Origin of the sequence: Saccharopolyspora mangrovi (genome assembly GCF_035320975.1) — a bacterium.
Classification (GTDB): Bacteria; Actinomycetota; Actinomycetes; order Mycobacteriales; family Pseudonocardiaceae; genus Saccharopolyspora; species Saccharopolyspora mangrovi.
The window spans coordinates 1-53087 of the sequence record NZ_JAWLNX010000010.1 but is presented as its reverse complement, the minus strand read 5'-3'; the positions used below and the strand labels follow the sequence as shown (position 1 = coordinate 53087).

48 protein-coding genes are annotated in these 53087 nt (G+C 69.9%); 22 read left to right on the top strand and 26 right to left on the bottom strand.

Annotated elements, in window-relative coordinates:
• Window positions 1-87: 87 nt before the first annotated feature.
• A complete protein-coding gene (locus R4I43_RS16090; RefSeq protein WP_324266425.1) occupies window positions 88-372 on the bottom strand; it encodes a hypothetical protein in 285 nt (94 codons plus the stop codon).
• A 146-nt stretch (window positions 373-518) separates the two neighbouring features.
• Window positions 519-1121: a GTP cyclohydrolase I FolE gene (folE, locus tag R4I43_RS16085; RefSeq protein WP_324266424.1), complete on the bottom strand. Its 603-nt coding sequence runs from the start codon at window positions 1119-1121 to the stop codon at window positions 519-521.
• A gap of 158 nt (window positions 1122-1279) precedes the next feature.
• Here folE and R4I43_RS16080 point away from each other — a divergent pair, with 158 nt between their 5' ends.
• Window positions 1280-1984 carry a helix-turn-helix transcriptional regulator gene (locus R4I43_RS16080; protein ID WP_324266423.1) on the top strand — a complete coding sequence of 235 codons (705 nt, stop codon included), beginning with the start codon at window positions 1280-1282 and terminating at the stop codon, window positions 1982-1984.
• 22 nt (window positions 1985-2006) lie between these two features.
• On the opposite strand, the gene R4I43_RS16075 is transcribed toward R4I43_RS16080, so the two are convergent.
• The 9 genes from R4I43_RS16075 to R4I43_RS16035 form a co-directional block, all read right to left on the bottom strand.
• Window positions 2007-3038, bottom strand: coding sequence for a glycoside hydrolase family 43 protein (locus R4I43_RS16075; RefSeq protein WP_324266422.1), 1032 nt, complete (start codon window positions 3036-3038; stop codon window positions 2007-2009).
• A 94-nt stretch (window positions 3039-3132) separates the two neighbouring features.
• Complete coding sequence (locus tag R4I43_RS16070; protein WP_324266421.1) at window positions 3133-4098, bottom strand: arabinan endo-1,5-alpha-L-arabinosidase; 966 nt, start codon at window positions 4096-4098, stop codon at window positions 3133-3135.
• Window positions 4099-4289: 191 nt separating this feature from the next.
• Entirely contained in the window at window positions 4290-5336 is a 1047-nt protein-coding gene (locus tag R4I43_RS16065; RefSeq protein WP_407691256.1) for a LacI family DNA-binding transcriptional regulator, read from the bottom strand.
• Window positions 5337-5464: 128 nt separating this feature from the next.
• Entirely contained in the window at window positions 5465-6478 is a 1014-nt protein-coding gene (locus R4I43_RS16060) for a zinc-dependent alcohol dehydrogenase (RefSeq protein ID WP_324266419.1), read from the bottom strand.
• An 81-nt stretch (window positions 6479-6559) separates the two neighbouring features.
• The gene (locus R4I43_RS16055; RefSeq protein WP_324266418.1) at window positions 6560-6826 is read right to left on the bottom strand and encodes a hypothetical protein; all 267 of its coding nucleotides are present in this window, start codon (window positions 6824-6826) and stop codon (window positions 6560-6562) included.
• Window positions 6827-6845: 19 nt separating this feature from the next.
• Window positions 6846-8513, bottom strand: a complete 1668-nt coding sequence (locus R4I43_RS16050) for a sodium:solute symporter family protein (RefSeq protein ID WP_324266417.1) — start codon at window positions 8511-8513, stop codon at window positions 6846-6848.
• Between the two features lie 435 nt (window positions 8514-8948).
• A complete protein-coding gene (locus R4I43_RS16045; protein ID WP_324266416.1) occupies window positions 8949-10934 on the bottom strand; it encodes an alpha-L-arabinofuranosidase C-terminal domain-containing protein in 1986 nt (661 codons plus the stop codon).
• A gap of 58 nt (window positions 10935-10992) precedes the next feature.
• Complete coding sequence (locus R4I43_RS16040; RefSeq protein ID WP_324266415.1) at window positions 10993-12003, bottom strand: glycoside hydrolase family 43 protein; 1011 nt, start codon at window positions 12001-12003, stop codon at window positions 10993-10995.
• 429 nt (window positions 12004-12432) lie between these two features.
• Window positions 12433-13377 carry a GlxA family transcriptional regulator gene (locus R4I43_RS16035; protein ID WP_324266414.1) on the bottom strand — a complete coding sequence of 315 codons (945 nt, stop codon included), beginning with the start codon at window positions 13375-13377 and terminating at the stop codon, window positions 12433-12435.
• A gap of 175 nt (window positions 13378-13552) precedes the next feature.
• Here R4I43_RS16035 and R4I43_RS16030 point away from each other — a divergent pair, with 175 nt between their 5' ends.
• Window positions 13553-14230, top strand: a complete 678-nt coding sequence (locus R4I43_RS16030) for a DJ-1/PfpI family protein (protein WP_324266413.1) — start codon at window positions 13553-13555, stop codon at window positions 14228-14230.
• A complete protein-coding gene (locus tag R4I43_RS16025) occupies window positions 14227-14541 on the top strand; it encodes a hypothetical protein (RefSeq protein ID WP_324266412.1) in 315 nt (104 codons plus the stop codon). The genes R4I43_RS16030 and R4I43_RS16025 overlap by 4 nt, the downstream gene beginning before the upstream one ends.
• Window positions 14542-14590: 49 nt before the next feature.
• On the opposite strand, the gene R4I43_RS16020 is transcribed toward R4I43_RS16025, so the two are convergent.
• The 4 genes from R4I43_RS16020 to R4I43_RS16005 all read right to left on the bottom strand — a co-directional run bounded on the left by R4I43_RS16020 (window position 14591) and on the right by R4I43_RS16005 (window position 17813).
• Window positions 14591-15007: a thioesterase family protein gene (locus R4I43_RS16020; RefSeq protein WP_324266411.1), complete on the bottom strand. Its 417-nt coding sequence runs from the start codon at window positions 15005-15007 to the stop codon at window positions 14591-14593.
• Window positions 15004-15960, bottom strand: coding sequence for a 3-hydroxyacyl-CoA dehydrogenase NAD-binding domain-containing protein (locus R4I43_RS16015; protein ID WP_324266410.1), 957 nt, complete (start codon window positions 15958-15960; stop codon window positions 15004-15006). The genes R4I43_RS16020 and R4I43_RS16015 overlap by 4 nt, the downstream gene beginning before the upstream one ends.
• A gap of 1 nt (window position 15961) precedes the next feature.
• Window positions 15962-16849, bottom strand: coding sequence for a BKACE family enzyme (locus R4I43_RS16010; protein WP_324266409.1), 888 nt, complete (start codon window positions 16847-16849; stop codon window positions 15962-15964).
• A 112-nt stretch (window positions 16850-16961) separates the two neighbouring features.
• Window positions 16962-17813, bottom strand: coding sequence for a TetR family transcriptional regulator C-terminal domain-containing protein (locus R4I43_RS16005; RefSeq protein ID WP_407691259.1), 852 nt, complete (start codon window positions 17811-17813; stop codon window positions 16962-16964).
• A 116-nt stretch (window positions 17814-17929) separates the two neighbouring features.
• On the opposite strand from R4I43_RS16005, the gene R4I43_RS16000 reads away from it, so the two are divergent.
• On the top strand, window positions 17930-19675 hold the full coding sequence (locus R4I43_RS16000) for a BCCT family transporter (protein WP_324266408.1): 1746 nt from the start codon (window positions 17930-17932) through the stop codon (window positions 19673-19675).
• A 56-nt stretch (window positions 19676-19731) separates the two neighbouring features.
• On the opposite strand, the gene R4I43_RS15995 is transcribed toward R4I43_RS16000, so the two are convergent.
• Complete coding sequence (locus tag R4I43_RS15995; protein WP_324266407.1) at window positions 19732-21072, bottom strand: CitMHS family transporter; 1341 nt, start codon at window positions 21070-21072, stop codon at window positions 19732-19734.
• Window positions 21073-21236: 164 nt separating this feature from the next.
• On the opposite strand from R4I43_RS15995, the gene R4I43_RS15990 reads away from it, so the two are divergent.
• The 5 genes from R4I43_RS15990 (at window position 21237) to R4I43_RS15970 (ending at window position 28503) form a co-directional block, all read left to right on the top strand.
• Entirely contained in the window at window positions 21237-22850 is a 1614-nt protein-coding gene (locus R4I43_RS15990) for a sensor histidine kinase (RefSeq protein WP_324266406.1), read from the top strand.
• The gene (locus tag R4I43_RS15985; protein ID WP_324266405.1) at window positions 22847-23515 is read left to right on the top strand and encodes a response regulator; all 669 of its coding nucleotides are present in this window, start codon (window positions 22847-22849) and stop codon (window positions 23513-23515) included. The genes R4I43_RS15990 and R4I43_RS15985 overlap by 4 nt, the downstream gene beginning before the upstream one ends.
• Before the next feature lie 137 nt (window positions 23516-23652).
• A complete protein-coding gene (dnaE, locus tag R4I43_RS15980) occupies window positions 23653-27285 on the top strand; it encodes a DNA polymerase III subunit alpha (protein ID WP_407691255.1) in 3633 nt (1210 codons plus the stop codon).
• 252 nt (window positions 27286-27537) lie between these two features.
• On the top strand, window positions 27538-28206 hold the full coding sequence (locus R4I43_RS15975; protein ID WP_324266403.1) for a DNA alkylation repair protein: 669 nt from the start codon (window positions 27538-27540) through the stop codon (window positions 28204-28206).
• A 9-nt stretch (window positions 28207-28215) separates the two neighbouring features.
• Window positions 28216-28503, top strand: coding sequence for a putative quinol monooxygenase (locus R4I43_RS15970; RefSeq protein WP_324266402.1), 288 nt, complete (start codon window positions 28216-28218; stop codon window positions 28501-28503).
• On the opposite strand, the gene R4I43_RS15965 is transcribed toward R4I43_RS15970, so the two are convergent.
• On the bottom strand, window positions 28396-28842 hold the full coding sequence (locus tag R4I43_RS15965) for a zinc finger protein (RefSeq protein ID WP_324266401.1): 447 nt from the start codon (window positions 28840-28842) through the stop codon (window positions 28396-28398). The two genes, R4I43_RS15970 and R4I43_RS15965, sit on opposite strands and share 108 nt — an antisense overlap.
• 391 nt (window positions 28843-29233) lie before the next feature.
• On the opposite strand from R4I43_RS15965, the gene R4I43_RS15960 reads away from it, so the two are divergent.
• Genes R4I43_RS15960 through R4I43_RS15945 form a run of 4 tightly spaced genes read left to right on the top strand, consistent with a single transcriptional unit; the run spans window position 29234 to window position 31980 of the window.
• Complete coding sequence (locus R4I43_RS15960) at window positions 29234-29770, top strand: hypothetical protein (RefSeq protein WP_324266400.1); 537 nt, start codon at window positions 29234-29236, stop codon at window positions 29768-29770.
• A complete protein-coding gene (locus R4I43_RS15955; protein WP_324266399.1) occupies window positions 29739-30203 on the top strand; it encodes a hypothetical protein in 465 nt (154 codons plus the stop codon). Before R4I43_RS15960 ends, R4I43_RS15955 begins: the two co-directional genes overlap by 32 nt.
• Window positions 30200-30733: a flavoprotein gene (locus R4I43_RS15950; protein ID WP_324266398.1), complete on the top strand. Its 534-nt coding sequence runs from the start codon at window positions 30200-30202 to the stop codon at window positions 30731-30733. Before R4I43_RS15955 ends, R4I43_RS15950 begins: the two co-directional genes overlap by 4 nt.
• Entirely contained in the window at window positions 30730-31980 is a 1251-nt protein-coding gene (locus R4I43_RS15945; RefSeq protein WP_324266397.1) for an MFS transporter, read from the top strand. The genes R4I43_RS15950 and R4I43_RS15945 overlap by 4 nt, the downstream gene beginning before the upstream one ends.
• A gap of 6 nt (window positions 31981-31986) precedes the next feature.
• On the opposite strand, the gene R4I43_RS15940 is transcribed toward R4I43_RS15945, so the two are convergent.
• The 6 genes from R4I43_RS15940 to R4I43_RS15915 all read right to left on the bottom strand — a co-directional run bounded on the left by R4I43_RS15940 (window position 31987) and on the right by R4I43_RS15915 (window position 39555).
• Window positions 31987-32784 carry an SAM-dependent methyltransferase gene (locus R4I43_RS15940; protein WP_324266396.1) on the bottom strand — a complete coding sequence of 266 codons (798 nt, stop codon included), beginning with the start codon at window positions 32782-32784 and terminating at the stop codon, window positions 31987-31989.
• An 86-nt stretch (window positions 32785-32870) separates the two neighbouring features.
• Entirely contained in the window at window positions 32871-34070 is a 1200-nt protein-coding gene (locus R4I43_RS15935; protein ID WP_324266395.1) for an MFS transporter, read from the bottom strand.
• A gap of 3 nt (window positions 34071-34073) precedes the next feature.
• Window positions 34074-34958, bottom strand: coding sequence for a dihydrodipicolinate synthase family protein (locus R4I43_RS15930; protein WP_324266394.1), 885 nt, complete (start codon window positions 34956-34958; stop codon window positions 34074-34076).
• 15 nt (window positions 34959-34973) lie between these two features.
• Window positions 34974-36179, bottom strand: a complete 1206-nt coding sequence (locus R4I43_RS15925) for a trans-sulfuration enzyme family protein (protein ID WP_324266393.1) — start codon at window positions 36177-36179, stop codon at window positions 34974-34976.
• On the bottom strand, window positions 36180-37511 hold the full coding sequence (locus tag R4I43_RS15920; protein ID WP_324266392.1) for an aminotransferase class I/II-fold pyridoxal phosphate-dependent enzyme: 1332 nt from the start codon (window positions 37509-37511) through the stop codon (window positions 36180-36182).
• Window positions 37512-38259: 748 nt separating this feature from the next.
• Complete coding sequence (locus R4I43_RS15915; RefSeq protein WP_324266391.1) at window positions 38260-39555, bottom strand: DUF1479 domain-containing protein; 1296 nt, start codon at window positions 39553-39555, stop codon at window positions 38260-38262.
• A gap of 90 nt (window positions 39556-39645) precedes the next feature.
• Between R4I43_RS15915 and R4I43_RS15910 the strand changes: the two genes are divergently transcribed.
• Window positions 39646-40755, top strand: a complete 1110-nt coding sequence (locus R4I43_RS15910; protein ID WP_324266390.1) for an ROK family transcriptional regulator — start codon at window positions 39646-39648, stop codon at window positions 40753-40755.
• A gap of 84 nt (window positions 40756-40839) precedes the next feature.
• Here the strand turns inward: R4I43_RS15910 and R4I43_RS15905 are convergent, their stop codons facing one another.
• Window positions 40840-40998: a hypothetical protein gene (locus tag R4I43_RS15905; protein ID WP_324266389.1), complete on the bottom strand. Its 159-nt coding sequence runs from the start codon at window positions 40996-40998 to the stop codon at window positions 40840-40842.
• Between the two features lie 102 nt (window positions 40999-41100).
• Here R4I43_RS15905 and R4I43_RS15900 point away from each other — a divergent pair, with 102 nt between their 5' ends.
• Window positions 41101-42018: a LysR family transcriptional regulator gene (locus R4I43_RS15900; protein WP_324266388.1), complete on the top strand. Its 918-nt coding sequence runs from the start codon at window positions 41101-41103 to the stop codon at window positions 42016-42018.
• 317 nt (window positions 42019-42335) lie between these two features.
• Complete coding sequence (locus R4I43_RS15895) at window positions 42336-42854, top strand: 2'-5' RNA ligase family protein (RefSeq protein WP_324266387.1); 519 nt, start codon at window positions 42336-42338, stop codon at window positions 42852-42854.
• Between the two features lie 74 nt (window positions 42855-42928).
• Here R4I43_RS15895 and R4I43_RS15890 read toward each other — a convergent pair whose 3' ends face one another.
• On the bottom strand, window positions 42929-44197 hold the full coding sequence (locus R4I43_RS15890; protein WP_324266386.1) for a phosphodiester glycosidase family protein: 1269 nt from the start codon (window positions 44195-44197) through the stop codon (window positions 42929-42931).
• Between the two features lie 281 nt (window positions 44198-44478).
• Between R4I43_RS15890 and R4I43_RS15885 the strand changes: the two genes are divergently transcribed.
• On the top strand, window positions 44479-45768 hold the full coding sequence (locus R4I43_RS15885) for an MFS transporter (protein WP_324266385.1): 1290 nt from the start codon (window positions 44479-44481) through the stop codon (window positions 45766-45768).
• Window positions 45769-45778: 10 nt separating this feature from the next.
• On the opposite strand, the gene R4I43_RS15880 is transcribed toward R4I43_RS15885, so the two are convergent.
• Window positions 45779-46528 carry a DeoR/GlpR family DNA-binding transcription regulator gene (locus R4I43_RS15880; protein WP_324266384.1) on the bottom strand — a complete coding sequence of 250 codons (750 nt, stop codon included), beginning with the start codon at window positions 46526-46528 and terminating at the stop codon, window positions 45779-45781.
• A gap of 75 nt (window positions 46529-46603) precedes the next feature.
• Between R4I43_RS15880 and R4I43_RS15875 the strand changes: the two genes are divergently transcribed.
• The 5 genes from R4I43_RS15875 to R4I43_RS15855 all read left to right on the top strand — a co-directional run bounded on the left by R4I43_RS15875 (window position 46604) and on the right by R4I43_RS15855 (window position 52934).
• Window positions 46604-47662: an NAD(P)-dependent oxidoreductase gene (locus tag R4I43_RS15875; RefSeq protein WP_324266383.1), complete on the top strand. Its 1059-nt coding sequence runs from the start codon at window positions 46604-46606 to the stop codon at window positions 47660-47662.
• Window positions 47662-49113 (top strand): xylulokinase, encoded by a 1452-nt coding sequence (locus R4I43_RS15870; RefSeq protein WP_324266382.1) that lies wholly within the window; start codon window positions 47662-47664, stop codon window positions 49111-49113. The genes R4I43_RS15875 and R4I43_RS15870 overlap by 1 nt, the downstream gene beginning before the upstream one ends.
• Before the next feature lie 36 nt (window positions 49114-49149).
• The gene (locus R4I43_RS15865; protein ID WP_324266381.1) at window positions 49150-51189 is read left to right on the top strand and encodes a bifunctional aldolase/short-chain dehydrogenase; all 2040 of its coding nucleotides are present in this window, start codon (window positions 49150-49152) and stop codon (window positions 51187-51189) included.
• An 83-nt stretch (window positions 51190-51272) separates the two neighbouring features.
• Window positions 51273-52040, top strand: coding sequence for an SDR family NAD(P)-dependent oxidoreductase (locus tag R4I43_RS15860; protein ID WP_324266380.1), 768 nt, complete (start codon window positions 51273-51275; stop codon window positions 52038-52040).
• A 192-nt stretch (window positions 52041-52232) separates the two neighbouring features.
• Complete coding sequence (locus R4I43_RS15855; RefSeq protein ID WP_324266379.1) at window positions 52233-52934, top strand: sunset domain-containing protein; 702 nt, start codon at window positions 52233-52235, stop codon at window positions 52932-52934.
• Window positions 52935-53087: the final 153 nt, after the last annotated feature.

Below are 53087 nucleotides of genomic sequence, written 5' to 3'. Positions count from 1 at the left end.
GGGCCGCGGCCCCCCCCCCCCCCGCCGGGGGGGGGGGGGCCGGGGGCCCCCCCGCCCCCCCCGCCTCTCGTGGTGAGCGGTGGGGTGTTAGCCCGTGACCGCGTGATGTCCTTCCACCGCAACGGGAGACGGTGCGGTCGGCAGGTCTTCGGACTCGTCCTCCACCTCGGTCGAGGAATCCGCCGGTGGGGTCTCGTCCTGGTCGGAGCTGTCGTCCGTCGGCGGCTGGTGCGCCGGCGGCTCCTCCGCGGGTGGCTCCTCCGCGGGTGGCTCTTCCGCTGGCGGTTCTTCCGCAGGGGGCTTGCTCTCCGGGTGGTCGACGATCGGCGCGTTGGTGCACTCGACCGTCTGCGGCGAACCGATCGGTGCCACCGCACCGAGAACGGCAACGTTGTTGCCGCACAACTGGACCGGCAGGACGCTCAGGTTGTAGTCGTTGCCGATGTTGAGGCCGTCGTTGTCGCTGCGGTTGGCCGAGGAGGGTGCGTCGCCGACGAGCAGGTGGCGGGAACGGCCGATCAGGCGCGGTGGACGCCGGTGAGGGAGAAGAACTCCTGCCGGGACCGGGCGTCGGAGCGCAGCGTGCCCAGCAGCGTGGAGGTGACCGTGTGCGAGCCGGTGGCCTGGACGCCGCGCAGCGTCATGCAGGTGTGCTCGGCTTCGATGACCACTCCGACGCCTTGCGGCTCGAGGTGCTCGGACAGCCAGTCGGCGACCTGCTTGGTCAGGCGTTCCTGCACCTGCGGCCGGCAGGCGAAGTGCTCGACGATCCGGGCCAGTTTGGACAGTCCCAGGATGCGCTGACCCGGCAGGTATCCGACGTGCGCCACGCCGACGAAGGGCAGCAGGTGGTGCTCGCAGACCGAGCGCACCGGGATGGACCGCGCCAGCACGAGCTCGTCGTAGCCCTCGTCGTTGGGGAACGTGGTCAGGTCGAACGCGCGCGGGGTGAACAGCTCGGCGTAGGCGCGGGCCATCCGCCCGGGGGTGCCCGACAGGCTCTCGGAGTCGGTGGAGATCCCGAGGGCGCGCAGCAGCTGCCCGGCGGCGCGTTCGGCGGCGTCGAGGTCGATGCCTGCGTCGGGCTCGTGCGCGACGCGCAGTGCGGTGGCGGGGGTCATCAGCAGGTCCTCGCATCTCGGCGCGGCGGGTGCGGCCCGCCGCGTTTCGGCAAAGGACGTTAGTTTTATTCGTGCCGAGAAGCAAGAGACCTGGAGCACAGTGGAGATCGAGGTGTTTCGGCGAATCCACGTGGGTGGAACTGCGCTACGCTCGCGGGGTGAGCACAGGTGGTGACACCCCGGGCTTCCCGTTCGCGACCGTGGCGGCCCTCGACGACGACCTGCGGCGCGGGATGTACGAGTTCATCCGCCGGTCCCGGCGGCCGGTGACCCGCGACGAGGCGGCGGCCGAGGTCGGCATCTCCCGCAAGCTCGCCGCCTTCCACCTCGACAAGCTGGTCGGTGCGGGCCTGCTGACCGCGCGGTTCGAGCCGGTCGGCGGCATCCGCAAGGTGGGCCGGACCCCGAAGGTCTACGAACCGGCCGAGGTCGACATCCGCGTGAGCATCCCGCCCCGGCGGCACGACCTGCTGGCCGAGATCTTGCTGGAGGCCGTGCGCACCGAAGGCGAGGGCGAAACCGCCCGGCAAGCCGCCGTGCGCACCGCTCGCGAGCGCGGCCACGAGCTGGGCGCGGCGGACCGGGAACGGCTCCGCCCGGGCAAGCTCGGAGCCGAACGCGCGCTCACCCAGGCCGAGACGACCTTGGCCCGCTACGGGTTCGAGCCCGCACGCAGGTCACCGGGCTGCGTGCGGCTGCTCAACTGCCCCTTCCACCCCCAGGCGGCGCACTCCCCGGAACTGGTCTGCGGGATCAACCACGCGTTCCTCGAGGGATTCCTCGCCGGACTCCACGCCACAGCGGTCGAGGCCACCCTCGCCCCGCAACCCGGGGAGTGCTGCGTCCAGCTCCAGCGGACCTGACCGAAGCCGGGCCTCCGGCTCGCTAGTGGCTGTCGGGAACCGGGGTTGCGAAGGCCGGCGTTCCGTCGGGTTTCCAGCCGAGGGGCTGGACCCGGGTGTGGCGGTTGGGGTCGAGCAGCGGGTCGCCGTCGATCTCCCGGTACTGCCGCGCGTGGTAGACGAGCAGGTCGGTGCTGCCGTCCTCGGCCACGGTGAAGCTGTTGTGCCCCGGCCCGTACTGCGAGTTGGCCTCGCTGGAGGTGAACACCGGCTCCGCCGACTTGGTCCACGCGGCGGGGTCCATCAGGTCGGCGTCGGCGGAGGCGGTGAGCAGTCCCAGGCAGTAGTTGGCGTCGGTGGCGCTGGCCGAGTAGGCCAGGAACACCCGGCCGTTGCGCTGGATGACCGACGGTCCCTCGTTGACCTTGTAGCCGCGGGTCTCCCACTCGTAGGTCGGCTGCGACAGCCGCACCGGTGCCCCGGTGAGCGTCCAGGGGTTGCTCAGCGGCGCGAGGTAGAGGTTGCTGTTGCTGTCGATGCCGGGTTCCCGCTGCGCCCACGCGAGGTAGCGGGTGCCGCCGTGGACGAATGTCGTGGCGTCCAGCGAGAAATCGTCCCAGGCGGTGGCGATCTGACCCTTCTCCACCCATGCACCGGTGAACGGGTCGGCGGCGGAGTTCTCCAGCACGTACATCCGGATCCGCCACACGTCCTCGGCGTCGCCCGCGGCGAAGTAGAGGTACCAGCGCCCGTCGACGTGGTGCAGCTCGGGTGCCCAGATGTGCGCGCCCATCGGCCCGGTTTCGTGCTTGCGCCACACGACGGCCTCGTCGGCGTCGGCCAGCCCCTGGATGGTGCGGGCGCGGCGCAGGATCAGCCGGTCGTACTCGGGAACGGTGGCGGTGTAGTAGTAGGAGCCGTCGGTGTGCCGGGTGATGTGCGGGTCGGCCCGCTGCCGGATCAGCGGGTTGGCGTAGCGCGGTGCGGCCGCGCCGGCGGTGGCCGGGAGGGCGGTGGCGCCGAGCGCGAGGGCGCCGGCGGCCAGGGCGGTGCGGCGCGAGATCCGTGCCTGCATCAGGTTCTCCTCGATGTCGGTATGTCGGACAGCGTTCGAACGTCGGGTGAGTCCGGTGACCGGTTGAAGGTCTTCGGCGATCGGACGGGGGTTCTCAGCGCACCCTGGGCCAGCCCTGCTCCCAGCCGAGGAGGTTGATGCCCAGCCTGTGCGCACCACCGGCGTTGGCGTCGTAGTAGTGGTAGACGAGGAGGTCGCCGTCGGAGTCGGCCAGCACGCTCTGCCCGCCCGGCCCGATGATGTTGGCGTGGCTGGCGAGAACCTCAGTGCCCCCGCCCTCGGTCATCGGAGTTCCCGCGGCGTCGAGGTAGGGGCCGGTCGGCTCGGCGGAGCGGCCGACCATGATCCGGTAGGTGCTCTGCGCGCCCTGGCAGCACCGGTCGAACGAGACGAACAAGTAGTACATCCCGTCGCGTTCGACGATCGCGGGCGCCTCCACGGCGTGCTGCGGGTCCTGCTGGCGCGTGGCCAGCCGGTGCACCACCTGGTCGGTGGGATGCCGCATGCCGGTGGCCGGATCGAGCTGGATCAGCCGGATCCCGGTCCAGAACGAGCCGAACGACAGCCACCACCGCCCCTGCGAGTCGACCAGCAGGTTCGGGTCGATCGCGTTGTGGTCGTCGGCGGTGGTGGTGGCGTGGACGATGCCCTGGTCCTGCCAGCTGCCGGGTTCTCCGGTGGGGCTGGTGGCCAGCCCGATCGCGGAGTGGTTGGAGCCGAATCCCGAGGCGGAGTAGTACATCCAGTACTGGCCGGCGTGGAAGGAGGTGTCCGGTGCCCACACGTCGCCGTCGGCGTTGTAGTCGTAGACCCACGCGAGCACGGAGGTGAAGGCCGAACCCGCCCGGTCGAACTGGGTGCGGTCGCCCGAGCTGCGCATCTCGATGCGGTCGTGCGTGGAGTAGAGCAGGTACCCGGCACCGGATTTCAGCAGCGACGGGTCGTGCGCGGCGAGGTCGCCGGTGACCACACCGGGCATCGGGTAGTCGGCTGCCGAGGCCGGGGTTGCTGAGGCGAACGCGATCACGGTGGTGAGCAGCACGAGTGGGGGTGGGCGCACGTCGATTCTCCGTTCCGGTCACGGTGTTTCCGGATGCGCGTCGGAAGTGCGTGATGCGCGCGGGATTTCGTCGATCGCTCAGGAAGTGAGCGCTAACATGACGTGATCAGGACGTTACGGGGGTGTGGTCAGCAGGTCAAATCACACTTATTCGGCCCGGTTCCAGGCGCGTTCGTGTTGCGGGAGGAACCTCAGGCGTCCGAAAGCGCGCTCTCGCGCAGGTTTCCGATGCTGCTGTGGCGGGTGATCAGCTCGGGCGTTATCACCACCGACTCACCACCGGGGGAATCGCCGGAGATCTGCTTGAGCAGGAGGTCGATGCTGGCCCGCCCCACCGCGTCGAAGTCCTGCCGGACGGTGGTCAGCGGGGGAGTGAAGTAGGCGGCCTCGGGCACGTCGTCGAAGCCGGCCACCAGCACGTCGGCGGGGACGCGGACACCTCGCTCGTGGAAGGCGCGCAGGACCCCGAGCGCCATCTGGTCGTTGGCCACGAACACCGCGCGCACGTCGGAGCGCTCGGCCAGCAGCTGCCCGTTGGCGTACCCGGAGGCCGGGCTCCAGTCGCCACGCAGCGGCTCCGGCGGTTGGATCCCGGCGCGTTCGAGCTCGGCGCGCCAGCCGGCGACCCGGCCCTGGGCCTCCAGCCAGTCGGCCGGGCCGGCGATGTGGAACACCGACTCGGCGCCCTGCGACAGCAGGTGCCGCGTGGCCAGCGCGGCGCCCTCTTCCTGATCGACGCACACCGTGGAGTGGCCGTTGCCCTCGCCGCCTTCCACGGCCACCACCGGCAGGTCGGACGGGACCGTGCGCAGGGCCTCCACGGTGGACAGCTGAGGTGCGATGACGATCGCGCCGTCGACGTTCTGCCGGTTCAGCCGGTCCAGCGCCTGGCTGGCGCGGTCGCCGTCGAAGGACTTCGCGCTGGTCACGCTCACCGAGTACCCGGAGCGGCGGGCCGCCTGCTCTATGCCGTAGAGCGTGCTGGCCGGGCCGTAGAGCGTGGTGTCGAAGCTGACCACGCCGATCATCCGGGTGCGGCGGGAGGCGAGCGCCCGGGCGGCGGAGTGGGGCCGGTAGTCGAGCTCCTCGACCGCCGCCAGCACCCGGGTGCGGGCCGCCGGCGAGACCGACGGGTGCCCGTTGAGCACGCGGGAGACCGTTTGCTGCGAGACGCCCGCCAGCCCCGCTACGTCGGCCATCACGGCCCGACGTGGTGACGAAGACGTGCCCCTGCCCATTTCCCTACCTCCGAACTCGGCCGCTGCGACGACGCTACTCCAGCGGACACCCCAACGCGGTGATGCGTCCACATGAGAGGCGCGGCGTCCGGTCCCCGGCGCGAGTTCCCCGGGGACCGCAGCGGCGCTCAGGGGCCGAGCAGGATCTTGACCACGTCGTCGCGCTCGGTGCTGAGCACGCGCAGCGCCTCCGCAGCTTCGGTGATGGAGAACTGCCTGCTGATGAGCTTCTCGGGCTGGAGCACCCCGGCTGCGAACGCCCGCACGGCGTGGTTCCAGGCGCGGGGAGAGGCCCCGAAGACGGTGTGCACGGTGACTTCCGAGAGCACCAGGTGCGCCGATGACAGCGGCTGCTCGTCGCGCTCCGGGATCCCGGTCAGCGCCACCCGGCCGCCCCGCCGGACCAGCCGCGTGGCCAGATCAGCGCACCCGGAGGCGCCCGCGGCCTCGATGACCGCGTCGAACCGGCCGGTCAGCTCCTCGGCCTGCGGCGAGGTGACGTAGCTGGTCGCGCCGCAGGCGGCGGCGAGCTCCTCCCGGCCGGGTCGGGAGTGCACCAGGGTCAGCTCCGCGGGCGAGGAGGCGGCCAGCAGCTGCGCGGACAGCAGACCGAGGCTGCCGCCGCCGATGACGGCGACCCGTTCGCCGGGTGAGACCGCCAGCTTCAGGCACGCCGCTGCCGCGCAGGCGGCCGGTTCGAGGACCGCCGCCGCCCGCAGGTCGGCTCCGTCCGGCAGGACGTGCAGCAGGCGGGCGGGCAGCGTCAGGAAGCTCGACCAGGCTCCGGGCCGGGTGAAACCGGTCTCGTCGTAGTCGGCCGCGCACAGGTTGGCGTCTCCGCGGCGGCAGGCCGGGCAGACCTGGCAGTTGCGGAAACCCTCCCCGACGACGGGCTTTCCGACCAGTGCCGGGTCCACGTCGTCGCCGACGGCTTCGACCGTGCCCGACCACTCGTGGCCCGGGGTCACGGGGTAGCGGACGAAGCCGCTGGGGCGGGTGCCGGTGTAGACGTCGCGGTCGGAACCGCAGATGCCGCTGTGGGCCACCTTCACCAGCGCTTCGCCGGGGCCCGGGGCCTGGGCTTCGGTGGGGACCAGCCGCAGGTCGCCCGGTTCGGGGATGACCACTGAAAGGCCGTTCAAGACTTCTCCTCGGTGCTGCGCGACGGGTGCTCGGGGGCAGACGGGTGCGCGGGGCACCCGTCGCGCGTGGGTCGTCGTCGATCAGGTCGCCGGCCGCAGCCGCATCCACAGCAGGAACAGCGCGCCGACGACGAACATGCTCACCCCGGTCCAGAGGTTGATGTTGATCCCCTGGGCCTTGGTCAGGTCGGCTTCGGTGGCGAGCAGTCCTGCACCGCCGATCATCACGCCGTAGAGCAGGAACAGGCCGCCGATGACGGTGCGCACGTCGAACAGCTTGGTGGCGGTGCCGGAGTGCCGTTCGAGCTCGTCGACTTCACCGGTGCGGGGGGTGGGCAGGTCTGGCATGGGAAACCTCCTGGTGGGCTCAGAACGAGAACGGGACGTAGCACAGGGCGGCCAGCACGATGGCGCTCCAGCCCAGCAGCGCCGGGCGGCGGTACCAGGCGTCGTCTCCCGGTGCCCGCTCGCCCTGGTCGCGGGCGGCGCTGCGGGTGTAGACCAGGCCGTCGAGCTCCTCGTCGGTCTTGGGCGTGGTCGCCAGCGAGATGGGCACGCTCACCGCCATGTTGACGGCGAAGGCGATCATCGACGCGGTCATGTTGGCGTCCTGGTCGGAGCCCATCTGCACGAGTCCGCCCTGGTAGGCGAAGTAGAACGTGATCGGTGCGACGGTGCCCAAAAGCAGGCCCCAGAAACCGGCCTTGGCGGTCATCCGCTTCCAGAACAGCGCCAGGATGAACGTGGCGAACAGCGGGACGTTGAAGAAGGAGAACAACGTCTGCAGGTAGTTCATGATGTTGCTGAACGACGCCGCCAGGAACGCCGTGCCCATGCCCACGACCACGCCGATGACCGTGACCGCCCGGCCGACCGCCAGGTAGTGCTGGTCGGGCATGTGCGGCTTGATGTAGGCCTGCCAGATGTCGGTGGTGAACACGGTGTTGAAGCTGGAGACGTTGGCGGCCATGCCCGCCATGAACGAGGCCATCAGGCCGGTGACTGCCAGCCCGAGCACGCCGTTGGGCAGCAGGTCGCGCATCAGGATCGGGATCGCGTCGTTGTAGTCGTACCCGCTTCCGGCCTGGCCGATCGTGGGTTGCACGAGCAGCGCGATGATGCCGGGCAGCACCACGATCAGCGGGATGAACATCTTCGGGAACGCCGCGATCAGCGGGGTGCGTCGCGCGGCGGAGAGGTTCTTGGCCGACAGCGATCGCTGCACCTCGGCGAAGTTGGTGGTCCAGTAGCCGAACGAGACGGCGAAGCCCAGGCCGAGGGTGATGGTCAGCCAGTTCGCGCCGAGCGGGTTGTCCTGCCCGATGCCGGTGTTGCCCCAGGCGGTGAGGAATCCGGGACCGGGGCCGGTCATCACCTTGTCGATGAACCCGTCGATGCCGCCGACGCGTGCCAGGCCGAGCACGGTCAACGGGACCAGTGCGGCGACGATGACGAAGAACTGCAGCACCTCGTTGTAGATCGCCGAGGACAGCCCGCCGATGACGATGTAGGCCAGCACGAACAGGCCCGCGGTGAAGATGGAGACCGGCAGCGGCCAACCCAGCAGCGCCCGCAGCACGATCGCCAGCGCGTAGAGGTTCACCCCGGCGATCAGCACCGAAGCCACCGCGAAGATCACCGAGCTGAGCAGGTGGGAGGACTTGCTGAACCGCAGCAGCAGGAACTCCGGAACGCTGCGCACCTTCGAGTTGTAGTAGAAGGGCATCATCACCAGACCGAGGAACACCATCGCCGGGATCGCGCCGATGAGGTACCAGTGGACGGTGTACGCGCCGTACTGGGCGCCGTTGGCCGCCATGCCGAGGATTTCGGTGGCGCCGAGGTTGGCCGAGACGAACGCCAGCCCGGTCACCCAGGCGGGCAGCGAACGGCCGGACAGGAAGAAGTCCAGGCTGTTGCTCACGCTGCGCTTCGCGGCGAAGGCGATGCCCAGCACCACGGCGAAGTAGGTGATCAGGATCAGGTTGTCCAGCCAGTTCATCGACAGCCGTAAGCCGTCGGCGAGAGTGTGCATGATCGAAGTTCCTCGTCGTCGTTGGCGAGCTGGCCCGCGCGGTACCTGTCGGCGCGGGTCGGGTTGCGGTCCCGAGGAGCTCTCGCGCGGCGCGCTGGGCGTGCGCGTGCTCGTCCGGTCACGTCGTTGACCGGACCTCGTCCGGAGTTCTTCGGACTCGTGCGGTGCGGAGCCGGCCGCGTGTCGGCCTGTGTTCCACGTCTCCTTCGGCACGAGATGTTAGCGCTAACACAAGGCGCGTCCAAGGCGTTCGAGCAGATCCGCGGGCCGAATTGATAACCATCCGGCAACGCGCCCGTACGGTGCGGCGCCGTCGCGCCTCGGCGGTTCCAAAACCAGGCGTTGCACAGTCGACCTTTCCTTCGCTGGCAAGTGGGGGAGTGGGAACCGGGTGCCGCACGGCCGGGAGGCTGACGCGCGGCACCCGGAGTCCGGTCACCTCCCGGCGGGCTTGATCCGCAGGACGGTGACGGAGTTCGGTGGGAATTCGTGGCTGAAGCTGCTGCTCACACCGTCCACCGTGGACTCCCGAGGCCGGATGGGCGCCGAGTCGCCGGAGTTGACCGCAGCGGGGTCGCCTTCGAGGGTGGTGGCGCGGGCGGTGGGCTCCACCGGGGTGTCGCCGAGGTCGATCTGGGCGGTGGCCGCCTCGGCCTGGGCGTTGACGACCTTGACGATCAGCTCGCCGGTGGCGTTGTCGCGGGTGACGACCTGGCGGAAGGACTCGTCCTCGGCGGTGGTGCTGGGCACGACCTCGTCACCGACGTTGTTCATGAACAGCTTCTGGGTCTCGTAACTGGTGGAGCCCCAGGACTTCTCGTCGTTGAACCAGATCATGTCCGGGGACCACTGCACGTCGCCCTCGTGGGCCAGCAGCGGCGCGTAGGAAGCCAGATTGACCACGTCTGCGTTGCGCTCCAGCCCGGTCATGTAGGCGGCTTCGGCCAGCGAGTTTCCCCAGCGGTTGTCCTTGGAGGCGTACTCGCCGAGGAAGACCTTCGGTCCGTTGCGGTCGTAGGCGTCGTATCGGTGGTGGTTGGCCAGGAACCAGGCGGGATCGTTGTAGTAGTGCTCGTCGACCATCTCGACGCCGTGGTCGCGGTTGAGCTGCCAGGCGCGGTCGAAGATCTCGCCGCTGTCGTCCGGGCCGGAGTTGCTCACCACCGTGATCTCCGGGTGCGCTGCCTTGATCGCGTCGCGGAACTGCACGAAGCGCTGCATGAACTCGTCCGGCAGGTTCTCCTCGTTGCCCACGCCGATGTGGGTGAGGCCGAAGGGCTCCGGGTGTCCCATCTCGGCTCGCTTGGCGCCCCACGGCGAGGTGGCCGGGCCGTTGGCGAACTCGATGAGGTCCAGGGTGTCCTGGATGTGCCGCTGCAGCAGTTGCGGGTCGTCGGTGGCCTGGTTCTGGCCGCACCCGGTGACCAGCGCGGGTACCACCGGCAGCGGCATCGCGCCGATGTCCTCGGCGAATTGGAAGTACTCGAAGTAGCCCAGCCCGTAGGACTGGTTGTAGCCCCAGAAGTTGGCGTTGGTGGCGCGCTGCTCGACCGGGCCGATCGTGTCCTTCCACTGGTAGGAGCGCTTGCGCTCCCAGCCCGGCGCCTCGTAGCCCTCGTGGCTGCCGGTGTTGACCAGGCAGCCGCCGGGGAAGCGCAGGAAACCGGGGTTGAGCGCGGCGATCTTCTCGGCGAGATCGGGGCGCAGACCGTGGTTCTTGTACGTCTCTTGGGGCAGCAGCGAGACCATGTCGAGCGCGACGGTGCCGGTGCCCTCCGCGGTGACGCTGAGGCTGCCGGTCGAGGACGTGCTCTTGGCGGTGAACCGCCCGGTGTACTTGGTCCAGCCGTCGCCCGCGACCTCGACGCGCACCGGATCGGCGAGGTCGGTGCCGCCGTCGGTGAGGCGCACGGTCAGCGGGGTGCCCGACGGTCGGTCGGTGCGCGCCCAGACCGAGAACTCGTAGGTCTTGCCCGCTTCGGTGCGCAGGCCGTTGAGGAACCCGGCGTTGGTGACGCCGTAGGAGCCACGGGCGTTGCCGGCCAGGTCCAGCCGCAGGTACCGCCGGTTGCGCTCGTTGAGCCGGCCGTCGTCGTCGACGACCTCGGCGGTGCCTTGCCCGCCGTCTGCGGCCACCGGCGTCCAGGCGGTCATCGGGTGGTAGTCCTGGTTGTCGGCCGGGTCGAATTCGAACGAGCGGTTCTGCACGAGCTCGGGGTAGAGGCCGCCGTCGGCGGCGCGGTTGATGTCTTCGAAGAAGACGCCGTACATCGTCGGGTCGATCGCCGGGCCGCGTCCGGCTGCGTCGATGTTCACCTCGTACTGCGGTGCTGCCGAGGCGAAGGTGCTCGGCGTCAGGGCGATGATCGTCGCCGCCAGCGACAGGCCGATCGCGGCCCGGGTTCGCGCTCGTGCGGGCATGCTGCTCCTCCTCGAAGAGGGACCGTGCGGACGTGGAGGTGCGCCGGGGGCCGCTGGTTCAGCGGGCCGCGGGGTAGGCGTTGCGGACTCGCTCGTGCTCGGACTTGGTGAGCGGGAGAACCGTGCCGTGACGCGGGTTCGCGGGCAGCGCGTAGTCCGGGGATTCGCGCCAGCGGCCGGAGCCGAGGTCGTCGGTCTCGAACGGGACGTAGCCGCGGCCGCCGTACTCGTCGATGAACAGGTACCACTTGTGCTCGGTGTTGGACCGGAACGCGGTCGGCCCTTCGCCGTAGGCGATGCCCTCGCCGGTCTCATCGCCCTTGCCGATGCAGTCGGCGACGAACTCCCACGCGGGGTTGAGCAGCGCGGTCGACTTCTCCTGGGTGATGAACTTGCCGCACGGGTTGGCCGCGTCCTGGGCGCGTTCGTCCTTGGTGAAGCGGTAGTGGGTGCCGGCCTGGTCGATGACGGTCGAGTCGATGACGGAGTGCCCCGGGTCGTGCCACACCTGGGCGGGGCTGAAGGTGATGAAGTCCTTCGTCGTCGCGTACATCATCCGGTGGTGGCTCTGGCCGGTGTGCTCCGGATCGTCCGGTGAGTACAGGGTGGACGCCCAGAACACCACGTACTGCTGGGTTTCCGGGTCCCAACGCGCCTCAGGTGCCCACGCGTCGCCGGCGGTCTCCGGTGCGACCTGGGCGGCTCGCTGCGGTGACCAGTGCACGAGGTCGGTGGATTCCCAGATCATGATCGAGCGGCTGCCGTGCCGCTGGGCGTTGTCCCAGTCGCCGTCGCCGTGCATCCGCAGATCGGTGGCCAGCAGGTAGAAGCGATCGCCGGTAGGGGAGCGGAGGAGGAAAGGATCGCGCACGCCCTGGTCGCCGAGCGTGGAGCGCAGCACCGGTGCGCCGCCGTTGAGCGCGGTCCAGTGCAGCGGGTCGTTGCCGTTGCTGGCCGCGAGGTGGATCTGCTCGCCGTCAGGAGATCCCTCGCCGGTGAAGTAGGCGAAGAGGTAGCCCTCGTAGGTCTGGTCCTGCGCGGCGGCGGCGCTGGGCGCGGTCGTGCTCACGGCGAGCGCGAGGAGGGAAGCGGATAAGGTGGAGATGAGTCCATGCGCTGTTCGAAGGGACATCGGTGACCCTCGTTCCAGTGGATGTGAGCGCTAACAAAGCTGAACTTGGATGCGGAAGCTACCGCTCCCGCAATGGGGCGTCAACCGCTCCGGAAGCGCCCGCACCAGGCATGTTCACCGATGCTGGTCCGAACGGGTGCATCGCAGCAGCCGGAGATGGCCGCCTGGCGCCGCTCGCGATCGCGGTGCGACGCCAGGGAAATCGCTGTTGAGCCGCCCGGAGCGGACGTGGGAGGTGTCCACAGTGGAGTGATCGGCGGTTCCGCGTTGGTCCATTCGCTGGATTGTTCGCAAGTGTCGAGTCGGCGCCGGCGTCCGCGTGGGGAGACGGTGTTCGAAATTGCGAACGACCTCAGGCGCGGCTGATCACGTCCCGGCGCGGAAGGTGGTGCGGTAGGCGCGGGGGCTGACTCCGGCGAGGCGGCGGAACTGGGTGCGGAAGGTGTTGGGGCTGGCGAAGCCGACGCGGCGGGCGATGGTTTCCACGCCGTGGTCGGTCGTCTCCAGCAGTTCCTGGGCGTGGCGGATCCGCACCCGGGTCAGCCATTCGATCGGGCTCTGGCCGGTTTCGGCGTGGAAGCGCCGGTGGAGGCTGCGGGTGCTCATCCGGCCTTCAGCGGCCAGGTCGGCGAGGGTGAGGTCCTCGTGGGCGTGCTGTTCGATCCACCCGAGCAGCGGTTCGAGGGTCGTGGTGCTCGCGGTCGGTGCGTTGTGGACGATGAACTGCGCCTGCCCGCCGTCGCGGTGCAGCGGCGCCACCGCCAGCCGCGAGGCGTCGGCGGCGACGGCGGTGCCGTGGTCGCGGCGGATCACGTGCAGGCACAGGTCGAGTCCTGCCGAGGCACCGGCCGAGGTCAGGACCTGGCCGTCGTCGACGTAGAGCACCTGCGGATCCACCTGCACGCGCGGGTACCGATCGGCCAGGAGGTCCGCGGCGGCCCAGTGGGTGGTGGCGGATCGTCCGTCGAGCAGGCCCGCTTCGGCGAGAGTGAAGGAACCGACGCAGATCGAGGCGATCCGCGTCCCGGCCGCGGCGGCTGCGCGCAGGGCCTCCAACGCCTCCGGCGGAGCTGGGACGTCGAGGTCGTGGCGGCCGGGCACGACGATCGTGTCGGCGTGGGCCAGCTCCTCGAGCCCGTGGTCGGTGGCCAGCTTGACCGGCCCCGCGTCCAGCAGTGGCGCGGTCCCGCACACCACGACGCGGTACGCCGGCCTCCCGTCGGGCAGCCGGGCCCGTCGGAACACCTCGATCGGCGTGGCCAGATCGAAGGCGATCGTGTCCGGCAGCGCGAGCACCACGACGTTGTGCATGGCCCGACTATAGCCACAACGATGCTGGTCACAGCGGTGTCAATGCGGCTGCGGTGCCGGTGGCGAGATCTGGTGGCTTGTTGGCTTTCAGACGGTGGTGCGGTGCGCGCACCCGGCTCCACGATGGCGGTACCTGCCGCGACAACGCCGCGAACGATCACGAGGAGTTCCGCTGATGCCCCTGACCACCCAGATCGTGTTGTTCGACGGGTTCGACCCGCTGGACGCGATCGCCCCGTTCGAGGTCCTCGCCGCGGGCAGCGACGAGGCCGGCGACGGGCTGCACATCGAGTTCGTCTCCGCCGAAGGACCCCGGCGGGTCGTCTCGGGAACCCGGGGCATGGCCCTGGAGGCCACGGCCGTGCTCGACCCGGACCTGCCCGGTCACATCGTCGTGCCCGGTGCCTCCGGCCCGATCGACGGTGACCCCGACGACGGGGTGGACACGATCCCGGTGCTGCTCAACAGGTTCAGCCAGAGCACCGCCGGACCGCTGCTGAAGCGGGCGCTGGACAACCCGGAGGTGACCGTGGCGACGGTCTGCGGCGGTTCGCTGGTGCTGGCGATGGCCGGGCTGATCGAGGGCCGCCACGCGGTGACGCACGCGCTCGGCATGGAACTGCTCGAAGCCACCGGCGTGAAGGCCGTCCACGCTCGGGTCGTCGACGACGGCGACCTCGTCTCGGCCGGCTCGGTGTCCTCCGGGCTCGACCTGGGCCTGCACCTGCTCCACCGCCAGTACGGCTCGCACGTCGCCCACGCCGTGGAAGTGCTCTTCGCCCACGAGCGCCGAGGCACCCCGTGGCTGTCACCAACAGCGGACCGCGCCGCTGGCCGGGAGGAGCACGCATGAGCGCCCTGCACGGAACCTGGGACCTGAAGCTCAAGACACCGATCGGCACCCTCGCGGTGACCTACGAGTTCACCGAAACCGCGGGCGGGCTGAGCGGCACGGCCACCGACGAGCACGAAACCGTGCCGCTCACCGACGTTTCCAGCCGCGCCGAGGCCGACGGCGAGCGGGTCACCTGGCGCCAGTCGGTGACCAGGCCGATGCGGCTGAACCTGGAATTCGACGTCGTGGTCACCGGAGACCAGCTCACCGGCCACTCCCGGGCGGGGCGGCTGCCCCGCACGGCGGTCCCCGGCCCCCGCCGCACCTGACCGGCAGGAGTGGGGCGCGCCCGGTGCCGCTGCGGCACCGGGCGCCCGCTCATCCGGCGAGACCGGCCGCTTCGTCCAGCTGGGCGGCGATGCCGTCCGGGAACGGCACGGCGCGTCCCTGCGCGGTGTCGACGTGCAGCGCGACGATCTCCTCGGTGGCGACCAGGGTGTCGCCGACGCTCATCTCGTGGGCCAGCCGCAGCTTCTTGGCGCCCCGCTCGGTGATCCGGGTGGTCACCAGCAGGTCGGTGTCCGGCCCGACCTCGTGCAAGTAGCGCACGTGGGCTTCGACCGTGTAGAGCGAATGACCGGTGTCGGTGCGGTACTGCGCGTCCATGCCGGTGCGCTCCATGAACGCATCGGTGGCGAAGCCGAAGACCAGCACGTAGTAGGCCTCGCTGAGGTGGCCGTTGTAGTCGATCCACTCCGGCCGGACCTGCTGCCGGAACGTGCTCGGTTGGCTCATCGCGACTCCTTGAGCTGCTGCATGGCCCGCATGACCGCGATGACCGCGCGGTCGCGCTCGGAGACGAGAGCGGCGTTGTCCCGACCGTCGGCGGCCTGCTCGCAGCCGTCGACCATGCGGTCGCGCAGCTCACCGGTCAGCTCCGGCGCCTCCAGCCGAGTCCACGGTGCCTTCAGCGAGGGGCCGAAGTGGTCGAGCATGTGCGCCATGCCGCCCTCACCACCGGCGAGGTGGAAGGTCAGGCACGGGCCGAACAGCGGCCAGCGCAGGCCGGGGCCTTCGGTGATCGAGGTGTCGATCTGCTCCACTGTGGCTTCGCCGTTGGCGACCATGTGCAGCGCCTCGCGCCAGATCGCCTCCTGCAGGCGGTTGGCGATGAACCCGGGGACCTCCCGGTCCATGGTGATCACCGACTTGCCGGCGACCTCGAAGAACTCCGAGGCGAAGCGCACCGCCCAGTCCTCGGTGGCTTCGCCGCCGACGACCTCGACCAGCGGGATGAGGTAGGGCGGGTTGAACGGGTGGCCCACCACCAGCCGCTGCGGGGAGGTGCAGCGCTGCTGCATCTCGGTCATGGTGAAACCCGAGGTGGAGGAGCTGATGACGACGCCCGTCGGGGTGGCGGCGTCGATGCGCGCCAGCAGGTCGCGCTTGAGCTCCAGGTCCTCCGGTGCGCTCTCCTGCACGAACTCCGCTTCGGCCACGGCGGTTTCGAGCGTGTCGGCGACGGTGAGGTTGTCGCGGTCGGCGCCGTCGGCGAGCCCGAGCTCGGTGAGCGCCGGCCACGCGAGGTCGACCAGGCGGTGCAGCTTCTCGGCGGCGTCGGGGGCCGGGTCCCAGGCGGTGACCCGGTAGCCGCGGGCCAGGAAGTGCGCCACCCAGCCGCCGCCGATGACCCCGGCGCCGATGCAGGCGATGTGGCCGACCTCGGCCGGTGCGGTCGGTGCGGTCATGTCAAGACCTCCGCTTCAGGCCGAGCTTCTCGCGAGCCTGGTCGGGCGTGGCGACCTTGGCGCCGAGCGCTTCGACGATGGTCACCGCGCGCTCGACCAGCTGGGCGTTGGTGGCCTTCACGCCGCGGCTGAGGTAGAGGTTGTCCTCCAGGCCGACGCGCACGTGACCGCCGAGGATCGCCGACTGGGCGACCCACGGCATCTGGTTGCGGCCGATGGCGAAGCTGGCCCAGTTCGCGCCTTCCGGCAGCATGTTCACCATCGACTGCAGAACGCCCGGGTCGGCGGGAGCGCCGTAGGGGATGCCCATGCACAGCTGGAACAGCGGCGGGGCGTCGATGAGGCCTTCCTCGATCATCTTGGTGGCGAACCACAGCTGACCGGTGTCGAAGATCTCCATCTCCGGCTTCACGCCCAGCTCCTGGATGCGCTTGGCGCCGGCGCGCAGCATGTCCGGGGTGGAGATGTAGAGCTGGCTGCCCTCGCCGAAGTTCAGCGAGCCGCAGTCCATCGTGCAGATGTCCGGCAGCAGCTCCTCGACGTGCGGCAACCGCTCCAGGCCGTTGACCAGGTCGGTCCCGTCGACCGGCTTGAGCGGGTCGTCCTGGTCGATGACCAGGTCGCCGCCCATGCCCGCGGTCAGGTTGATGACGACGTCCACACCGGACTCGCGCACCCGCCGCACGACCTCGCGGTAGAGCGCGACGTCGCGGGATCCCTTGCCGTCGTCGACGTTGCGGACGTGGATGTGCACGACCGCGGCACCGGCGTTGGCCGCGTCCACCGCCGAGGTGGCGATCTGCTCGGGGGTCACCGGGACGTGCTCGCTCTTGCCGACGGTGTCCCCAGCGCCGGTGAGCGCCGCGGTGATGATCACTTCGTTGTTCAACGCGATTCCTTTCTCGAACCAGGGTTTTTCGGGCAGCGCGCAGCGCGCCGGTCACGGACGTGCCGACGACTGATTTCCGCTGATCAGGTGGGGGTGTGGGGGCGAGTTCGGTTCAGTGCCGGACGATGGCGCGGTTGACGTGGTCGTGCAGTACCTGCCGCATCCGTTCCACCGAGCGGCCGGGGCGGTCAGTGAGGACTTGGATGCCGAGGCCGTCGATGAGGGCGGTCAGCGGGACGGTGAGGTCCTCGGGGTCGGTGTCGGTGACGAACACGCCCTGCTGCTGGCCTTCCCGGATGGTGCGGGCGATGGTGTCGTGCCAGCGGGTGTAGGAATCCGAGTGCAGCACACCCATCTTCGGGTTGCGCGCGCTCTCGTTCCACACCTGCAGCCAGATCGACCACTCCAGGCGGAGCAGGCCGGGTTTGGGCAGCTGCAGCTCGACGAGCCGCAGCAGCCGCTCGTGGGCGTCTTCGATGCTGTGCAGTTCGGCGACCTGCCGGTCGAAGGCCTGCCGCACGGAGTGGCGGAGGGCTTCGGTGAGCAGGTCGTCGCGGCCGGGGAAGTGGTAGTGGATGGTCGCCGCGCTGATCCCGCAGGCCTTGGCCACGTCGGAGATCCGCACCGCGTGGTAGCCGCGCTCGGCGATGAGGTGCCAGGCGGCGTCGAGGATCTGCTGGTGGCGTCCGGCTTCCTGGGCGTCGCGGGTGCGGGCCAGCACCGCCGAGCGCTGCGGGGCGGCGGCGACCGTCTCGGCCTCGTCGCTGCCGTTGATCAGCCAGTTCACCGTGACGTTGCCGGTCTCGGCGATGCGGGTGAGCTCGGCGGGGGTGAAGCGCCTGGTGCCCGCCAGCGACTTGGACAGCTTGGTGGCGTCCAGGCCGATCTGCTCGGCGAACGCGCGCTGGCTGCCCGGGTGCTCGCGCAGCACGTCCCGCACCCGTTCGCGCAGCGCCGACTCCATGTCCTCCACGGCACGCAACGCTAACAGTGCATTGCGACAATCGCAACGCATGGGTGCATCGCAACGGTGCTGGTTGTCACGAGCAGGCGCGAGAAGGACGAAAAACGGCGTGTTTCATGCGGTTATGTCGATTGGGGCTTGACGGTGGCGCGAAAGCCGCTCAAGGTGTACGCCATTGCGAAACTGACTCATCAGTAGAATCGCAACGCAATCCGATCGGTGAAGGCCAGCCGTGCAGGCCTCGGCCGCGACACTCTGGAGGTGCTTCCGTCATCCTCGCGACAGGCGGAAAAGTTCGAATCGACAGACGGATCTTCTGGTTCTCGGTGCTGCTCGTCGCCGCCATCTGCGTGCCGGTGATGATCGCGCCGGAACGAGGGCAGCAGGCCCTCGACAGCGTGCTCGGCGTGCTGACCGGCAAGTTCGGTTGGCTCTATCTCTGGTTCGCCGCGGCGGTCGCCGGCTTCCTGGCGTGGCTGGCCTTCAGCCGCTACGGCCGGGTGAAGTTCGGCGGTCGCGACGACAAACCAGAGTTCTCCACGCACAGCTGGCTGGCCATGATCTTCACCTCCGGCATCGGCGGCGGGATCATCTACTGGGGCGTCATCGAGTGGTCCTACTACTACGTGGAGCCACCGATGGGCATCCAGCCCCGCAGCACCGAGGCGGCCGACTGGGCGGCGACCTACCCGCTGTTCCACTGGGGCTTCACCGCGTGGGGCTTGTTCTGCCTCCCGGCCCTGGCGCTGGCCTACGCCTACCACGTGCGCAAGCAGCCGACGTTGCGGCTCAGCGACGCCTGCCGGGGCGTCATCGGTGACCGCGCCGACGGCTGGCTCGGCCGGCTCATCGACGTGCTGTTCATCTTCGGCCTGATCGGTGCCGCGGGCACCTCGCTGGGCCTGGAGGTCCCGCTGGTGTCCGAGGGCATCGCCGCGATGACCCCGCTGGAGAAGGGCACCCCGCTGGACGTCGGGATCGTCGTGGTGTGGACGGCGCTGTTCGGCGTGAGCGTGTTCCTGGGAATGCAGAAGGGGCTCAAGCGCCTCGCCGACGTCAACGTGTGGCTGGCGCTGGGGCTGGGACTGTTCATCCTGGTGCTGGGCCCGACGGTGTTCCTGATCGACACCTTCACCCAGAGCACCGGGATCCTGCTGCAGAACTTCGTGGAGATGAGCTTCTACACCGACCCGGTGGGCGGGTCCGGGTTCGAGGAGACCTGGACCATCTTCTACTGGGGCTGGTGGATCGCCTACGCGCCGTTCGTCGGCCTGTTCACCGCGAAGATCTCCAAGGGCCGCACGGTCCGCGGCATGATCGGGGCGATGTGCCTGGCGGGCAGCGCCGGGTGCTGGCTGGCGTTCATGCTGCTGGGCAACACCTCGTTGTACTTCGAGCTCAACAAGATCGTGCCGGTGGCCGACATCGTGCAGAACCAGGGCGACACCGCCGGCATCATCGCCACCCTGGCGCACCTGCCCTTCGGCTCGTTCGCGGTGGTGGCGTTCCTGCTGCTGATGGTGGTCTTCCTGGCCACCACGCTGGACTCGTCGGCCTACACGATGGCGGCGGTGGCGTCCAAAGATCTGCCGCAGGACAAGGAACCGGCGCGCTGGCACCGCGTCTTCTGGGCGGTCGTGCTGGCCGGGGTCTCGGTGGTGCTGATGTACACCGGTGGTCTCGAAGCCCTGCAGACCTTGTCCATCATCACCGCCTTCCCGCTGATCTTCGTGCTCGTGCTCGTGGCGATCTCGCTGGGCAAGTGGCTGCGCGCCGACTTCGCCGACACCGAGGCCCACCGCCCGCTGGTGGCGGCCCGCACCGAAGAACCCGAGGAGGAACCCGTGGCCGCATCGGTCTGATGCGTCCACCGCGGGCCGGGACCGCCGCTGCCGGGCGGCGATCCCAGCCCGCTGCATCAGTGGATCGCGATCAGGCCGAGCGCGAATCCGGTGCCGATGACCACGCCGCAGACCAGCAGGGCCCACTTGATCGCGAAGCGGTGGTGGTCGCCCAGATCGACCTTGGCCAGTCCGATGAGGACGTACATCGCGGGCACCAGCGGGCTGAGCATGTGGATCGGCTGGCCCAGCAGCGAGGCGCGGGCGATCTCCAGCGCACCGATGCCGTGCTGGGCACCGGCTTCGGCGAGGATCGGCATGACGCCGAAGTAGAACGCGTCGTTGCTCATGAAGAAGGTGAACGGCACGCTCAGCACCGCGACGATGACGCTGAAGAACGGGAACAGCGCGTCCGGCAGCGCGGTGAGCAGGTACTGCGCCATCTGCTCGATCATCCCGGTCCCGGACAGCACCCCGGTGAACACCGCGGCGGCGAAGACCATCGCGACCACCGAGACGATGCTGTCGGCGTGCGAGGCGATCCGGGCCCGCTGCTGCTCCAGGTGCGGGTAGTTGACGATCAGGGCCAGCGCGCAGCCGATCATGAACAGCACCGCGATCGGCAGCACGCCGGCGATCAGCGCGACCAGCAGCGCGATGGTCAGCCCGGCGTTGAACCAGTACAGCTTCGGGCGCAGCGATTCCCGGTCCGGGGCGAGCACGTCGAAGTCCGCCGAGCCGCCGTCGAAGGAGGCGGTGTCGACGGCGTCGGAGCCGCCGGTGCCGACCAGCACCGGTGCGGCGGTGCGCAGCCGGGCGCGTTCCCGCAGTCCCAGGGCGTAGGCGATGACGAACACCGTGAGCAGGCCCGCGGCCAGGGCCGGGATCATCGGCACGAACAGCTCCTGCGGGTCCAGCCGCATGGCGCTCGCCGCCCTGGCCGCCGGACCGCCCCACGGGACGACGTTGAGGATCGCGTTGGTCAGGCACGCCAGGCCGGTCATGATCACCGGGCTGACGCCGAGCCGGCGGTAGATCGGCAGCAGCGCCGAGACGGTGATCATGAACGTGGTGGTGCCGTCGCCGTCCAGCGACACCAGCGCTACCAGGCCCACTGTGCCCATGATCAGCCGCAACGGGTCGTTGCGGGTGAGCCGGACCACGCCGCGCGCGATCGGGTCGAACAGCCCGGCGTCGATCATGATCCCGAAGTACAGGATCGCGAACAGCAGCATCGCCGCCGTCGGCGCGACCGACTTGATGCCGTCGGTGATCATGTCGCCGAGATCCGGCGCGAAGCCGCCGACCAGCGCGAACGCGATCGGGATGGCGATCAGCGACACCATCGGTGAGAGCCGTTTGCTCATCACCAGGTAGAGGAAGACGGTCACCATGCCTAAGCCGAGCAGCGCGATCAACGCGTCCTCCTCTCTGCGGACCAGCGGTGGTCCTCGTTACAGCGCCGTTGCGTTTCGGGGAACCGTAGGTGAGCCCGCACACCCTGACGAGAGTTGTCGATGTTGTCCGCGTATCCCGTGTTGAGCACGTTCTGCGCGTTCTGCTCACGTCGTATGGTCGGGGGATGTCCCACCGCCCGATGCGGTTCGCGCGACAGGCGCTGCTCCTGCAGATCGGCTTGATCACCCTGGTGACCACGATCGGCTTCTTCCTCGTCGCGTCGCTGCTCGACCGCCACCTCGTCGACCAGTACGGTCAGCGCGCGCTCACCGCCGCTCGCGTGCTGGCCACCGATGCGGAGCTGGCGAACGCGGTGGCCGCGGGCGATCTGCCCCGGGTGCACACCCAGGCCGAGCGGGCGCGGGCCGCCTCGGGCGCGCTGTTCGTCGTGATCACCGACCGCAACGGCATCCGGCTCTCGCACCCGAATCCCGCCGAGGTCGGCGAACCCGTCAGCACCGATCCGCGCTGGGTACTCGCCGGGCACGAGGTGGTCGACGTCCAGCGCGGCACGCTCGGCGTCTCCGCGCGCGGCAAGGTCCCGCTGCGCGCCCCGAGCGGCGAGATCCTCGGCCAGGTCAGCATCGGTTTCGACGCCGAGGAGATCAACACCGCGCTGCTGCGGCTGATCGGCACGGCCGCGGCCTTCACCGGGGGAGCGCTGCTGGTGGGCATCGCCGGTGCCGCGTGGCTGACCCGCGTGCTGAAGAGGCGCACGCTGGGGCTCGAACCGCAGGAACTGGCCGAGCTGGTGCGCCAGCGCGAAGCCGTGCTCTACGGCATCGACGAGGGCGTGCTCGCCGTCGACGCCTCCGGCGAGGTCTCAGTGCGCAACCGCGAGGCCGAGAAGCTGCTCGGCGCACCGCTGGAGGTCGGCACGCCGACCGCCGAGCTGGACATCCCGACGCGGCTGCGCGAACTGCTGGTCAGCGGGCGCCAAGCCGACAACGTGATCACCTTGAGCGGGCAGCGGGTGCTGGTGGCCAACCACCGGCCCGTCCTGCGCGGCGACGTCGAGCTCGGCAGCGTGCTGACTCTGCGCGACCGCACCGACCTGGAGTCGCTGAACCGGGAACTGGACAAGGTGCGGAGCGTGACCAACACGCTGCGCGCGCAGCGCCACGAGTTCACCAACCGGTTGCACACCCTGTCCGGCCTGCTGCAGACCGGGCGCAACGAGGAAGCCGTCGAGTACGTGCAGGCCCTCACCCACGGCGAGGTCACCGGCCTCGGCCCGGCCGCCGAAGCGGTGCGCGACCCCTACCTGGTGGCGTTCCTGTCGGCGAAGAAGTCGGTGGCGGCCGAGAAGGGCGTCTCGCTGGAGCTCGCCGAGACCAGCTGGGTGCCGACGGCGCTGCGCGCGCCGGTGGAGGTGATGACGGTGGTGGGCAACCTCGTCGACAACGCCGTCGACGCCGCCCGGGTGGGCGCGGCCCGACCGGCCCGCGTCGAGGTCGACTTGCTGGCCGACGGCACCGCGCTGCACGTGTCCGTGCTGGACAGCGGCGACGGGGTCGCTGAGGAGGCGCGCGAGGAGATCTTCGCCGAGGGCGTGTCGTCCAAGCGCTCCGGCGGCAGCGGTCTCGGTCTGGCGCTGAGCAGGCAGGCGGCGCGCAGCCTCGGTGGTGAGGTGCGGCTGGCCGGTCCCGCTGGGCAGCCCGGCGCGCTGTTCGTGGCGGTGATGCCCGATGCTCTCGAAGAAGAGGGTTCCCCTGCGAGCGAGGAGGCGCAGTCGTGATCGGTGTGGTCGTGGTGGACGATGATTTCCGCGTCGCGCAGGTGCACGCGGAGTTCGCCGATCGCGTTGCCGGTTTCCGGGTCCTGGGCACCGCCCGCACCGCCGCGCAGGCGCGTGAGCTGATCGACGAGCAGAACCCGGACCTGGTGCTGCTGGACAACTACCTGCCGGACGGCGACGGGGTGGGGCTGCTCGCCGAGCTGGAGACCGACGCCATGATGCTCACCGCCGCCACCGATCCGGCCACGGTGCGCGCCGCGTTCGCCGCGGGAGCGCTGAACTACCTCATCAAACCGTTCACGGCCGAGCAGCTCGCCGACCGGCTCAACGCCTACGCCCGCTACCACGCGCGCCTGCCGGTGACTGGCGGTGCCGTGGACCAGGAGGAGGTGGACCGGGCGATGCGGCTGCTGCGCGAGGGCGACCGCCCGGCCACCCCGAAGGGCCGCTCCTCGCTGACCACGCAGCTGGTGCTCGACGCCCTGCGCAACGGCGGTCGCGCCCGCTCGGCCGCCGAGATCGCCGACGAGCTGGGCATCTCGCGCGCGACGGCGCAGCGCTACCTGGCCGCCCTCGCCCAGCAGGGCCAGGCCATCATGACCCTCCGCTACGGCGCCAGCGGCCGCCCCGAGCACCAGTACGAACCGATCCCGGCGAGCCGGTAGCCGAGATCACCCCGGGGTGAGCACTGCGACATCGACATCCCGGTGCTTCTGTAAAAGGGCTGGTCAGGAGGGGTTCCCGTGGCTGGCGACACGATGTGCGGCCTCCGTCGGTGAGCCAGGCCGGACGGATAGAGTTCATGTTCGTCCTGCCGTCCACGAGCTCAGCCGGAGATCTTCGCGTGTCTGATCCGTTCGTCCACCTGCACGTGCACACCGAGTTCAGCATGCTCGACGGTGCAGCCAAGCACGATGCGCTGTTCTCCGAGGTGGCTCGCCTCGAACAGCCCGCGGTGGCGATGACGGACCACGGGAACATGTTCGGCGCGCACTCCTTCTACACCAAGGCGGTGAAGGCGGGGGTCAAGCCGATCATCGGCATCGAGGCCTACATCGCTCCCGAGAGCCGGTTCCACAAGAAGCCCGTGTTCTGGGGCGAGCGCGCCCGCACCGGCAAGAAGGAAGTCGACGAGTACGGCGAGAGCGGCGACGTCTCCGGCGCCGGTGCCTACACGCACATGACGATGCTGGCGCAGAACTCGGCCGGGCTGCGCAACCTGTTCAAGCTGTCGTCGCTGGCGAGCATGGAGGGCTTCTTCCGCAAGCCGCGCATGGACAAGGAGCTCATCGCCGAGCACTCCGAGGGCATCATCGCCACCTCCGGGTGCCTGGCGGGGGAGATCCTGACCCGGCTGCGGCTCGGCCAGAAGCAGGAGGCCCTGCAGGCGGCCTCGGACTACAAGGACATCTTCGGGCCGAACCGGTTCTTCATCGAGGTCATGGACCACGGCATCCAGATGGAGCGCAACATCCGGGGCGAGCTGCTCGACCTGGCCAAGCAGCTGGACCTGCGCACGGTGGCGACCAACGACAGCCACTACGTGACCAACGACCAGGCCGGGCACCACGACGCGCTGCTGTGCCTGCAGACGCGCTCGATGATCGCCGACACCGACCGGTTCAAGTTCAACGGCGACGGCTACCACATCAAGAGCTCCGAGGAGATGCGCGAGTACTGGGACGAGGAGGTCCCGGGCGCGGCCGACAGCACCCTGCTGATCACAGACATGGTCGAGGGCTACGAGGAGGCCTTCGCCGCGCACAACCGGATGCCGCAGGCCAAGGTCGAGGTCGGCCGCACCGACGTGGAGGTGCTGCGCGACGAGGTCGAGTCGTTCATCCCGACGCGCTTCAAGGACGGCGAGTTCACCCAGGAGTACCGCGACCAGCTCGAGTGGGAGCTCAAGGTCATCACCGAGAAGGGCTACAGCTCGTACTTCCTCGTCGTCGGCGACATGATCCGCTGGGCCAAGAACAACGGCATCCGCGTCGGCCCGGGTCGTGGTTCGGCGGCCGGTGCGCTGCTGTCCTACGTGCTGCACATCATCGACATCGACCCGCTGCAGCACGGGTTGCTGTTCGAGCGGTTCCTCAACCCCGAGCGCGACTCGCCGCCCGACATCGACATCGACTTCGACGAGCGCCAGCGCGAGCGGGTCATCCAGTACGCCAAGGAGAAGTACGGCGAGGAGTTCTTCGCCAAGGTCATCACCTACGGCACGATTAAGACCAAGGCCGCGTTCAAAGACGCCGCCCGGGTGCACCTCGGGCAGGCGGGTTTCCAGCTGGCCGACCAGTTCTCCAAGGCGCTGCCGGCGCCGATCGCGGCCAAGGACATCCCGCTGTCGGGCATCGTCGATCCCGAGCACGAGCGCTACCCCGAGGCCGCCGAGGTGCGGTCGCTGATCGAGACCGACCCGCAGATCGGCAAGATCTTCGACACCGCGCGCGGGTTGGAGGGCCTGATCCGCAACGCGGGCGTGCACGCCTGCGCGCACATCATCTCGCGCGAGCCGCTGCTGGACGTGCTGCCGCTGTGGAAGCGCGACGACGGCGAGATCATCACCGGCTGGGACGGTCCGCAGTGCGAGGCGGTCGGCCTGCTCAAGATCGACATCCTGGGTCTGGTCAACATGACCACGATCGACGACACCGTGCGGATGGTGAAGACCAACCACGGCGACGAGATCGAACCCCTCGAGATCCCGCTCGACGACGACAAGACCTACGAGATGCTCGGCCGCGGCGAGAGCTTGGGCGTGTTCCAGCTGGAAGGTGGCGGCATGCAGTCGCTGCTCAAGCGCATGCAGCCCACCCGGTTCGGCGACATCGTGGCGTGCGTGGCGCTGTACCGGCCGGGTCCGATGGACGTCAACGCGCACCTGGACTACGCCGACCGCAAGAACGGCAAGAAGCCGGTCGAGCCGATCCACCCGGAGCTCGACGAGCCGCTGAAGGACATCCTGGGCGAGACCTACGGTCTGATCGTCTACCAGGAGCAGATCATGGCGATCGCGCAGAAGGTCGCCGGGTACACGCTCGGACAAGCAGACCTGCTGCGTCGTGCGATGGGCAAGAAGAAGAAGGAGGTGATGGACGAGCAGTTCGCCCGCTTCGAGGCCGGGATGAAGGAACGCGGCTACTCCAAGGAGGCCATCGACCAGCTGTGGGCGACGGTGCTGCCCTTCGCCGGTTACGCGTTCAACAAGTCCCACGCCGCCGCTTACGGCCTGGTGACCTACTGGACCGCGTACCTCAAGGCCCACTACCCGGCCGAGTACATGGCCGCGCTGCTGACCGCCAACAGCAACAACAAGGACAAGACGGCCGTCTACCTGTCGGAATGCCGGCGCATGGGCATCCAGGTGCTGCCGCCGGACGTCAACGAGTCCATGACCCAGCACACCGCGGTCGAGGGGCGCATCCGCTTCGGCATGGGCGCGATCCGCAACGTCGGGTCCAACGTGGTCGAATCGGTCATCGCTTCGCGCGAGGAGAAGGGGAAGTTCTCCTCGTTCACCGACTTCCTCGACAAGATCGAGATCACCGCGTGCAACAAGCGGGTCATCGAATCGCTGATCAAGGCCGGTGCGTTCGACTCGCTGCAGCACACGCGGATGTCGCTCAACGCCCACCACGAGGCAGCGGTGGACGCGGTGATCGGGCTCAAGCGGCAGCAGGCGATGGGCCAGTTCGACCTGTTCGGCGGCGGCGATGAGGGACCCAGCGAGGACACCTCGCCGCTGGCGCACCTGCAGTTCTCCGACGAGGAGTGGCCGCGCAAGCAGCTGCTCGCCTACGAGCGGGAGATGCTGGGCCTGTACGTCTCGGCGCACCCGCTGGACGGTGCTGAGCGGTTGCTGGCGCCCTACCAGGACACCACGATCGCCGAGCTGGTCGGTGGCGAGCGCGAGCCCAGCGGTTACGGCAGCAAGGAGCAGCAACCCAAGATCGCGGGAATGATCTCGGGCATCCAGCGGCGGCTGAACAAGAACGGCCAGCCGTGGGCGATCGTGACGCTGGAGGACTTCGAGGCCAGCGTCGAGGTGCTGTTCTTCCCGAAGTCCTACGAGATGTTCGCCGACTGCCTGGTCGAGGACAACGCGCTGGCGGTCAAGGGCCGGGTCAACGAGCGCGAGGGCGAGATCAGCGTGTTCGCCTCCGACGCCGTGCCGATCGACATCACCGCTGCCGAGACCGATCCCGGCAGCGAACCGCCTCTGGTGCTCAAGGCCGACTCCCGCAAGCTCAACGCCGACGTGATCAGCGAGCTCAAGCAGACCCTGACCGCGCACAAGGGCACCACGCCCGTCCACGTGCACCTGGGCAAGACGCGCCTGGAGCTGCCGAAGTGGCCGGTCAACGTGTGCACCGAACTGGTGTCGGAGCTCAAGTCGGTGCGGGGAATCGCGGTCGAGCGCGCAGGACGGTGACCAGTGCCGCCCGCTCCGGTCCACAGTGGACGCGGGGCGGGTGGCCAGCCTGACTGCTCCGTGGTCTCAGCGCACCCGCGCGACGGCGCCGTAGCCCAGCGGGCTGGCGACGTCGGTGGATTCCGCGGGTCGTCGCAGCGCCACTCGGGCAGGGTCACCAGTCGGGCTCGTCCAACCAACGTTCGGCGCTCTCATGTCCGCCGCGCGGTGCGCGGCTAGGGTGAACTGGCACGTTTCGGACTGGAGGTGAGGATGGCTGACACGACGGTCGAGGAGTTGGTGGCCGAGCTGGCCGAACTCGAGGACCCGAAGGTGCGCGCGGTCAACGAGCGGCACGGCGACGACCACGGCGTGAACCTGACCAAGCTCCGCGCCATCGCCAAGCGCCTCAAGACCCAGCACGACCTGGCCCCGCAGCTGTGGGCGACGGGTGACACGGCGGCGAAGCTGCTGGCGGTGCTGATCTGCCGCCCGAAGTCCTTCGACCGCGACGAGCTCGACGCGATGTTGCGCCAGGCCCGCAGCCCCAAGGTGCACGACTGGCTGGTGAGCTACGTGGTGAAGAAGAGCCCGCACGCCGAGGACCTGCGGCTGTCCTGGTTCGACGACCCGGATCCGGCGGTCGCCAGCGCCGGGTGGGCGCTGACCAGCGACCGCGTGGTGAAGAAACCCGACGGGCTCGATCTCGTCGGTCTGCTCGACACGATCGAGGCGGAGATGAAGGACGCGCCCGAACGCCTCCAGTGGGCGATGAACACGTGCCTCGCCCAGATCGGCATCGAGCACTCCGAGCACCGCGCCCGAGCCCTCGACATCGGCGAACGCCTGCAGGTCCTCAAGGACTACCCGACGTCCCGAGGCTGCACGTCACCGTTCGCACCGATCTGGATCACCGAGATGGTGAGCCGCGAGGAGAACTAGGAGGAGTTCGTGTCGTTCGCCGTGATCGCCCGTTACGTCTGCGCCGAGCCGGACGTGGAGGAAGTGCGCGCAGCCCTGCTCGACGCCCGCGAGGGAACCCTGCAGGAACCGGCGAACCAGGCCTACATCGTGCACCAGGACGCCGACGACCCGCGGGTGTTCCACCTCTACGAGCAGTACACCGACCGCTCAGGCTTCGACGCCCACACCAACAGCCCCCACTTCGCCGAACACATCCTCGGCCGAGTCCGCCCCAAACTCCTCGACCGCACAGTCACCTTCGCCAACGTCCTCTAGCGCTGCGGAGCTGGAAAGCGGCGCCGGCTTGACGGAGCAATTCCCGCTCTTGGGTGCCTTCGCACGCGCTGGGGCGGCGCTCGTGTGATCACGTCCGAACTCCCGAGGGCTTGTCGGCGTCGATTCTGCTGGTGGCATGGGTATTCCGGCGATTTCGTGCGCGCGTCTGTCGCATTCTGGGCAGGTTGGCCAGAACCAGGCCACGTCGCTGCGGTCGGCTGTCCCCAACTTTCCGCAGAGCGTTTCGAATTGTTCGCCATCTCGGGGTGCCATTTGTGCGGTCGCACGTCGCGCCGCCTCGCTCGGGCACCACGTGAAGGGGTGCGGGCGGTAACTCATGGCAGCAGCTAACTGCGCGTGATCGAAAGGGTCGAGAGCGCCTGTTGGGCGGCGATGAGGCGACCATCGGGCGTCGGCGCGGTGAGGTGCGAAGACAAGGCGTTCGGGTCCCGGTCTGTTCACCTGTTCGGGGAAGAACGGGACGTTCGGGCAGGCTGGTTCAGCTGTTCCTGATCAGAGTGCACGCGAACTCGGTATCGTGGGTGCGCCTGTGATCGGGGAGAGGACGATGGCGAGACGACGGGATTCTCTTGCTGCGCGGCGTGAGGCGCTGGGACTGACCCAGGAAGCTCTAGCGTGAAAGCTCGGCGTCGAACTGTCGACGGTCGGACGATGGGAACGTGCGACGTTGACACCGCAGCCGTGGAGACGGCCGTCGCTGGCGAGAGCGTTGCAGATCTCGCTCGACGAGCTGGACGACCTGTTGCGTCCCGAACAGCCGGCTTCCCCGGGCACGCGTGATGATCAGCGACCGGTTGCGAGCCGACGCGAGGTCATGGTCGATGCCGCCGTTCTCGCCGGGGCGGCGGTCGCCGATCACATGGGCAGCGGAGGTGGAAACGAATCAGACGAAACTGGTTCGTCGACGTCGGCGCAGTTCTCCGTCGCAGGAGTGTCAAGCCAGGTCGCCGAAGTGCATGGCCGGTACCAGGCTGCGCGCTATGCCGATGTTCGACAGCTGATCCCGTCGGTGGCCGCGATGGTCGACGCATTGGCCGCCGAAGTGCCGGGGACTCCGAGCAGGGCCGTGTTCGGCGTGCGATGCAGTCTCAAGATCGTCGAAGCGAAACTGGCGACCAAGGCCGGAAACGCGTGCCGAAGAAGTGGCCGCGGAGGCAGCGCAGCGAGTGCGCGGCCACGACCCGCACAGCCTGACCTGGCGAGGTGCGCTGACGTTGGTCGGCGCGATCATCGCTGCTCGTCGTGATGACCCCATCGAGGTGTATCGCCGTCTCGATCACGCCGAGGAATTGGCCCGGTTTCTCGGCGCGGACGAGAACATCGGGTGGACGGCCTTCGGCCCGACGAACGTCCGGATTCACCGCCTGTCCGCCGCAGTGGCCTTGGCTGATCCTTCCGTCGCGCTGCAAGAGTCCGAAAAGGTGGATGTCACCCGGATCCCGGTTGGGCTGCGGGGGCGGCAAGCGCAGGTCCACCTGGACAGCGCTTGGGCTCACACGCAGCTCGGTGAAGATGCGGAAGCGGTGATCCACCTGCTCGACATAGAACGAGTCGCACCTGAACTCGTGCGTGCCAACCCGAATGCTCATGAACTGATCCACACGTTGATGCGGCGTGAGCGTCGCTATCGCGTTCCGGGGCTGCGCGGGCTTGCGCAGCGCGTGGGATGTGCCGCATGAATCCGACTGCGCCTTGCTCGTACCTCGTGGTTTGTGCTGCTCCGCCGGTTTTGCGGATCGAGGAGCTCATCACGTCGTTGCAAGCCGATGGCTGGAACGTCGTGGTGATCGCAACCCCGATGGCAGCTACGTGGATCGACCTCGACGCCGTCTCGCGCAACACTGGATGTCTGACCCGAGTTCACGCGGAGCCGCCTCAACAGCGTGACTCGCTGCCGCGTGCTGACGCGGTCGTGGCCGCTCCGCTCACCTTCAACTCCGTCAACAAATGGGCAGCGGGAATCAACGACACGCTCGCGCTCGGCGTGCTCAATGAAATGCTCGGCGCCGATGTCCCGATCCTCGCAGTCCCGTGCGTGAAGTCGGTCCTGCGCAAACACCCCGCCTACGACGAGAGCATCCGGCGACTGACCGGGTGCGGCGTGTCGTTGCTCGACCCCGACGCGGTCACGGTCCGAGCCGATGACGGCCTGGCGACTTTCGCCTGGCCGCAGATCACCGCAGCGCTGAGCGAACTCAACGGCACATGAGCGAAGAGCGTGCTTCGGTGGGTGGGGTTCGGAGTGGCGCGTTTCGGTGTCTTCTCGGTTCGTGGGGTGCTTCGTCGGTCGGGGACGGGGTGCTCACGGCGGCCTTGCCGCTGTTCACGGCGGTGAGCACTCGTGATCCGGTGTCGGTGTCCGTCGTGGCGGTCGCGTCGGTGTTGCCCTGGCTGGTCGTGGCGCTGCCCGCTGGGGCTCTCGTGGATCGGTGGCCGCCGCGGACGACCTTGATCGTCAGTCCCGTGACTCGCAGTGGGCTGACGTTGTCCTTGGGCTCCCTGGTCATGTTCGGGCGCGCGGACGTCGTGGTGGCGGTGTGCGCGTTCCTGTTGAGCAGTGCTGAGACGTTCGCGGATTCTGCTGGTCAGACTCTGTTGGTGACGGTGGCAGGCCGGTCCGAGCTGGAGCGCGCCAACGGGCGCGTGGTCAGCACCGAAACCGCGGGTGTGGAGATCGCCGGGCCGTTGGCCGCAGCGGGGCTGTTCGCGTGGAGACCGGAGTTCTGCTTCCCGGCCGGGGGAGTCACCTTCCTCATCGCGGGTGTGCTGGCGGCGACGGTGCGGGTTCGGGTCCAGCGGCCGGTGAAGGCGGAGACCACGGCGGTGCGCGCCGAAGTGCTCGAAGGGATGCGGTTCCTCGTGCGGCAGCGCACGCTGCGGGTCGTGGTCGGTGTCGTGGGGATGACCGCCTTCGTGACCAGTGGTGTCAACGCCGTGGCGTTCCTCTACGCGATCGAGTCGCTGCGGCTTCCCAAGGCCTCCGTCGCCACCTTGCTCGTCTGCACCGCACTGGGGGCGCTCGCCGCGGCGCCCCTGGCGTCCAGGTTGGCGCTGCGATGGGGCGGCGGCAGGGTGATGATCGGCGCTCTCGTCATCCTCGCCACCGGCATCGCGACCTTGGGCGCCGGAAGTTCGCCGTGGGCGGCGTGGTTGGCTTACCTGGGCATGGGTGTCGGCGCCGGGGCCTGGAACGTGCTGTCCTCGGCCAACCGCCAACGGCTCACCCCGCCAACGCTGATGGGCAGGGTGACGAGTGCCCACCGGGTGCTGGCGTGGGGGCTGATGCCGCTCGGTGCGGCACTCGCCGGGCCCGTCGCTGAGGTGACGTCGCTGCGTGCGGTCATCATCGGTGCCGCCGTCGTCGTCATGGCGATCGCCTTGATCTCCGGCCCGAGGTTGGTCGTCCTGGGCCGCATGGCCGCCGAGAGCGAGGTCGTCGAATCCTCGCCCGGGTAGGGAAGATCAGCGCAGGTGACCGACTGCGGCGTAGCAAGCGGTGCGTTCCGGGTGCTCGCCCGGGCGCATGTCGGGGCGCCATTCGACGGTGTAGACGACGCCGGGGTCGACGAGGTCGAAGTCAGCGAGCAGAACCTCGATCTCGGCTTTGCTGCGCAGCGTCATCGGGTTCCGGCTCTCGGCGAAGAACGGCGCCGCGGCACGCATCTCGGGCAGGTCGCTGGTCAGGTGCGAGGCGATGAGGTACGAGCCGGGTGCCATGCGGGCCTGGTACTCGCGCAGGAGGCGTTGGGGCGCGGCCGCGTCGTTGACGTAGTGCAGCATGCCGACCATCAGCAGGCCCACGGGCTGCTGGAAGTCGATGAGGCGCAGCGCGTCCGGGTGTTCGAGGACATTGTGCGGTGCGCGGATGTCCTCACCGAGGATGGTGACGCGCGGGTTGCTGGTGAGCATGCTGCAGGCGTGCGTCACGGCGACGGGATCGTGGTCGACGTAGACCACGCGGCATTCCGGATCGACCTTCTGGGCCACTTCGTGCACGTTGCCGACCGTGGGGATGCCGGAACCGAGGTCCAGGAACTGCCGGATGCCCTGGTCGAGGCAGAATTGCAGCGCCCGGTGCAGGAAAGCGCGGTTGGCCCGGGCCGCGTCGTTGAGGTACGGGAACACTTCGAGAGCCGCGTCCTGCGCTTGCCGGTCCGCCTCGAAGTTGTGCGCCCCGCCGAGGGCGTAGTCGTAGATCCGCGCCACGCTCGGCTGGTTCCAATCGATCTGCGACGGAACCCAATTCGGAAGCTCGTTCACCGCTTCTCTCCCTGACCGGCACCGAATGAGCTGCGCAGTATTCCACGCCGGTGATCCGGGAATCCAGAGTTCGGCACGTGGCTGCGCTACCGGATCGATCGCGTGCGCCGCTCGGTCGTCGAGGCCAACGCCGCCGCAGCGGTCAGTGCGATGGCGAGCACGAGGGGCAGGTGAGCTGAGGCGGTGACGAGCGTTCCCGCCAACGCCGTGCCGGCCGATCCAGCGGTGATCTTGAGAGCTCCGGTCCAGACGAAGACCTGACCGCGCATCTCATCCGGGGAGTACTCGCTGCGCGCCGCGAGGGTGGCGGCGAAGAAGTAGCCGTTGGCGATCCCGGCGGCCGCGTACGCGGCGGCGGCCAGGCCGAACGTGGGGGAGAGGACGACGGCGAAGAGGGTGGTGGCCACGACGACGGCCAGTCGCGTCATGAGCCGGTCGGCGTTGCCCTCGAGCGGGCGCGCCATGACCCCGACCGAGCCGGCGAGGTTGCCCAGCCCGTAGGCGGCCGTGAGCACTCCGGCCGCTGCTTCGCCGGTGCCGAGCATCGCGGCGCCGGCGACCGCGGTGATCGGCAGGGCGGCCACGCTGAACGCGACGATCATCGTGAGGTACAGGGTCCGGCGCAGCGGACCCGTCGAGAGCATCACTGCGAGAGTGCGCGCTGGGCGCGGGATGTCGCTCGCGGCGACCGGTGGCGGCGAGTACGGCAGCAGCATCACGAACGCGGCGGCGATCACCGCGCCCGCGGCAAGCACCAGCCCGGCGGCGAGCGGGGAGGCCCAGGCCGAGAGCGCTGCCACGATGCTGGGCCCGGCGGTGCCCCCGATGCCGTAGGTGGCGACGTCCCAACCTTGGGCGCGGCGCTGGCTGGTCCGGGTGGGTCCGGCGATGGCGGGCAGACGGCTGCTGATGCCCCCGGTCAGCAGTGGTCCGAGCAGCCCCGAGGCGATCAGCAGCACGGCGGGGACGATCGGGTGCGTCTCCGCGTGGAGCAGGACCGCTGCGGCGAGCGTGACACCGTGCAGCAGGCTCGCCAGGGCGATCACGCGGCGTCCGTCGCGCGCGGTGTCGAGGCTGCGGGCGATGAACGGGCCGAGCAGGTGCGGTGCGGTGACGCAGGCGCCGAGCGCACCGGCCAGCCACCCCGGATCACCGCTGGTGGTGGCGAGCAGGACGATGGCCACGACCGCGCCACCGTCGGCCGTGCGGGCCGAGGTCGCGGCCAGGACGTAGCGCGCAAGCCCGGCGCGGGGGCGCGCTGGCGCGATCGTGGTCTCGTCGCTCATCGGTCAGCGGAGGTCGAGCCGCTGGACCACGTCGGCGACCGCGGCGCGCTCGCCGTCCGGCAGTCCCCGCAGCGGGAGCGGCAGGTTGGGGTGGCCCACCAGGCCGAGGACTTCAGCGATGGCGGACACCACCCGGAGGCTCCCGAGCCGGCTGAACAGGTCCCACAGCGGTTGCAGGCGCTCCGATTCCGCAGCGGCCGTGGCCGCGTCACCGGCTTGGGCCGCGCGGGTGATCGCCAGCGCGGGTTCCGGCAGGGTTCCGGCGATCACGGAGTACCAGGCCTGGCTCCCGGCGTTGAGACCGGTTGCGGCGAGCGGATCCCCGCTGACGCCGATCGTGACCGAGGGAGGAAGCAGCGCCCGCAGCGCTGCGAGCCGCTGCTCGGCGGCTGCGGCCTGCACTCCGGGAATCTTGATGGAGGCGACGTGGGGCAGCTCGGCGATGCGGGCGTAGAGCTCGTCGGTGAACGTGAAGTGGGTCGTTCCGGGGTTGTCGTAGACCACCAGCGGAACCGACAGCGAGGCGGTGACGTCTTCGTAGAGCCCGAACACCTCGTCCGCGGTCAGCGCCTGGTAGGACACCGGCGCCAGCAGGACACCCGAGGCGCCGGCTTCCTGCGCGTCCTCGGCCAGTTCGAGGACATCGCGGGTGCGCAGCGCACCGATGCCGACGATCACCGGAGTCGACCCGGCGTGCTCGACCGCCAGCCGTGCCGCGCGGGCGCGCTCGGCGCGGTCGAGGTACGGGTACGAACCGGTGGAGCCGAGCGCGGTGATCGAGTCGACGCGTGCGGTGGCCAGTCGCGTGACGAGCCCGGCGAACGCCTCCTCGTCGATGCCGCGGTCGGAGACGGGGGTGAGTGGGAACGCGCTGAGTCCGGTGAACACGGATCCTCCAGGAGGTCAGGCGGGCAGGGCGATGTCGAGCGCCGCGCGGAGGTCGGCGATGAGGTCGTCGGTGTCTTCCAGCCCCACCGCGAGCCGCAGGTGCCCGTAGCGCTGGAAGGGCTCGGGGTAGTGCTCGTCTCCGCCCCGGGTTCCGGGCGCGACGTGCACGATGAGGCTCTCGTCGTGCCCGAGCGAGACGGCGGAGGTGATCACCCGCAGGGCGTTGACGAACCGGTTCTGCACCGCCGGGTCGCCGTCCAGTGCGAAGGCGAGGACCGCGCCGCAGCCGCGCCCGCCGAACTGCCGAACGGCCAGCTCGTGCTGCGGATGACTGGCGAGCCCGGGGTAGGCGACGAAGGCGATGCGCGGGTCGGCTTCGAGGGATTCGGCGATCTGCTGCGCGCTGGCCAGGTGCTGAAGCAGCCGCAGCGGCAGCGTGACCGACCCGCGCATGATCAGCCACGAGTTGAACGGGGAGAGCACCCCGCCGACGTCGACAAGGGCGTCCGCGCGGATCCGCGAGACGAGTTCGCGGGAACCGATGACGGCCCCGCCCATCGCATCACCGTGCCCGTTGATGAACTTCGTCAGCGAGTGCACGACCACGTCCGCGCCGTCGGCCAGCGGGCGGTACAGCGGCGGCGGGGTGAACGTGCCGTCCACGCTCAGCAACGCCTCGCCGGCGTGGGCGATCTCGGCGACCGCGGCGATGTCGGTGACCGCGGTGGTCGGGTTGGCGATGGTTTCGACGTGGACCAGCCGCGTCGTCGGGCGCATCGCGGCGCGGACCGCCTCTGGGTCGGTGGCGTCGACGAACGTGGCTTGGATGCCGTAGCGGTCCGGCAGCAGCTCGGAGAACAACCGGTGCACCGCCTCGTAGGTCACGGCGGAGACGACGACGTGATCACCGCTGCGCAGGTGCGTGAAGAACAGCGCGTGCAGCGCGGCAACACCGCTGGCGAACACCACCGCCTCCTCGCCGCCTTCCATCGTGGCGAGCTTGTCCTCCAGCGCGTGCTGGTTGACGTGGCCGCTGCGGCTGTACATCAGCGTGCTGGTGTCCGACCAGTTGAGCTGGGAGGCGTCCTCGGGCAGCAGGTAGGAGTTCGCCAGCACCAGCGGGGTGCGCAGCGCCCCCGACCCGTCCGGGGAGTTCCCGCCGTGCACCGCCCACGTCTTCTCGCCGACCGTGGACGGATCGTGCTTGTCCGGAGCAGACATTCATGTCCCCTTCGTCGAGTGCAGGACCGCGGCGAGGTCAGCGGCGAACGCCTCCGCCTGCAGCGGGCTGATGGTCGAGGTGGTCACGCGCAGCGCGTGTGCGCCGCGCCCCGACACCGCGAAGTCGGAACCGCCGCGAACGGCCCAGCCCCGAGCGGCGACCGCGTCGATCAAGCGCTTCTCCCCGCGCTGCACCGGGATCCACGCGTTGAGCCCATCGCGATCCGGTGGCAGCGCGATCCCGTGCTCGTGCAGCGCGTCGGTCAGCGAGCGCAGGCGCTCGGCGTAGGAGTCGCGGGCGCGCTGGAGCAGCTGCGCGGTCTCGGTGTCGTGCAGCAGCGCCGCCACGATGTGCTGCAGTGCGTGGCTGACCCAGCCCGAGGTGGAGCTCAGCCGTGCGCTCACCTGCGTCGCGCTGTCCTCGTCGCAGAGCACGAGCGCCAGGCGCAGGTCGGGGCCGAGGAACTTCGAGACCGACCGCACCAGCGCCCAGTGAGCCGCGCCTGTCGGAGTGATGCGGTGGTAAGGCTGGGCCGAGATGGCCGAGAAGTGGTCGTCCTCGACCACCAGCACCTCCGGGTGCTGGGACAGCAGCTCCCGCAACCGCGTTGCGCGCTCGTGGGTGAGGCTGGCACCCGTCGGGTTGTGCGCTCGCGGCGTGCACACCACGGCCCGGACGCCCGCGCCCAACGCCGCGGCCAGCCCGTCGGGAGTCATCCCGTCGGCGTCCACGGGCACCGGGACGCTGCGGTATCCGTTCAGCCGCATCGTGCCGATGCTCGACAGGAAGCACGGGTCTTCGACGGCCACCGCGTCACCGCGGGTCAGGTGTGCGCTCAGCAGGCGCTCCACCGCGTCGGCCGCGCCGTGGGTGAGGACGAGCTCGCGGGGGACGTCGCCGACGTCAGGAGCCATCTCGGCGTCGACCCACGCCGCGAGGCGCTCGTCGATCGGGGGGTGCCCGTACAACGGCGGCGAGTACCCCGGGGCGAAGGCTGAGCGGAGATCCGGCAGGTATTCCACCGCCGGGTTGCCGTCGGCGAGGTTGACCAGGTCACGGGCCGCGCCGCGGCCCTCACCGTCCAGGGCGGGGACACCGCGCACGACAGTCCCGCCACGGCGCCGCGTCTCGACGAGCCCCGCTGCCGCCAGCTGCGCGTAGGCGGCCGCGACCGTGTTCCGGTTGACCCCCAGCTCGGCGGCGAGCCCGCGTATCGGAGGCAGCGCCGCCCCCTCCTTGAGCGAGCCGGAGTCGATCAACCTGCGGATCGATTCGACGATCTCCGCGGCGCTGGAACCACCGATCGCACCCAGCTTCCCTCGTCGCTCCACGGCATGGACGGTAAATGTCCTAGGACATAATTGGCAACCTGCGTGGCGTGCGTCACGGTCGCCCGCTGCCGGGCGCGACCGAGGGGGCTTGCTCTTGGTGTGGCTCCGTGCTCTCGGAGGTGGTCGGGGAGCGGAGCCAGTTCTGGTCAAAACATGGCGGGTTCGGCCAGGGCGGAGGTCGGGTGCTCGTAGCGCTTCTGTAGGCGCGCGTGAAGTAGCACTCTGAGTCAGGAGTCGCTTGTCGTTCGAGGGATTTGGCTGTCTTTCCGCGTTGCCGAGTTGTGGTTCCCGCGGTGTTTGAGGGCTTCATGGGTGGGATGAGTCCACGCTCGACGGAGATTCGGGTTGAGTTGATCCGGGCGGGCGGAGCGGGACCAGGCCGTGCGGCGTGCGATGGGTGATCCGGCGAGTTCTGCGGAGTGTGAGGCGGTGAAATCCGTTGATGCCGAGAACTCGCCGTGGCTCGAGGGTGCTGTGGCTGAACACGGCTGGCCTGGTTTCACAGCCGTCGGTGAGGACGGCGCGCACGTGGGGCTCGAACCGCAGGAATTGGCCGAGCCGGCCCGGGGCTTCCGAATCCGGTCCCGCATGAGGTGGGCCGACCTCCGCGGTGTGATCGTGGGAACAGCGACTTGATCTCCAGTGCGCTGGAGGTTTGAGAATCGGTGGGCCTCGGCTCCGCCGGACCGCCCAGCTCCGACCGGCCGGTGGAGCCGAGGCCTCGAAAAACGCTCGCTGCCGGGCGGGTTCACTCGAAGCCGAGACCTCGGCGGCCGGTCTCGTTGAGCTGGTCGGCGGTGAAGCGGCCCTCCCAGTCGCGTTCGTAGTGCTCCGGCGGGAAGTCGCTGGGGCTGCTGCCGGTCAGGAACGCGTCGCGGACGCTGGCGGCGTAGGTCTCGTTGCGCGGGCACCACGGAGCGGCGGGGATGTACATGACGTTGCCCCAGCCCTCCTGGTCGGCGACCGGCGCGACGCTGTGGATCATGTCGCAGTGCCACCACACCGAGTCGCCCGCCTTGACGTCGGGAATGCCGGTGAGGCTGTCGAGCAGCTCCGAGTGCCACTTGTGGTCGGCGGGGAAGACCTGGTTGGTCGTCACCCCGCACATCTCGTCGTCGGGCACGTCGGGCAGCAGGGGCCGCAGCATCAGGTACGACATGGCCTCCGGGATCGGCACGGTGTGCAGGACGCCCTGGTCGTGGTCCATGTCCGACAACGCCGTCCAGCCCTGGAAGGTGCGGAACGCCGAGCACATCGTCGATCCCGGGTACTGCGGGCCCGCCGTGCGGTGGGCGGCGTCCCACGGGTCGTAGTGCTCCACGGTGCCGTCGAAGAGGTGCCGGAACGCCTTCTGGTAGGCGCTGGTCATCCACAGGTCGAGAGTCCCCGGATCGCAGTGCGTCCCCAGCCCCGCCGAATCGGTGCCCGGCGGACGCCTGCGGATGCGGTCGGGATACATCGCGTCGCGGTCGGGCTCGAACCACCGCACGCCTTCGGACTCGTGCTTCCAGAACGAGTTGAGGAAGGACTGCACCCGCGCCATCCGGTCGCTCTGGCGCGCCTGCATCTGGGCCGGTGACCAGTAGATCGGGTAGATCTCCGGCTTGGAGCCGACGCTGCCGAAGAAGTCGTCGCCGGGACCCCGGTAGTGGGTGAAGAAGTCGTTGCGCTCGACGTAGTCGACGACGCCCGCGTCCCACGCCAGGGCCTGGTCGCGGTCGAAATGACCGCGCACGACGAGGCATCCGCGCTGCTCGACCTTCGCCCGCTGCGCCTCGGTGACCGTGCCGCGGGCGATGTCGGTGTAGTTGATGACCGGCCACACCTGCTCGCCCCGGTCCGCATCGGCGCGGATCTCGGCCGCCCGCTCGGCGATGCGGCGCTCCACCACGGCGAAGACGTCCTCGACGGTGCGGCCGGAGGCCTCGATGCGGGCGCGCAGGGCGGCTTTGACCTCGCGGATCGCGGCCGTGAGGTCCTCGGGAGCGGTCTCCCAGTGCGGTAGCGGAGGCAGGGCCCGGCCCTGATCAGGTGCGATGGTCACGCTGAACTCCTTTGGTAAGGACTCCTAACTAAAGGAGAAGGTAGCCACTTCTCCCGCATTTGGGCAACACTCCTGACTAAACTGGCCGGCATGTCGTCCGCCAAGCCGTCGCTGGAGCTGCTGCGCTCGCTCACCGACGAGCACGTGCTGCGCGCGGTCATGGAGCGGGGACGGCTGACCCGCACGGAGATCGCCTCGCTGACCGGGATCTCCAAGCCGACGATCTCCGACAGCGTCCGGCGGTTGACCGAGGCGGGCCTGCTGGTCGACACCGGCGAGCGCACCACCGGGCGCGGACGCGCCGGCTCCTACTACTCGTTGAGCGAGGACTGCGGGAGCGCGCTGGTCTGCAGCATCACGCCCCACGGCGTGCTGGGCGAAGCGGTGGACGCCTTCGGTCGCGTGCTGAGCCGCTCGCACGCCGTTCTCGACCGCGCCGCCGGCCGAGAACGGGCCGCGGACACGCTCGCCGAGGTGGCCGCCCGAGCGCCCGGGGGAGTGCGCTGCGCCGTGGTGAGCGCGGCCGACCCGGTGGACCGGCGGACCGGCCGCCTGGTGCAGCTGCCGGACGTGCCGTTCCTGGTCGGCGATCTGGACCCGGTCTCGATCCTGTCCAGGTCGATCGAGGGCCCGATCCTGGTCGACAACGACGTGAACTGGGCGGCGCGCGCCGAGCGCCAGGGCGGCTGCGCCGAGGGCGTCGACGACTTCGTCTACGTCCACCTCGGCGAAGGACTCGGCTGCGCGGTGGTCAACGACGGCGACGTGCGCCGCGGGCACGGCGGGCTGTCCGGCGAGATCGCCCACCTCTGGACCGAAGGTCCTGACGGTGCGGCGCTGCCGCTGACCGAGGTGTTCGCCGCCCTCGGGCTCCGCCGCGACGGCTCCACCGCCATCGACGTCGAAGCGCTGCAGAAGTTCCTCGACGCCGACGACGCCGAGGCGGCACGGGTGCGCACCGCCCTGGCGCGCGCGATCTGCGGAGTCCTGTCAGCGGCGGTCACCCTGGTCGACCCCCGGCTCGCGGTCCTCGGCGGCCCCTGGGGGGCTCACCCGGCGATGCTCGCCGTCATCACCGAGCAGTTCGCCACCTGCGCCCGCAGCATCCCGGTCGTCGCGGCCACCGTCCCCGAACCCGAGCTGGCCGGCGCCCGAGCCCACGCCGTCGAAGACCTCCGCGCCCTCATCATCGGCAGCTGAAGGGTTCTCGCGCTGCTCGGGTGCGCGGCCGGGGTTGGTCGCGGTTCGCTGCGGGTACGCCGGTTCGCAGCGGGCGAGGAACTCTCACGGCGGGAATCCGCAATCGGCGTCGTAGCGCGGGGTTTCGGCGCAGCTCGGCGGTGGGGTCCTGCTCGGGAGGCGCTGCGCCCAGAGGGCGAGGTCGAGCGCCAGCGAGAACAGGACGGCGGCGGTGATGAGCAGGACGGTCCAGGTGGTGATCATGGTCGCTCCCGAGCTTGACTGGTGTTGCTGGTTCCAGCCTGGGGCCGGAAAACGTTCAGGTCCAGCTTTGATTCGTGCACGGAATCGTGTACCCATGACTTCATGATTGACCTTCGGCGATTGCAGGTGCTCCGCGCGGTGGAGCGCTCCGGCACGGTGACGGCAGCGGCGGGCAGCCTGCACCTGACCCCGTCGGCGGTGTCGCAGCAGGTGCGGCAGCTGGGCAAGGAGCTCGGGGTCGCGCTGCTGGAGCCGCAGGGCCGCCGCGTGCGCCTGACCCCGGCCGCCCGCTCCCTGCTGGCGCACGCCGACGCCATCGAGGAGCGGTGGCGCGAGGCCGAGGCCGAACTGCACGAGGTGGGCGTGGACGGCCCGTCCGGAACGCTGCGGTTGGCGGGGTTCGCGACCGCGATGTGCACCCTGCTCAGCCCCACCGCGGCCCGGCTGCGCACCACCGCGCCCCGGCTGACGGTGCGGATGCGCGAGGCCGACCCGGTGGCGAGCTTCGACCTGGTCTTCGCCGGCGAAGCCGACATCGCGGTGGTGGAGGCGACCCGGGACGCCCCGCCGCTGACCGACACGCGGTTCGACCAGCGAGCCTTGCTGGACGATCCGTTCGACCTGGTGGTCTCGGTCGACCACAAGCTGGGTTCGGAACCGGAGGCGTCTCTGCCCGAGCTGGCCGCCGAGCGGTGGATCCTGGGCATGCCCGGCTCGCCGTGCCGCGAACACGTCCTCACCGCGTGCTCCCGAGCGGGTTTCACGCCCGACATCGCGCACCAGGCGCAGGACTGGAGCGTGGTGGGCGCTCTGGTCGGCGACGGCCACGGCATCGCCCTCGTCCCGCGCTCCGTGCGGCTCCCGGGGCAGGAGGGCATCGCGCGGATCGGTCTCGCCGAGACGCCGCCGGCCCGCCGCTTCCTCACGGTCACCGCCCGCGGCGCCCGCGAACACCCCGCAGTCCAAGCAGCCCTGACCATCCTCGACGACCTGGCCGAACAGAGCGCCCCGCTGTCGTGAAGCGCTCGTGGCCAGGGGAGAGGCTCCGCCATCATGTATCGGTGAGCACGACACTTTCAGTGACGAGTGAAATCAATCCGAAACGGAGCCGGAAGCCTGCTCACGAGATCGCGGGGAAGGGGTTCCGACGAGGGTCGGTGGCGGCCGTGGTCACGAACTCGCCTACGCGGCACCACCTTCCGGGTAGCTGAATGCCACCGGAGCGCAGAAGAGCGTGGCCTGGTCTTTCCCGGACTTTCCAGTGCGGGAAGCGCGATGTCGCGCCGTCTCCGGTGGGCCTCGGCGTCGGAGCTGCCGCGCACCTGTAGAACGGCGGCATGGCGCATGTGGGCAAGACCGGCGTCGTCGTGCCGGTTCCGGGAGCGCAACCGCTGCTCGACGCGGTGGCCGAACGATGTCCTGACACCGTTCGGACCGGCGTTCCGGCGCACCTGTCGTTGCTGTACCCGTTCGTGCCCGCCGCGGAGCTCGACCAGCAGGCGGACAGCGCGCTCACCGGTGTTTTCGCCCGGGCTTCGCCGCTGTCGGTGACGTTCGCGGGGATCGTGCGCAGCGGCGGATTCCTCGCACTGCGCCCGGAACCCGCTGACGGGGTTGCGGCGCTCGCGAGCGCCGTTCGGAGTCGCTGGCCCGAGGTGGTGCCCTACGGCGGGCGCTACGACGCCGATCCGCATCTCACGGTGGCGATGCGCACCACCGAGCAGCGTGCCGGTGCCATCGAGCGCGAGCTGTTGCCGAACTGGGTTCCGCTGTCCGCCGAACTTCGGGAAGCCTGGTTGGTCGAATTCGACGGGCAGTGGCGTGTGCGCAGCCGGTCCCCCTTCGGCGCCGGCTAGCTTGCCAGCAGCCCGGCGCCCCCCCCCCCCCCCCCCCCCCTGCGTTGGGCGGCGGGGCCCCGGCGGCCGGGTGGCTAGTCCTCGACGTAGATCAGGGCATCTCCCACGGCTCGTTCTTCGCTGCCGCTGGGTTTGTTCGTCAGGGCGCCGTTGACCGACATGGTGGTGGAGCCGCCGCCGTCGAGGTTGACCGCATCGGTCAGGCCGAGAGCTTCGGCGACCGCGGCGGTTTCGTCCATCGTGGTGCCGACGCTGGTGGTCTGGCGGCCGTCGAGGGTGGCCAGCACGATCTTGCCGTCCGGGGTGGTACCGGCGATGGTGCGCGGGTTGCGCGCGAAGAAGTCCCCCGAACCCGGCGGGACCACGACCTCGCCGCCGGCCATCAGCCGGTAGCGGCCGTTCACGCCGAACAAGCCCGGGTGCAGGTCGACCTGGTCACCGCTCTCGTCGGTCAAGGTGGAGGTCCGGTGCAGGCAGCCCCGTTCGGTGATCGCCAGCAGCGCCGCCGCGTCGTGTCCCGTCGCCTGCAGCGAGGTCTGGTCGGCGTCGAGGGTCGTGCCTCGCGCGTCGGGGGAGCTGCGCACGACGCACCCGCGCTGGTCGAGCACCACCTCGACGCCGTGCCCGGTCGGGGTGGGGCCGAACTCGGGGTTGAACAGGACCGCGTCGCCGGGCTGGTCGCACTGCGTCTGGTCGGGCAGCTCGGCACAGGTCGCCGGGACGACCGGCGGGTGGTTGAGGTGCTCGAGCGGCAGCGTCGCGCCGGTCTGCCGGTTGCGCACCTGCCCGGACCAGGCGGTGCGGCCCATCAGGACCTCGTCGCTGCGGCTGTCGATGATCAGGTCCGCTTCGGCGCGGTCGCCGGTCGGTTCGCTGAGCAGCTCGCCGTCGTAGACGCCCAGCCCGACCGGGTCGCCCGGGTACTGCGGGTTGGCGTTGAAGGTGAAGAAGGAGGCGTTGACCCCGGCCAGCGCTCCGGACAACCGGACCAGGTCGGTGGTCTTCTCGACGGGTGCGAGGTCGGGGCCGTAGGTCGATTCGACGTGCCCGCGGGCCTTGGCCGGATCGATGGTGAGCACGTTGACCACCCACGGACCGCGAGGTGTCGTGTTGATCTGGTCCGGCGGGGCGGGCTCGGTCCCGCGGACGATGCGCGTCAGCTCGACGCCGTCGGCCAGCTGCTGCGTCTCGCGGGTCTCGGCGAGGTCGGCATCGCCCAGCGGCAGCCGGTCGCCGCTGGCGTCGGCGCTGCTGACCGGGTAGAAGGGCAGGGCGGCGGCGATCGCCAGTCCCGCCGCGAGAGCGGGCGAGCGGAATCGCGTGCGTCGTGAGGGCGGGATCATGAGCTCCAGGCTTGACGTCCTGCGGAACCTCCACGGGTCCCAGCGGTTGACCAGTCGGTGAAGTGTTCATGACGCGGCCGTGGCACGCGGCGGTGGTGCCGGCGGAGCGGTGTTGCGCCACGCTTCGCGCAGCGGAGCTCTCATCCGGAAGGTTCGCAGCGCAGGTGCGGAGCGGGTCACACATTTCATTGCGAACAGCTCTTAACAAGTTCTAACAAGATGTGTCATTGTGTTCCGCGGCGTGACAACGCCCGGCCCGTACCTCCAGAAGGAGCCCCCGCATGACACCGACACCGCCGTCGGCATCCCGCTCGTTCCTCGGCATGTCCCCAGCTCTGCTGTGGGGCTACGTCGCCATCGCCTTCTTCATGACCGGAGACGGCCTCGAGCAGGCCTTCCTCTCCGACTACCTCGTCACCGAGGCCGGATTCAGCACCTCGCAAGCCGGCACCCTGCTCACGGTGTACGGGCTGGTCGTCGCGATCGCCGCCTTCGTCTCCGGCATCCTGGCCGAGTACATCGGCCCGCGACGGGTGATGGCCGTCGCCACCATCGGCTGGATCGTGTTCCACGCCGGCTTCCTCGCCTTCGGCGTGATGCAGCACAACTACCCGCTGATGCTGGTGATGTACTCGATCCGAGCGGTGGCCTACCCGATGTTCGTCTTCGGGTTCGTCGTGTGGATTTCCTACGCGGCCCCGCAGAACCGGATGTCCTCGGCGATGGGCTGGTTCTGGTGCTCGTACTCGCTGGGCGTCGGCGTTTTCGGCTCCTACCTGCCCAGCCTGACGATCCCGTGGGTCGGGACGGTGACCACCCTGTGGAGCGCGATCGCCTTCATCGCCGTCGGCGGTGCGATGGCGACCTTCCTCGTGCGCGGCCGCGGCCCGTCCAACTCCGGTGAGCGCACGCTGCGCGGCCTCGGCGCCACGATCGTCGAGACCGTCAAGATGCCCTTCGAGAACGTCCAGCTCGCCCACGGCATGATCCAGCGGACCATCAACCAGCTCGCGCTCTACGGCTTCATCGTCATGCTGCCGATCGTGTTCACCCGCGACATCGGCTTCAGCCAGGAACGCTGGTTGCAGCTGTGGAGCCTGGTCTACCTGGTCACCGTGTTCACCAACCTGATGTGGGGCGTGATCGGCGACCGGATCGGATGGGTGCGCACGATCCGGTGGTTCGGCAGCCTCGGCATGTTCGCCGCGACGCTGCTGCTGTACTTCACACCGGTGCTCGCCGGACCGAACGCGTTGCTCACGGCCGGGGCCGTGGTCCTGTTCGGCATCGCCATCGCCGCGTACGTGCCGCTGTCCGCGCTGATGCCGGCGCTGGAGCCGGCCCGCCGCGGCCAGGCGGTGGCGCTGCTCAACCTCTCCGCCGGTGCTTCGCAGTTCGTGGGATCGCTGCTGGTCACCGTGCTGTGGGATCGCATCGGCACGACCGGCACCGTGCTGGCGCTGGCCGCGACCTACCTGGTGGGCTTCGGCCTCAGCTTCCTGCTGAAGGTGGACCAGAACGCGTTGGCCGACACCGAGATCCGTCAGTCCGCGAGCGCGTCGGCGGCATGAGAACCACCGCTCACAGCAGCTGGCGGACCCGCTTGCGGTACTCCGCCAGCTGCGGATCGTCCGGCTCGACCTCGGTGCACAGCGCGGCCACGGCATCCAGCTCGACGGAGGCAGCCCGGTCCCGCGCGTCCAGCTTGGCGGTGTCCGCGCCGATCACGATGCGGTGCGACACCCGGGCGCAGGCCTTCTTCAGCGCGGCCTCCTCGACGGTCGACTCGAAGCAGCTGTCGCCGTCGATGCCGCCGGTGGACGCGAAGAACACGTCGGGCGTGAGCTGCTCGACGGTGGCCGCTGCCAGCGGTCCGATCAGGGAGTCGCTGCGCTCGTCGAACCGGCCGCCGGTGAGCTCCGCGGTCACCCCCGGCCGTCCCTGCAGCACCTGGAAGGTCTGGATGTTGTTGGTCAGCACGGTCAACGCCTCGGCCGAGGGGATCAGCGCGGCCAGCCGGTACATCGTCGTCGACGAATCCAGCACGATCAGGCCCTGTGCGGGCACCAGCGGCAGCAGCTTCTCGGCGATGAGCCGCTTCTCGGCGGCGCGGGAGCTGTCGCGGCGCTGGAAGCTCGCCGGCTCGGAATGGCGGGCCCCGCCGCGGACCCGGCGAGCGACGCCCTCGTTCTCCAGCTGCCGGAGGTCCCGGCGGACGGTCATCTCGCTGACCCCGAGCGCCTCGGCGGCGTCGCCGAGGGAGATCGAGCCGGTCGAGCGGAGCTCGGCGCGCAGCCACTCGATGCGTTCCTCCATGGCCAGACTGTTCACGCTCTGCATCGTATGACCCCTTCCCAACCGTTCCCGGCACCACCACTCGGAACCGCTCCTGAAGAAAGGACCCCCATGCCCTCCCGTCCGCCCTTCTCCGTCCTCGCAGCCGGAGATCGATTCATCCAGCCCGCGGTCTTCCGCGACGAGATCACCCACCGCCTCGGCTCCTGGGCCACCGTCGCCGAGCTGGAACTGCCGTGGCCGGACGAACCGTTCGGCGCCGTCGGCGAAGTCGACGAGGCCTCGGGCAGCGAGGACGAGCTGATCACGGCACTGCGCGGGCACCGCGGGCTGGTCACCCAGCTGGCACCGGTCACCGAGCGGGTCCTGGAAGCGGTGCCGGAGCTGGAGTTCGTCGGCGTGGGCCGCGGCGGGCCGGTCAACATCAACCTGGACGCGGCCGCGGCGCGTGGCGTGCGGGTGGTCAACGTGCCGGGGCGCAACAGCATCGCCACCGCCGAGATGACGCTGGCGCTGCTGCTGGCCGCGCTGCGGAGGGTGCCGATCCTGCACGGCAGCCTGCTGCGCCGCGAGTGGCGCGGGGACTTCTACCGCCACGACGAGGTCGGACGCGAGATCGCGGGCTCCACCGTCGGCCTGCTGGGTGCCGGGGCGGTGGGCCAGCACCTGGCCCGCAGCCTCGCCGCGATGGGCGCCGACGTCGTCGTCTACGACCCCTACCTGCCCGACGGGGCCCTGCCGGAGGCCCGGCGCTGCACCGACCTCGACGAGCTGTTCTCGACCAGCGACGTGCTGTCGGTGCACGCCCGGCTCACCCCGGAGACCGAGCAGGTGGTCAACGCCAAGCGGATCGCGCTGATGCGCCCCGGCGCGATCGTCGTCAACGCCGCGCGCGGCGGACTCGTGGACTACGCCGCTCTCGCCGACGCGCTCGCCGCGGGTCACCTGGGCGGGGTGGCGGTCGACGTGTTCCCGACCGAACCTGTCGACATGTCCCTGCGACTGCTGGACCTGGCTGATCGCGGGGCCAACGTGGTGCTGGCTCCGCACGTCGCGGGCGCCAGCCGGGAGACCGCGCGGCGGGCTGCCGCCGGGGTGGCCGAAGAGCTGCGCCGCCACCTCGACGCGCAGCCGGCGCTGCACCCGGTCGGACCGAAGGCGGGGGCGTGATGGCATCAGATCGAGCCGAGGTCCTGCTCGGCATCGACGTCGGGACCAGCGGCGTCAAGGTCGTGGCAACCGACCGGGAAGGCCGCCTGGTGCGTTCGGCGACGGCGCGCTACGACACCCAGGTCGACTCCGACGGGCGCGGTTCCGACCAGGACGCGGGCAGCTGGTGGCACGCGATCACCTCCGCGGCCGGTGACGTGGTGGCGGAGGCTCGGGTGCTGGCCGTGGCCGTGACCAGCCAGTCACCGACCCTGGTGCCGGTGGACGACCGGGGCCGGGAGGTCGGCGCGGCCCTGACCTGGCTGGATCGGCAGGCCGTCGCCGAAGCCGCCGAGATCGAGCGGATCGGGCCCGGCCACCGCAACGGGCCGGACCCGTTCTTCGGCACCGCCAAGCTGCCCTGGCTGCTGCGCAACCGGCCGGAGGTCGCCGCGCGTGCCGCCCACGTCGTCTCGGCCAACGGCTACGTCACCGGCAGGCTGACCGGCCGGGCCGCCCTCGACGATTCCTCGGCCTCGCTGATGCAGGGCTTCGACGAGTCGGCGAACGCGTTCGACGAGCGGCTGTTCGGGCGCGGGCTGGGCGTCGAACTGCTGCCGCCGATCGTGGCCACGACCGACGTGATCGGCACCGTGACCGACCAGGCCGCGGCGGAAACCGGGATCCCCGCCGGTGTTCCGGTCGTGGCCGGCGGGGTCGACTCGGTCGGGTCGGCCCTGGAGGCGGGGATCGTCGAGGTCGGTGGGCCGCTGGTGGAGATGACCGGGTTCTCCAGCGCCACCATGCTGGCCGTTCCCGCGGGCACGCACGTGCCGGGCTTCATCCACGAGCGGCACTGCGTTCCCGGCGTGGACCTGCTCATCACGGCCCAGGTGACCGCCGGGGCGACGGTGGACTGGGTGAACCGCATCGCGGGGCAGGACCTGCGGGACTCGGAGGCGCTGCTGGCCCGCTCCCGCCCCTCGCGACTGACGACCGTGCCCAGCTTCGCCGGCGAGCGCACGCCCACCTGGAACCCGCGCGCCCGCGGGATCATCGACGGCATCGATCTCGCCGCCGACGGTGTCGAGCTCATGCTCAGCGTGCTCGAGGGCAACGCCCTGGCGCTGGCCGACGACGTCGCGGAACTGCGTGCGCGCGGGTTCGCCGTCGACCGGTTGCTGAGCACCGGCGGCGGTTCGGCCTCGACGGCGTGGCTGCAGATCAAAGCCGATGCCCTCGGCGTGCCCGTGCTTCGCCCGCGGGGCGGGCACGGGGCCGCGCAGGGCGCCTCCTACCTCGCCGGTCTGGCGATCGGCGTTCACGACGTCGGCGAGCTCAAGCAGTTCGCGGCCGACATCGAGCACGAGTTCACCCCCGACGCCGAGCTGCACGAGCGCTACGAGCACCGCCGGGCGCACTTCAGCCGGGTTCGCGAGCTCAACCGGGCGCGGGCGATCGAAAAGCCTTGACCCCACGCATGTCCCACTACTCCGAGGAGTTCTCGAGTGTCTGAGCACACCGCTGTCGAAGACCTGCTGGCGCGGTCGCACCGGTTGGGTGCCGACCCCACGACCACCAACTACGCCGGGGGCAACACCTCCGCCAAGGGCGCTGCGATCGACCCGGTCACCGGCCGGGAAGTCGACCTGATGTGGGTGAAGGGTTCCGGGGGTGACCTCGGCACCCTGACCGAGAGCGGACTCGCGGTGCTGCGCCTGGACCGCATGCGCGCCCTGGTCGACGTCTACCCGGGTGTCGAGCGCGAGGACGAGATGGTCGCCGCGTTCGACTACTGCCTGCACGGCAAGGGCGGGGCCGCGCCGTCGATCGACACCGCCATGCACGGTCTCGTCGACGCGCCGCACGTCGACCACCTGCACCCCGACAGCGGCATCGCGATCGCCACCGCCGCCGACGGTGAAGCGCTCACCGCGACCATCTTCGGCGACCAGGTGGTCTGGGTGCCGTGGCGTCGCCCCGGTTTCCAGCTCGGCCTGGACATCGCCGCGATCAAGGCGGCGAACCCGCAGGCCAAGGGCTGCATCCTGGGCGGCCACGGGATCACCGCGTGGGGTGAGACCTCCGAGAAGGCCGAGAAGAACTCCCGCTGGATCATCGACACCGCAGCGGCGCACATCGCCGAGCACGGCGACCCGGAGCCCTTCGGGCCGGTCGTGGCCGGTTTCGAACCGCTTCCCGAAGCCGAGCGGCACGCCCGCGCCGCCGCGCTGGCCCCGGTCGTCCGCGGACTGGCCTCGACCGACCAGCACCAGATCGGGCACTACAACGACGGCGAGGCGGTGCTGGAGTTCCTCTCCCGCGAGAAGCTCGGCGAGCTCGCCGCTCTCGGCACCTCGTGCCCGGACCACTTCTTGCGCACCAAGGTCCGGCCGCTGGTGGTGGACCTGCCCGCCACCGCGCCGCTGGCCGACGTCGTGGCGAGGCTCAAGGAACTGCACGCCGAGTACCGCCAGGAGTACCGCGCCTACTACGAGCGGCACGCCACCCCGGACAGCCCCCCGATGCGCGGAGCGGACCCCGCGATCGTGCTCGTGCCGGGTGTCGGCATGTTCTCCTTCGGCAAGGACAAGCAGACGGCCCGGGTGGCCGGCGAGTTCTACGTCAACGCCATCAACGTCATGCGCGGTGCCGAAGCGCTGTCCACCTACGCGCCGATCCCCGAGAGCGAGAAGTTCCGCATCGAGTACTGGGCGCTGGAGGAGGCGAAGTTGCGGCGCATGCCCGCGCCCAAGCCGCTGGCCGGGCGCATCGCGCTGGTGACCGGCGCGGGCTCGGGCATCGGCAAGGCCATCGCCGAACGGCTCGCCGCCGAGGGCGCCTGCGTGGCGGTGGCCGACCTCAACGCCGAGGCCGCAGCCGAGGTCGCAGCCGGGATCGGCGGCAGCGACAAGGCCATCGCGGTCACCGCCAACGTCACCGACCGGGAGGCGGTGCAGTCGGCTGTGGACGCGACCGCGCTGGCCTTCGGCGGGATCGACCTGGTGGTCAACAACGCGGGCCTGTCGATCTCCAAACCGCTGCTGGAAACCACCGAGCAGGACTGGGACCTCCAGCACGACGTCATGGCCAAGGGCTCGTTCCTGGTCTCGCAGGCGGCCGTGCGCGCCATGATCGACCAGGCGATGGGCGGGGACATCGTCTACATCTCGTCGAAGAACTCGGTGTTCGCGGGGCCGAACAACGTCGCCTACGGCGCCACGAAGGCCGACCAGGCCCACCAGGTGCGGCTGCTGGCCGCCGAGCTGGGCGAGCACGGCATCCGCGTCAACGGCGTCAACCCCGACGGCGTGGTGCGCGGGTCGGGCATCTTCGCCGGGGGCTGGGGCGCGCAGCGCGCCGCGGTGTACGGCGTCGCCGAGGAGGACCTCGGTGCGTTCTACGCTCAGCGCACGCTGCTCAAGCGCGAGGTGCTGCCCGAGCACATCGCCGCGGCGGTGTTCGCCCTCACCGGTGGTGAGCTGACCCGCACGACCGGGCTGCACGTGCCCGTCGATTCCGGGGTCGTCGGCGCGTTCCTGCGCTGATCCTGACCAAATCCGCTGCGGGGCCGGGCAAACCGGTCCCGCAGCGGTCTCCGAAGCACTCCCCGGAAGGAAGTGGTCGAGTCGTGTTCGAAGATCTCGCGGGACGGGTCGCGGTGGTCACCGGCGGAGCCCGAGGGCTGGGGTTGACGATGGCGGGCGCGCTGGCCCGCCAGGGAGTCTCGGTGGGCCTGCTGGACCGGCTGCCCGAGGTCGCGGCCAGCGCCGACAAGCTCGGTGCCGACAGCGGATCCGCCTCGGCCGGCGTGGTCGCCGACGTCACCGATCCCGGTTCGCTGGCTGCGGCGTTCGACCAGGTCGAAGCTCAGCTCGGACCGGCGACGATCCTGGTCAACAGCGCCGGCATCTCGGTCTGGAGCGACGCCGAGGAGCAGTCCTGCGACTCCTGGCGCCAGGTGCTCGGGGTCAACCTCGACGGCACCTTCTTCGCCTGCCAGGAGCTGGCCCGGCGGTGCAAGACCACCGGTCGGTCGGCGTCGATCGTGAACGTGTCGTCGATGTCGGGTTCGATCGTCAACGTCCCGCAGCACCAGACCGCCTACACCGTGTCGAAGGCCGGCGTCACGATGCTGACCAAGTCGCTGGCGGTCGAGTGGCAGCAGCTGGGCATCCGGGTGAACGAGATCGCACCTGGCTACTTCCTGTCCGACATGACCAGGCAGTTCGTCGACGACAACCCCTCCTTGGCCGCGGAGTGGACCGGTCGCACGCCTGCGGGGAGGTTGGGGGAGCCGAGCGACCTGGAGGGCGCCGTGGTCTACCTCGCCTCGGACAGCTCCCGCTACGTCGTCGGCCACACGCTGGCCATCGACGACGGCTACACGCTCGTGTAGCGGGCGTTCACCACACGGGCCGTGGCGTGGCACGGGCGAGTGAATTACATCGACTTCGTAGTGCCGAACGGTGATCTCCGGTGGCTGCGCGCGACAGGTGTCGTTACAACGATCGGCAGCGATCATCTCACTCTTCAGAGCATCCAGGAGTGTTTCGTGCCGAAGTCAAGACACCGCGCGCCATCCACCGATTTGCGTCAATGGGTCGTCTGGGCGGTGGCCGGATTCCTGGTCGCCGCTGCTTTCGCCTTCGCCTCACCGCTCGGCGACGGGCCCGTACCCGTCGCCTGGGTGTTCCTGCTGCTCCTGCTGTGCTTCATGACGGGTTCGCTGGCGAACTCGATGTTCCTGTCCCGGTCCTTCCGGCGAGGCGGCCACATCGTCCTGCCGGCGGTGCGGGAACCCGAGGCGATCGAGCGAGCTCCAGAGGACTCCGGGCAGCGGCGGCAGAGCCCGGTCCAGGCCGTGACGACGCGTGCGCGTCCGGAGCGGACCAGGACCGAGGTGCCCGCCTTCGCCTCCTCCAGCGAGATCGGCGGCAGCATCGGGGTCACCGTGCTGGTCTCGAGCGACGTCGCAGCTGAACCCGAGAGCGCGGACCTCAACGAGCTGCACGTCATCGACAGCATCCCGGCGCAGCAGGCGCGTCGGCCGGAAACCGTTGCGGCGAATGAGGAATCCGGCCCGTACCCGGGGGCTGTCCAGGCGAGGCCGGATGGCCGGTCGCCGGACAGCTCCTACCGGGTCAAGGGCAACACCCGCTCCAAGCGCTACCACACGATGCAGTCCCCGTACTACGAGCGCACCAAGGCGGGCGTGTGGTTCCGCTCCGCCGCCGATGCCGAACGGGCCGGTTTCTCCGCCTGGAACAGCCGGGTGAACGACGCGGTCTGACCCCCAGCCCGGCCCGGTCAGCCGTGGAGTCCCTTGGAGATGAGGTCCATGACCGAGGAGTCGGCGAGGGTGGTGACGTCGCCGACTTCGCGGTTTTCGGCGACGTCGCGCAGCAGGCGGCGCATGATCTTGCCGGAGCGGGTTTTGGGCAGT

Excerpts from the sequence above, each read along its gene's own strand:
- folE (WP_324266424.1), bottom strand. The coding sequence starts at position 1,121 with ATGACCCCCGCCACCGCACTGCGCGTCGCGCACGAGCCCGACGCAGGC.
- R4I43_RS16075 (WP_324266422.1), bottom strand. The coding sequence starts at position 3,038 with ATGCAGGCACGGATCTCGCGCCGCACCGCCCTGGCCGCCGGCGCCCTC.
- R4I43_RS16065 (WP_407691256.1), bottom strand. The coding sequence starts at position 5,336 with ATGGGCAGGGGCACGTCTTCGTCACCACGTCGGGCCGTGATGGCCGAC.
- R4I43_RS16055 (WP_324266418.1), bottom strand. The coding sequence starts at position 6,826 with ATGCCAGACCTGCCCACCCCCCGCACCGGTGAAGTCGACGAGCTCGAA.
- R4I43_RS16050 (WP_324266417.1), bottom strand. The coding sequence starts at position 8,513 with ATGCACACTCTCGCCGACGGCTTACGGCTGTCGATGAACTGGCTGGAC.
- R4I43_RS16045 (WP_324266416.1), bottom strand. The coding sequence starts at position 10,934 with ATGCCCGCACGAGCGCGAACCCGGGCCGCGATCGGCCTGTCGCTGGCG.
- R4I43_RS16035 (WP_324266414.1), bottom strand. The coding sequence starts at position 13,377 with ATGCACAACGTCGTGGTGCTCGCGCTGCCGGACACGATCGCCTTCGAT.
- R4I43_RS16030 (WP_324266413.1), top strand. The coding sequence starts at position 13,553 with ATGCCCCTGACCACCCAGATCGTGTTGTTCGACGGGTTCGACCCGCTG.
- R4I43_RS16025 (WP_324266412.1), top strand. The coding sequence starts at position 14,227 with ATGAGCGCCCTGCACGGAACCTGGGACCTGAAGCTCAAGACACCGATC.
- R4I43_RS16020 (WP_324266411.1), bottom strand. The coding sequence starts at position 15,007 with ATGAGCCAACCGAGCACGTTCCGGCAGCAGGTCCGGCCGGAGTGGATC.
- R4I43_RS16015 (WP_324266410.1), bottom strand. The coding sequence starts at position 15,960 with ATGACCGCACCGACCGCACCGGCCGAGGTCGGCCACATCGCCTGCATC.
- R4I43_RS16005 (WP_407691259.1), bottom strand. The coding sequence starts at position 17,813 with ATGGAGTCGGCGCTGCGCGAACGGGTGCGGGACGTGCTGCGCGAGCAC.
- R4I43_RS16000 (WP_324266408.1), top strand. The coding sequence starts at position 17,930 with ATGCGGTTATGTCGATTGGGGCTTGACGGTGGCGCGAAAGCCGCTCAA.
- R4I43_RS15990 (WP_324266406.1), top strand. The coding sequence starts at position 21,237 with ATGTCCCACCGCCCGATGCGGTTCGCGCGACAGGCGCTGCTCCTGCAG.
- dnaE (WP_407691255.1), top strand. The coding sequence starts at position 23,653 with ATGTTCGTCCTGCCGTCCACGAGCTCAGCCGGAGATCTTCGCGTGTCT.
- R4I43_RS15975 (WP_324266403.1), top strand. The coding sequence starts at position 27,538 with ATGGCTGACACGACGGTCGAGGAGTTGGTGGCCGAGCTGGCCGAACTC.
- R4I43_RS15965 (WP_324266401.1), bottom strand. The coding sequence starts at position 28,842 with ATGAGTTACCGCCCGCACCCCTTCACGTGGTGCCCGAGCGAGGCGGCG.
- R4I43_RS15950 (WP_324266398.1), top strand. The coding sequence starts at position 30,200 with ATGAATCCGACTGCGCCTTGCTCGTACCTCGTGGTTTGTGCTGCTCCG.
- R4I43_RS15945 (WP_324266397.1), top strand. The coding sequence starts at position 30,730 with ATGAGCGAAGAGCGTGCTTCGGTGGGTGGGGTTCGGAGTGGCGCGTTT.
- R4I43_RS15935 (WP_324266395.1), bottom strand. The coding sequence starts at position 34,070 with ATGAGCGACGAGACCACGATCGCGCCAGCGCGCCCCCGCGCCGGGCTT.
- R4I43_RS15925 (WP_324266393.1), bottom strand. The coding sequence starts at position 36,179 with ATGTCTGCTCCGGACAAGCACGATCCGTCCACGGTCGGCGAGAAGACG.
- R4I43_RS15910 (WP_324266390.1), top strand. The coding sequence starts at position 39,646 with ATGTCGTCCGCCAAGCCGTCGCTGGAGCTGCTGCGCTCGCTCACCGAC.
- R4I43_RS15905 (WP_324266389.1), bottom strand. The coding sequence starts at position 40,998 with ATGATCACCACCTGGACCGTCCTGCTCATCACCGCCGCCGTCCTGTTC.
- R4I43_RS15900 (WP_324266388.1), top strand. The coding sequence starts at position 41,101 with ATGATTGACCTTCGGCGATTGCAGGTGCTCCGCGCGGTGGAGCGCTCC.
- R4I43_RS15895 (WP_324266387.1), top strand. The coding sequence starts at position 42,336 with ATGGCGCATGTGGGCAAGACCGGCGTCGTCGTGCCGGTTCCGGGAGCG.
- R4I43_RS15890 (WP_324266386.1), bottom strand. The coding sequence starts at position 44,197 with ATGATCCCGCCCTCACGACGCACGCGATTCCGCTCGCCCGCTCTCGCG.
- R4I43_RS15885 (WP_324266385.1), top strand. The coding sequence starts at position 44,479 with ATGACACCGACACCGCCGTCGGCATCCCGCTCGTTCCTCGGCATGTCC.
- R4I43_RS15875 (WP_324266383.1), top strand. The coding sequence starts at position 46,604 with ATGCCCTCCCGTCCGCCCTTCTCCGTCCTCGCAGCCGGAGATCGATTC.
- R4I43_RS15870 (WP_324266382.1), top strand. The coding sequence starts at position 47,662 with ATGGCATCAGATCGAGCCGAGGTCCTGCTCGGCATCGACGTCGGGACC.